Origin of the sequence: Candidatus Methanoperedens nitratireducens (genome assembly GCF_000685155.1) — an archaeon.
GTDB lineage: Archaea > Halobacteriota > Methanosarcinia > Methanosarcinales > Methanoperedenaceae > Methanoperedens > Methanoperedens nitratireducens.
The window spans coordinates 167,346-225,016 of the sequence record NZ_JMIY01000002.1; the positions used below are offsets into that span (position 1 = coordinate 167,346).

At 43.5% G+C, this 57,671-nt stretch carries 56 protein-coding genes and 1 tRNA gene; 35 read left to right on the forward strand and 22 right to left on the reverse strand.

Features of this window, described 5'->3' with window-relative positions:
• The first annotated feature begins 596 nt into the window (after positions 1 to 596).
• Complete coding sequence (locus tag ANME2D_RS04730) at positions 597 to 1,790, forward strand: ORC1-type DNA replication protein (protein ID WP_048089964.1); 1,194 nt, start codon at positions 597 to 599, stop codon at positions 1,788 to 1,790.
• Here the strand turns inward: ANME2D_RS04730 and ANME2D_RS04735 are convergent.
• Complete coding sequence (locus ANME2D_RS04735; protein ID WP_048089447.1) at positions 1,765 to 2,364, reverse strand: signal peptidase I; 600 nt, start codon at positions 2,362 to 2,364, stop codon at positions 1,765 to 1,767. The genes ANME2D_RS04730 and ANME2D_RS04735 overlap by 26 nt on opposite strands.
• 58 nt (positions 2,365 to 2,422) lie before the next feature.
• On the opposite strand from ANME2D_RS04735, the gene ANME2D_RS04740 reads away from it, so the two are divergent.
• A complete protein-coding gene (locus tag ANME2D_RS04740) occupies positions 2,423 to 3,964 on the forward strand; it encodes a DNA-directed DNA polymerase II small subunit (RefSeq protein ID WP_241763305.1) in 1,542 nt (513 codons plus the stop codon).
• Here ANME2D_RS04740 and ANME2D_RS04745 read toward each other — a convergent pair.
• Complete coding sequence (locus ANME2D_RS04745; protein WP_048089448.1) at positions 3,906 to 5,453, reverse strand: glycosyltransferase family 39 protein; 1,548 nt, start codon at positions 5,451 to 5,453, stop codon at positions 3,906 to 3,908. The genes ANME2D_RS04740 and ANME2D_RS04745 overlap by 59 nt on opposite strands.
• A 91-nt stretch (positions 5,454 to 5,544) precedes the next feature.
• Complete coding sequence (locus tag ANME2D_RS04750) at positions 5,545 to 6,012, reverse strand: hypothetical protein (protein WP_157833968.1); 468 nt, start codon at positions 6,010 to 6,012, stop codon at positions 5,545 to 5,547.
• 171 nt (positions 6,013 to 6,183) lie between these two features.
• On the opposite strand from ANME2D_RS04750, the gene hemL reads away from it, so the two are divergent.
• The 6 genes from hemL to ANME2D_RS04780 all read left to right on the forward strand — a co-directional run bounded on the left by hemL (position 6,184) and on the right by ANME2D_RS04780 (position 12,255).
• Complete coding sequence (gene hemL / locus ANME2D_RS04755) at positions 6,184 to 7,449, forward strand: glutamate-1-semialdehyde 2,1-aminomutase (RefSeq protein ID WP_048089450.1); 1,266 nt, start codon at positions 6,184 to 6,186, stop codon at positions 7,447 to 7,449.
• A gap of 92 nt (positions 7,450 to 7,541) precedes the next feature.
• Positions 7,542 to 8,552, forward strand: coding sequence for a hydroxymethylbilane synthase (hemC, locus tag ANME2D_RS04760; RefSeq protein ID WP_081810172.1), 1,011 nt, complete (start codon positions 7,542 to 7,544; stop codon positions 8,550 to 8,552).
• Entirely contained in the window at positions 8,545 to 9,303 is a 759-nt protein-coding gene (cobA, locus tag ANME2D_RS04765; RefSeq protein ID WP_048089452.1) for a uroporphyrinogen-III C-methyltransferase, read from the forward strand. Before hemC ends, cobA begins: the two co-directional genes overlap by 8 nt.
• A 25-nt stretch (positions 9,304 to 9,328) precedes the next feature.
• Positions 9,329 to 10,099, forward strand: coding sequence for a uroporphyrinogen-III synthase (locus tag ANME2D_RS04770; protein ID WP_241763306.1), 771 nt, complete (start codon positions 9,329 to 9,331; stop codon positions 10,097 to 10,099).
• A 53-nt stretch (positions 10,100 to 10,152) separates the two neighbouring features.
• Complete coding sequence (locus tag ANME2D_RS04775) at positions 10,153 to 10,362, forward strand: type II toxin-antitoxin system HicB family antitoxin (RefSeq protein WP_048089454.1); 210 nt, start codon at positions 10,153 to 10,155, stop codon at positions 10,360 to 10,362.
• A gap of 102 nt (positions 10,363 to 10,464) precedes the next feature.
• The gene (locus tag ANME2D_RS04780; protein WP_048089455.1) at positions 10,465 to 12,255 is read left to right on the forward strand and encodes a YgiQ family radical SAM protein; all 1,791 of its coding nucleotides are present in this window, start codon (positions 10,465 to 10,467) and stop codon (positions 12,253 to 12,255) included.
• Between the two features lie 134 nt (positions 12,256 to 12,389).
• On the opposite strand, the gene ANME2D_RS04785 is transcribed toward ANME2D_RS04780, so the two are convergent.
• A complete protein-coding gene (locus ANME2D_RS04785; protein WP_241763307.1) occupies positions 12,390 to 12,638 on the reverse strand; it encodes a type II toxin-antitoxin system HicB family antitoxin in 249 nt (82 codons plus the stop codon).
• Between the two features lie 221 nt (positions 12,639 to 12,859).
• Here ANME2D_RS04785 and cobZ point away from each other — a divergent pair, with 221 nt between their 5' ends.
• From cobZ to ANME2D_RS04805, 4 genes are all read left to right on the forward strand, one after another.
• Positions 12,860 to 13,474: an alpha-ribazole phosphatase CobZ gene (gene cobZ, locus ANME2D_RS04790; RefSeq protein WP_081810139.1), complete on the forward strand. Its 615-nt coding sequence runs from the start codon at positions 12,860 to 12,862 to the stop codon at positions 13,472 to 13,474.
• Between the two features lie 76 nt (positions 13,475 to 13,550).
• Entirely contained in the window at positions 13,551 to 14,312 is a 762-nt protein-coding gene (gene cobS / locus ANME2D_RS04795) for an adenosylcobinamide-GDP ribazoletransferase (RefSeq protein WP_048089457.1), read from the forward strand.
• Positions 14,297 to 14,932 (forward strand): NTP transferase domain-containing protein, encoded by a 636-nt coding sequence (locus ANME2D_RS04800; RefSeq protein ID WP_048089458.1) that lies wholly within the window; start codon positions 14,297 to 14,299, stop codon positions 14,930 to 14,932. The genes cobS and ANME2D_RS04800 overlap by 16 nt, the downstream gene beginning before the upstream one ends.
• A 446-nt stretch (positions 14,933 to 15,378) precedes the next feature.
• Positions 15,379 to 16,179 carry a hypothetical protein gene (locus ANME2D_RS04805; protein ID WP_048089459.1) on the forward strand — a complete coding sequence of 267 codons (801 nt, stop codon included), beginning with the start codon at positions 15,379 to 15,381 and terminating at the stop codon, positions 16,177 to 16,179.
• 519 nt (positions 16,180 to 16,698) lie between these two features.
• Here ANME2D_RS04805 and ANME2D_RS16725 read toward each other — a convergent pair.
• Positions 16,699 to 17,079 carry an HVO_A0114 family putative DNA-binding protein gene (locus ANME2D_RS16725; protein WP_052368571.1) on the reverse strand — a complete coding sequence of 127 codons (381 nt, stop codon included), beginning with the start codon at positions 17,077 to 17,079 and terminating at the stop codon, positions 16,699 to 16,701.
• A gap of 430 nt (positions 17,080 to 17,509) precedes the next feature.
• On the opposite strand from ANME2D_RS16725, the gene ANME2D_RS04815 reads away from it, so the two are divergent.
• Positions 17,510 to 18,085, forward strand: a complete 576-nt coding sequence (locus ANME2D_RS04815) for a hypothetical protein (protein ID WP_048089460.1) — start codon at positions 17,510 to 17,512, stop codon at positions 18,083 to 18,085.
• Between the two features lie 132 nt (positions 18,086 to 18,217).
• Positions 18,218 to 19,039, forward strand: coding sequence for a CBS pair associated ParBc domain-containing protein (locus ANME2D_RS04820; RefSeq protein ID WP_048089461.1), 822 nt, complete (start codon positions 18,218 to 18,220; stop codon positions 19,037 to 19,039).
• Here the strand turns inward: ANME2D_RS04820 and ANME2D_RS04825 are convergent.
• Positions 19,033 to 19,908, reverse strand: a complete 876-nt coding sequence (locus ANME2D_RS04825; RefSeq protein WP_048089462.1) for a CBS domain-containing protein — start codon at positions 19,906 to 19,908, stop codon at positions 19,033 to 19,035. The two genes, ANME2D_RS04820 and ANME2D_RS04825, sit on opposite strands and share 7 nt — an antisense overlap.
• Before the next feature lie 138 nt (positions 19,909 to 20,046).
• Positions 20,047 to 21,270, reverse strand: a complete 1,224-nt coding sequence (locus ANME2D_RS04830) for an orotidine 5'-phosphate decarboxylase / HUMPS family protein (RefSeq protein ID WP_241763318.1) — start codon at positions 21,268 to 21,270, stop codon at positions 20,047 to 20,049.
• Positions 21,271 to 21,419: 149 nt separating this feature from the next.
• Between ANME2D_RS04830 and ANME2D_RS04835 the strand changes: the two genes are divergently transcribed.
• The 4 genes from ANME2D_RS04835 to ANME2D_RS04850 all read left to right on the forward strand — a co-directional run bounded on the left by ANME2D_RS04835 (position 21,420) and on the right by ANME2D_RS04850 (position 24,396).
• The gene (locus ANME2D_RS04835) at positions 21,420 to 22,058 is read left to right on the forward strand and encodes a DNA integrity scanning protein DisA nucleotide-binding domain protein (protein ID WP_048089464.1); all 639 of its coding nucleotides are present in this window, start codon (positions 21,420 to 21,422) and stop codon (positions 22,056 to 22,058) included.
• A gap of 5 nt (positions 22,059 to 22,063) precedes the next feature.
• Positions 22,064 to 22,873 carry a diaminopimelate epimerase gene (gene dapF, locus ANME2D_RS04840; protein ID WP_048089465.1) on the forward strand — a complete coding sequence of 270 codons (810 nt, stop codon included), beginning with the start codon at positions 22,064 to 22,066 and terminating at the stop codon, positions 22,871 to 22,873.
• 98 nt (positions 22,874 to 22,971) lie between these two features.
• Positions 22,972 to 23,844, forward strand: a complete 873-nt coding sequence (gene hisG, locus ANME2D_RS04845) for an ATP phosphoribosyltransferase (protein ID WP_048089466.1) — start codon at positions 22,972 to 22,974, stop codon at positions 23,842 to 23,844.
• A 3-nt stretch (positions 23,845 to 23,847) separates the two neighbouring features.
• A complete protein-coding gene (locus ANME2D_RS04850; protein ID WP_048089467.1) occupies positions 23,848 to 24,396 on the forward strand; it encodes an epoxyqueuosine reductase QueH in 549 nt (182 codons plus the stop codon).
• Between the two features lie 68 nt (positions 24,397 to 24,464).
• Here ANME2D_RS04850 and ANME2D_RS04855 read toward each other — a convergent pair whose 3' ends face one another.
• Complete coding sequence (locus ANME2D_RS04855) at positions 24,465 to 25,397, reverse strand: nucleotidyltransferase domain-containing protein (protein ID WP_048089468.1); 933 nt, start codon at positions 25,395 to 25,397, stop codon at positions 24,465 to 24,467.
• 213 nt (positions 25,398 to 25,610) lie between these two features.
• Here ANME2D_RS04855 and ANME2D_RS04860 point away from each other — a divergent pair, with 213 nt between their 5' ends.
• Both ANME2D_RS04860 and pth2 read left to right on the forward strand, forming a co-directional pair.
• Complete coding sequence (locus ANME2D_RS04860; RefSeq protein ID WP_048089469.1) at positions 25,611 to 25,814, forward strand: TRAM domain-containing protein; 204 nt, start codon at positions 25,611 to 25,613, stop codon at positions 25,812 to 25,814.
• 63 nt (positions 25,815 to 25,877) lie between these two features.
• Positions 25,878 to 26,225: a peptidyl-tRNA hydrolase Pth2 gene (gene pth2 / locus ANME2D_RS04865; RefSeq protein WP_048089470.1), complete on the forward strand. Its 348-nt coding sequence runs from the start codon at positions 25,878 to 25,880 to the stop codon at positions 26,223 to 26,225.
• Here pth2 and ANME2D_RS04870 read toward each other — a convergent pair.
• Together ANME2D_RS04870 and hdrA2 are read right to left on the reverse strand one after the other, a co-directional pair.
• Complete coding sequence (locus tag ANME2D_RS04870; protein WP_048089471.1) at positions 26,222 to 27,541, reverse strand: 4Fe-4S binding protein; 1,320 nt, start codon at positions 27,539 to 27,541, stop codon at positions 26,222 to 26,224. The two genes, pth2 and ANME2D_RS04870, sit on opposite strands and share 4 nt — an antisense overlap.
• Positions 27,542 to 27,551: 10 nt before the next feature.
• Entirely contained in the window at positions 27,552 to 29,891 is a 2,340-nt protein-coding gene (hdrA2, locus tag ANME2D_RS04875) for a CoB-CoM heterodisulfide reductase HdrA2 (RefSeq protein ID WP_048089472.1), read from the reverse strand.
• 188 nt (positions 29,892 to 30,079) lie between these two features.
• On the opposite strand from hdrA2, the gene ANME2D_RS04880 reads away from it, so the two are divergent.
• Positions 30,080 to 30,388, forward strand: coding sequence for a PIN domain-containing protein (locus tag ANME2D_RS04880; RefSeq protein ID WP_052368572.1), 309 nt, complete (start codon positions 30,080 to 30,082; stop codon positions 30,386 to 30,388).
• Between the two features lie 8 nt (positions 30,389 to 30,396).
• Here ANME2D_RS04880 and ANME2D_RS04885 read toward each other — a convergent pair whose 3' ends face one another.
• The 6 genes from ANME2D_RS04885 to minD form a co-directional block, all read right to left on the reverse strand.
• On the reverse strand, positions 30,397 to 30,612 hold the full coding sequence (locus tag ANME2D_RS04885) for a hypothetical protein (RefSeq protein WP_048089473.1): 216 nt from the start codon (positions 30,610 to 30,612) through the stop codon (positions 30,397 to 30,399).
• A gap of 122 nt (positions 30,613 to 30,734) precedes the next feature.
• A complete protein-coding gene (uvrB, locus tag ANME2D_RS04890) occupies positions 30,735 to 32,666 on the reverse strand; it encodes an excinuclease ABC subunit UvrB (RefSeq protein ID WP_048089474.1) in 1,932 nt (643 codons plus the stop codon).
• Positions 32,667 to 32,704: 38 nt separating this feature from the next.
• The gene (locus ANME2D_RS04895; protein WP_052368573.1) at positions 32,705 to 34,669 is read right to left on the reverse strand and encodes a type II secretion system F family protein; all 1,965 of its coding nucleotides are present in this window, start codon (positions 34,667 to 34,669) and stop codon (positions 32,705 to 32,707) included.
• Positions 34,647 to 37,619: a type II/IV secretion system ATPase subunit gene (locus ANME2D_RS04900; protein ID WP_081810141.1), complete on the reverse strand. Its 2,973-nt coding sequence runs from the start codon at positions 37,617 to 37,619 to the stop codon at positions 34,647 to 34,649. The genes ANME2D_RS04895 and ANME2D_RS04900 overlap by 23 nt, the downstream gene beginning before the upstream one ends.
• Positions 37,620 to 37,625: 6 nt before the next feature.
• Positions 37,626 to 37,814 (reverse strand): hypothetical protein, encoded by a 189-nt coding sequence (locus tag ANME2D_RS04905; protein WP_048089475.1) that lies wholly within the window; start codon positions 37,812 to 37,814, stop codon positions 37,626 to 37,628.
• 1 nt (position 37,815) lies between these two features.
• Entirely contained in the window at positions 37,816 to 38,604 is a 789-nt protein-coding gene (gene minD / locus ANME2D_RS04910) for a cell division ATPase MinD (RefSeq protein WP_048089476.1), read from the reverse strand.
• A gap of 55 nt (positions 38,605 to 38,659) precedes the next feature.
• On the opposite strand from minD, the gene ANME2D_RS04915 reads away from it, so the two are divergent.
• The 12 genes from ANME2D_RS04915 (at position 38,660) to ANME2D_RS04970 (ending at position 50,691) form a co-directional block, all read left to right on the forward strand.
• Entirely contained in the window at positions 38,660 to 39,592 is a 933-nt protein-coding gene (locus tag ANME2D_RS04915; protein ID WP_081810142.1) for a PstS family phosphate ABC transporter substrate-binding protein, read from the forward strand.
• Between the two features lie 10 nt (positions 39,593 to 39,602).
• A complete protein-coding gene (locus ANME2D_RS04920; RefSeq protein ID WP_048089478.1) occupies positions 39,603 to 40,385 on the forward strand; it encodes a HAMP domain-containing protein in 783 nt (260 codons plus the stop codon).
• 12 nt (positions 40,386 to 40,397) lie between these two features.
• Positions 40,398 to 40,625, forward strand: coding sequence for a hypothetical protein (locus tag ANME2D_RS04925; RefSeq protein ID WP_048089479.1), 228 nt, complete (start codon positions 40,398 to 40,400; stop codon positions 40,623 to 40,625).
• A gap of 18 nt (positions 40,626 to 40,643) precedes the next feature.
• Positions 40,644 to 41,489, forward strand: coding sequence for a hypothetical protein (locus ANME2D_RS04930; RefSeq protein WP_048089480.1), 846 nt, complete (start codon positions 40,644 to 40,646; stop codon positions 41,487 to 41,489).
• A 162-nt stretch (positions 41,490 to 41,651) separates the two neighbouring features.
• Positions 41,652 to 42,758 carry a mechanosensitive ion channel family protein gene (locus tag ANME2D_RS04935; RefSeq protein ID WP_048089482.1) on the forward strand — a complete coding sequence of 369 codons (1,107 nt, stop codon included), beginning with the start codon at positions 41,652 to 41,654 and terminating at the stop codon, positions 42,756 to 42,758.
• Positions 42,758 to 44,077, forward strand: coding sequence for a lysine 2,3-aminomutase (kamA, locus tag ANME2D_RS04940; RefSeq protein WP_048089484.1), 1,320 nt, complete (start codon positions 42,758 to 42,760; stop codon positions 44,075 to 44,077). Before ANME2D_RS04935 ends, kamA begins: the two co-directional genes overlap by 1 nt.
• Positions 44,004 to 44,903, forward strand: a complete 900-nt coding sequence (ablB, locus tag ANME2D_RS04945; protein ID WP_241763308.1) for a putative beta-lysine N-acetyltransferase — start codon at positions 44,004 to 44,006, stop codon at positions 44,901 to 44,903. The genes kamA and ablB overlap by 74 nt, the downstream gene beginning before the upstream one ends.
• 17 nt (positions 44,904 to 44,920) lie before the next feature.
• Entirely contained in the window at positions 44,921 to 46,321 is a 1,401-nt protein-coding gene (gene purD, locus ANME2D_RS04950) for a phosphoribosylamine--glycine ligase (RefSeq protein ID WP_048089491.1), read from the forward strand.
• Positions 46,293 to 46,781 carry a GNAT family N-acetyltransferase gene (locus ANME2D_RS04955; protein ID WP_052368574.1) on the forward strand — a complete coding sequence of 163 codons (489 nt, stop codon included), beginning with the start codon at positions 46,293 to 46,295 and terminating at the stop codon, positions 46,779 to 46,781. The genes purD and ANME2D_RS04955 overlap by 29 nt, the downstream gene beginning before the upstream one ends.
• Positions 46,778 to 48,592 carry a KamA family radical SAM protein gene (locus ANME2D_RS04960; protein WP_048089493.1) on the forward strand — a complete coding sequence of 605 codons (1,815 nt, stop codon included), beginning with the start codon at positions 46,778 to 46,780 and terminating at the stop codon, positions 48,590 to 48,592. Before ANME2D_RS04955 ends, ANME2D_RS04960 begins: the two co-directional genes overlap by 4 nt.
• A gap of 128 nt (positions 48,593 to 48,720) precedes the next feature.
• Complete coding sequence (locus ANME2D_RS04965) at positions 48,721 to 49,908, forward strand: hypothetical protein (protein ID WP_048089495.1); 1,188 nt, start codon at positions 48,721 to 48,723, stop codon at positions 49,906 to 49,908.
• Between the two features lie 237 nt (positions 49,909 to 50,145).
• Positions 50,146 to 50,691, forward strand: a complete 546-nt coding sequence (locus ANME2D_RS04970) for a KGG domain-containing protein (protein WP_198527355.1) — start codon at positions 50,146 to 50,148, stop codon at positions 50,689 to 50,691.
• Positions 50,692 to 50,821: 130 nt separating this feature from the next.
• On the opposite strand, the gene ANME2D_RS04975 is transcribed toward ANME2D_RS04970, so the two are convergent.
• Both ANME2D_RS04975 and cutA read right to left on the reverse strand, forming a co-directional pair.
• Positions 50,822 to 51,373 (reverse strand): flavin reductase family protein, encoded by a 552-nt coding sequence (locus ANME2D_RS04975; RefSeq protein ID WP_052368575.1) that lies wholly within the window; start codon positions 51,371 to 51,373, stop codon positions 50,822 to 50,824.
• The gene (gene cutA, locus ANME2D_RS04980; RefSeq protein ID WP_048089497.1) at positions 51,370 to 51,678 is read right to left on the reverse strand and encodes a divalent-cation tolerance protein CutA; all 309 of its coding nucleotides are present in this window, start codon (positions 51,676 to 51,678) and stop codon (positions 51,370 to 51,372) included. The genes ANME2D_RS04975 and cutA overlap by 4 nt, the downstream gene beginning before the upstream one ends.
• 59 nt (positions 51,679 to 51,737) lie before the next feature.
• Here cutA and ANME2D_RS04985 point away from each other — a divergent pair, with 59 nt between their 5' ends.
• On the forward strand, positions 51,738 to 53,408 hold the full coding sequence (locus ANME2D_RS04985; protein ID WP_048089499.1) for a site-2 protease family protein: 1,671 nt from the start codon (positions 51,738 to 51,740) through the stop codon (positions 53,406 to 53,408).
• Here the strand turns inward: ANME2D_RS04985 and tatC are convergent, their stop codons facing one another.
• Both tatC and ANME2D_RS04995 read right to left on the reverse strand, forming a co-directional pair.
• A complete protein-coding gene (tatC, locus tag ANME2D_RS16730) occupies positions 53,409 to 54,296 on the reverse strand; it encodes a twin-arginine translocase subunit TatC (protein ID WP_052368576.1) in 888 nt (295 codons plus the stop codon).
• A gap of 7 nt (positions 54,297 to 54,303) precedes the next feature.
• Positions 54,304 to 55,128: an aspartate dehydrogenase gene (locus ANME2D_RS04995; protein ID WP_320408805.1), complete on the reverse strand. Its 825-nt coding sequence runs from the start codon at positions 55,126 to 55,128 to the stop codon at positions 54,304 to 54,306.
• A gap of 50 nt (positions 55,129 to 55,178) precedes the next feature.
• On the opposite strand from ANME2D_RS04995, the gene nadC reads away from it, so the two are divergent.
• Positions 55,179 to 56,012 carry a carboxylating nicotinate-nucleotide diphosphorylase gene (nadC, locus tag ANME2D_RS05000; RefSeq protein ID WP_048089977.1) on the forward strand — a complete coding sequence of 278 codons (834 nt, stop codon included), beginning with the start codon at positions 55,179 to 55,181 and terminating at the stop codon, positions 56,010 to 56,012.
• A gap of 10 nt (positions 56,013 to 56,022) precedes the next feature.
• Here nadC and ANME2D_RS17870 read toward each other — a convergent pair.
• A tRNA-Cys gene (locus tag ANME2D_RS17870) sits at positions 56,023 to 56,094 on the reverse strand.
• 486 nt (positions 56,095 to 56,580) lie between these two features.
• The gene (locus ANME2D_RS05005) at positions 56,581 to 57,579 is read right to left on the reverse strand and encodes a cohesin domain-containing protein (RefSeq protein WP_048089500.1); all 999 of its coding nucleotides are present in this window, start codon (positions 57,577 to 57,579) and stop codon (positions 56,581 to 56,583) included.
• Positions 57,580 to 57,671 lie beyond the last annotated feature (92 nt).

A 57,671-nucleotide genomic window follows, 5' to 3' on the forward strand; every position in this document is an offset into this window, starting at 1 on the left:
GGATTATCTATCAAATATCAGTAGGATTATCTATCAAATATCAGTAGGATTATCTATCAAATTATTATCTTGATTTTATCACGTAACGGATTATCAGTAGGATTATCTATCAAATTATTATCTTGATTTTATCACGTAACGGATTATCAGTAGGATTATCTATCAAATTATTATCTTGATTTGTTTATTAATATGTCTCATATTTAAATAAAGAATGGAAAAGAATATATACAATCAACTGATGAGTAGTACCCACTGGTTTATATTTTAATATCAATAATCACTTTAAAACTGGTTTTATGTTTTCCAATTGAAATAAAGGGGTTGGTCTTGCTGGTAACTCTCCAGTGGAAATAATACTACCATCACACAGATAATGAAATACAGATTCTGGCCTTTAAGAACACAACATTAAAAATTGATAGCTAGCGATCAGGAACACAGTGATATTATTTAACATCTCTCTACAGGTTCCAGTTGAAATAAAGGGGTCATAACCAAAAGTCTTAATACCTATCCTTCTATTGCATCAATGGCATAGGAGAGTCGAATCGTTGGAGAAAGGAACAATAACTATTAGGGGAATCTTCGAAGACATGCTTACGATATTGAATATCTTCGAGAACAGAGATGTTCTCCGTTCAACATACACACCGGATTACCTTCCACATAGAAGCGATCAGGTGAGGGCACTTGCCACAGTTCTGGTATCTGCACTGAGAGGTGAAACTCCATCTAATGTTCTGATATATGGAAAAACAGGCACTGGCAAGACAGCAGTCGCAAAGCATGTAGGACAGGAGCTTGAAAGAACAGGTGAGCTCTATGGAATTCCCTGTGTTGTGATTTATATAAACTGCGAGGTCGTAGATACCCAGTACCGACTTCTGGCATCTCTTGCCAGGCATTTTGATAGGGAAGTCCCCATGACCGGATGGCCGACAGATCAGGTGTATTCAGAGTTTAAAAATGCACTTGATTCCGATAAGCGCATTGCGATAATAATGCTCGATGAGGTGGATAAGCTTACAGACAAAGGTGATGGTGTACTCTACAACCTTACACGGATAAACTCGGATCTTAAGAAAGCCAAGGTCAGCCTGATCGGTATTACCAATGATCTGAAATTCACGGAGTTCCTTGACCCGAGAGTAAGGAGCTCTCTTGGTGAAGAAGAGATAATATTCCCCCCATACGATGCCAATCAGCTAAGGGACATTCTGCAGGAGAGAGCTAAAATGGCCTTCAAACAGGGAATACTTGAAGAGACTGTAATTCCGCTGTGCGCTGCATACGCTGCGCAGGAGCATGGCGATGCAAGGAGGGCTCTTGATCTACTGCGCGTATCGGGTGAGATCGCAGAGCGTGCTAAATCTGCAAAGGTTCTTGAGGCCCATGTGAAGCAGGCACAGGAAAAAATCGAAATCGATAGGGTAGTAGAGGTGGTGAAGACACTTCCCACCCAGTCGAAACTTGTTCTGTTAAGCGCAGTGCTTCTGTGCTACGATGGCAACATAACTACAGGAGAAGCGTACAATATCTACAAGCAGATGTGCAGGATTATAGGGATTGAGGTACTGACGCAGCGCAGGGTGACAGATCTGATATCTGAACTTGATATGATGGGAATCCTGAACGCAACGGTGGTGAGCAAGGGCAGATATGGCAGAACCAAGGAGATCTCGCTGAGCGTTCCGATTGACAGCACGAGAAAAGTACTTTTTGAGGATTACAGATTAAAGCCGCTTGAGGAGTACAGACCGTCTAGCCAGACAAAATTATATGCCTGATATCCTCTAATATCTTTCTTGGAATAAGTGAAACATAGCCCAGTACAGGTACACGGTAAAAGCGTGCCACACCGATTACCCAGTCCTTTTTTACCGGATGCTGATAACTTATGCTTCCCTGCTGATCGTACGAGGGATTAGTCACTGCATTATCTCCCTTTGTGATATAACCTGCATGGGGTGCCTCAGGTCCGTCTTCCCACATGGGCTCACCCTCCTCAACATAGTACATGGCCCGGTGTATTATTGGTGTAGCGCCATCCTTTCCATATGGCTTATACAGAATTACATCACCATAATAATCGAAGGATGTGTAACCACTCTCTTTTCCTGCTTCATATGTGATAATTTCAGTGCGGTCGATGCTTTCAACAAAGATGATATCCCCTATCTGGATATGGGGAAGCATGCTTCCGCTCTCCACCGCAACCATGGGTGTCCATAGCCCGAGCGCTGTATGTGATATGGAAGCAAAGATAGCTACAACTACGATCACAAAAATAAAATCACGCAAAAGCCCTACCCAGAGATTATCACTCTGATTAAATTTCTTTATTGTCTCCCTTAAAGGCATGTGATAATATAATCAATCAGGGGAAGTATAAAGGTTTCTACAGTACTGAAGAATTTGGATGTGTATCCAGGGAAAAATCTTATCCCGTTTCAAGGTATATGCTCTGGACATGGAGGCAGGCAAGATTATCCAGGTTTTTGCTGAATCCGGATTCCAGATAGACCCGGATGCGCTTGATATCTTAAGGATGAGTGCCTCGCCTGAACTGATACAGGATGTACTAAGATCAATCGATAATTCAGTACTGGTGGTAGGAACAGAGCACATCAAAACCCTAAATATCATCAATAAGGCAATTGTTCTTGACCATACAATAGCGCAGACAGGGGAGTTCATAAAAAATGCAAAGGAAGTGGAACCTGCAGGGAAAACAATCACAGCGAGCAGCACGGTCACGGTACTCTCGGATATCACAAACCAGTCAACATGTATAGGGGAATACACGGATTTTGTCCAGTATTTCAAGCACCGCCATAGTCTGCTCGGGGATATGCTGAGAAAAAGAATAAGCGGAAGACCTATTGAGAGCATAAAGAAAAGAAACCTGGATACAAGAGAACAGCTATCCCTTATCGGTATGGTGATGGATATAAGGACTACGGCAAACGGACATAAGCTGATCGAGATCGAGGATACTACGGGAACGATATCTATTTTGATTCACAAAGAGAAGGATAAAGAGCTGTTTGAACTTGCAAACACTATCCTCCTTGATGAGGTAATAGGGGTTACAGGAACGCTCTCCAGCGACGGCAATCTTATGTTTGTAAATAAGATAATCAGGCCGGATATACCCAATACACAGAGAACCATGCTTGATAGGACGAGGGCAAAAGGAAAAGCAGTATTTATCTCAGATATCCATGTTGGTAGCAAGACCTTTCTTGAGGATGCCTGGCTTGATTTTGTTGAATGGCTTGGTGATGATGTTAATGGTATTAACTACCTTGTCATCGCAGGGGACGTGGTTGATGGAATCGGGGTGTTTCCCAATCAGGATAAGGAGCTTGCGATTCTGGATATCTATGAGCAGTATGAGAGAGCAGCAGCGTATCTTGAGGCTGTGCCAAAGCATATTAAAATTATTATCTCACCAGGAAACCACGATGCTGTAAGGCAGGCTGAACCTCAGCCCCGCTTTCCTGAGAGAATAACCAGGGTGTTCAGGAGCGATATAACGTTTGTTGGAAACCCGGCGATGGTGGATATAGGGGGCGCAAAGGTCTTGATATACCACGGAAGGTCGATGGATGATATTATTGCAAGCATTCCGGGTCTGTCTTATTCAGACCCCACAAAACCAATGAGTGAAATGCTTAAACTGCGGCATCTCTCACCCATATACGGTGGCAGGGTATCCATTGCACCTGAAAAAGAGGATCATTTCGTGATCGATCTTGTACCAGATATACTTCACTGCGGGCATGTACATACGGTTGGAGTTTCACGATACAGGGATGTATTGACAGTGAATAGCGGTACCTGGCAGAGCCAGACAGAGTTCCAGAAGAGAATGAACCTTGAGCCCATGCCTGCCCGGGCTACGATAGTTGATCTTGCAAGCATGGATTACAGAGTCCTGTCTTTTCTTCCAGCTTGAACGCATCTCTTCCTGCAGCGTTCTTAACGGTAAGCAGCAGCACATTCTGCCCGGACTGTGATATATGCTCAGGCTCTGATATACGCTCAAGCAGCAATAGCCTGCCCCTCAGGTCGCACGATGAGGGGTTGCACTGGATGATTTTTCCATAGTCTCCTTTCTGTACGAGCTCGGGCTCAATACCAAGATAGAAAGCGGCGTAGATCCACGCTTTATCAAGCCGCGGCGTCAAAACCACATAATCGTACTCGCCCTGTCTTTGTCCCACGAACTTAAAAGCATCACCAAGACCACTCTCAAACCAGACTGACGATTGGGCAGGGTATTTCGAGAAATAGTCGCCTGTGAAGATAAAAGCGTTAGCACCAGCAAGCAGCAGAAACAAGAACCCGGACATTATCGCAATCCTATGGCCGGCCAGCCTCCTGGTGAGATCAAAGAGCCAGGCTGCCCCTGCAACCGCGAACAACTCGAAAAGACCAATGCCGACGATTGAGCGTATAGCATGCGGTGAACCTTCAAAGGTAAGGGCCGCAGTTACAGGGAACAGTATGAGCCAGGCGAACAAAAGCTTGCTTCTCTTATCAAATGAAAGCAAACAGGCAGCAATGCCGGCAAGCAAAAGCGGTGCTGAGAACCACAGCAACTGCCCATACCCGGGGGGCGAGTGGCGCAGGTTGGCATCGCCTCTGTAGAACAAGAACTCTGCTGAGAGGTACTGCACGTAGTTATCCAGAAACTCAAACGGCGAGTGACCCAGAGCAAAGATGCTGATTCTATTCATTCGGCTAAACATAACTTCAGGCGAAAACAGTACCGTAATTATCAATGGCAAGGATAACAGCAAGAAAATTACTGCTGGAATCACCAACTGTTTCTTCGCAGCAATCAGCTCCACTCTAAAAATCAAGAGAAGTGCAACCAGAAACAAGGGCACGAAGAGACGGCCAGTGCCATAGCTATACAAACATAAGGCGAAAAGTGCTGAAGCAGCGATCCATAATCGTGGATCACGAAGTCCCATCAGGAAGAACCAGAGCGCGAACAAGAATAGTGCAGGCAGCACGGCGGCCTCAAAAGCCACTCTTGAGAACTGCAAAGCCCAGGGAGAAACAGCCAAAAAAGCACTTGCAAGCAGTGCTAATTCCTCGCTGAAGAGCTCTCTGGCAACAAGGAAAAGCGCAAGGACAGTGAGCAATCCAGAAAGTGCAGCAGGAAGCCGGGTAGCGAACTCGTTCAGACCAAAAAGCGCGATACCCGGCACGGATGCATAGATATAGATCGGGTCCTTCCACTCGCCAATACTCTCAAAAAACAGTGGCCAGGAATTACCGTGAAAATCCCTGCCAGTGTGAAGGATGGAGAATGCATCATAACCAATGCTTGCCTCATCACTGTAAAAACCGGCAGGCACATCATCCAATCTCCAAATGCGCAAGAAGAGCGCTAATACGAGCACTACTATCAGCAGGATTTTGTTTAGTTGCATTCGTCTTTGAGATCTTAAGAATTAGTCCTCAAGCTGTCTTTCATTCATCTGGCAGATCTCCTGGCCGGACGAGTGGATGAACATATCTTATTCAAGATGGATAATATATTATATTTATATTATTAATAATAATTAAGAAATAATAAAAATTGAGAAAGGTTATTATAAACATTACGTTCAGATTTAATACAACTACCATTGAATTCATCCAACCGCATGTATTGAGTAATAAAAATTCGGTCTTTTTCCAGATACTTCGTATAGTATATCCTAATATTATAACTATTAAAATTTTTAGACCCGATGGTAATAATATTCCAAACAGATCAAACAGATAAGCAGCTTTTTCATTCGCCTCATAGGCATTGAAATATTTGATGCCGATATATGTACTGATTATATCCAGTATATTTAATAAAATAAGCACATAGATACTATACTTCAAAATCTTCTTATAACCTGATAATGCCTCCTTGAACATTGTTATTAACCCCCTATTATAAATATCTGGAATAGCGGCTGTGCTTCTAACTGCGTTCCCAACTACGTTCCCGATCAACTGCTCTATGTAAAAATGTCTTCTATCTATTTAAAGCTTTGTAAAGTATTTGCTACTGTTGATTATGATTATGATCATTAAATGGATTAATAAATGAATTAATACTGCTATATTATTTCGTAGTGCCAAAATCAAAAATTATATTAGCCTGTCCTCTAATTTCAGTGTTCAATGAACACCGAAAGATCAAAAAAATTATTCGAGGAAGCAAATAAGGTACTTCCTGGAGGAGTAAGCAGCCCGGTGCGGGCCATAAAACCGTATCCATTTTATACAGGGTATGCAAACGGCTCCAGGATAACGGATATTGACGGCAACGAGTACATAGATTATGTCATGGGTTATGGGCCTCTGCTTCTGGGCCACAACCATCCTGCCATTAAAGAGGCAGTGATAAAGCAGCTCTCTTCTGGCTGGCTATACGGCACACCCACTGAGCTTGAGGTTGCCCTTGCAAGGGAAATAATAAAACTCTACACAAGCATAGAGATGGTGCGTTTTGTCTCCACAGGAACAGAGGCCACGATGGGGGCACTGAGGATAGCAAGAGGATTCACAAAAAAGAACAAGTTCATAAAGATCGAGGGAGGCTTTCACGGGGCCCATGATGCAGCGCTTGTAAAAGCAGGCTCAGGTGCGACCACACTGGGCACTCCAGATTCGGCAGGTGTACCACTGGATTTCACTAAAAATACACTTCAGGTGCCGTATAATGACATTGAGGCGATGACATCTTCAATTGAGGCTTATAGAGACGATGTAGCTGCCGTCATTATCGAACCTGTGCTTGGCAATATTGGCCCGATCATACCAAAAAAAGGGTATCTGGAAGATATAAGAGCAGTGACAGAGGAGAACGATGTTGTGCTTATCTTTGATGAGGTTATTACAGGTTTCCGTCTCGCTATGGGAGGGGCGCAGGAGTACTACGGGGTAACACCTGATATGACCACGCTTGGAAAGATCCTGGGAGGAGGCTTTCACATAGGCGTAATAGGAGGAAAGCGCGAGATAATGGAGAACGTCTCACCTGCAGGAGCGGTGTATCAGGCAGGCACATTCAACGGAAGCCCTGTATCAATGGCTTCAGGGCTTGCGGTCATAGATACGCTTAAGAGAGAAAAGGTGCACGAGAAAGTGAACAGAACCGGTGATCTCATGCGTATCGCACTTACTGATATTGTGGCAGATCTCGGACTGGCTTACAGCGTAAGCGGGGTATCAAGTATGTTCAAGGTGTTCTTTGGCGATATGCCGTACAATTACCAGGATGCACTAAGATGCGATAAAGAGAAGTTCAATTCATTCTTTAAAAGAATGCTCTCAGACGGCATTTTCCTTCCTCCGTCACAGTACGAGACAAACTTTTTATCACTCGCACACTCACAGGACGATATAGATAAGACCATTAAGGCTTATCAGCGGAACTTAAAATGAAAACTGAGAAATTAGGCCAAAGCCATATGCATATTAGCTCTCAAGAGTCGCCACCTGATTCTAAATCCACGTATGGCCAAAGCCATATGCGTATGAGCTCTCAAGAGTCGCCACCTGATTCTAAATCCACGTATGGCCAAAGCCATACGTGTGTGCGCCCTCAAGAGGCGCGACTCTTGATAGGGACAAGGGGCAGCAAACTTGCGCTTGCCCAGGCAAACCTGGTATCTGATCTGCTTGCAAGAAATGGTGTTAGAACAGAGATAAAGATCATCAAGACAAGCGGTGATACGTTCACTGATCGGCCCCTTCATGAGGTAAAAGGTTTTGGGGTCTTCGTACGCGAGATCGATGATACGATGCTGGCAGGTGAGATTGATATCGCTGTGCACAGCATGAAGGATGTACCGACAGAGCGGCCAGGTGAGCTTACAATCGCTGCTGTAATGAAGCGCGACTCTCCGTATGATTTTCTTCTCACACGCGATGGGATAAAATTAAAAGACCTGCCGGAAGGCGCGGTTATAGGAACTACAAGTCTTCGCAGGCGGGCGCAGCTTCTTCGGTACAGGCCTGATTTAATGATTAAGGACCTGCGTGGGAACATCGATACGCGCCTCCGGAAGCTAAAAGAGGGACAGTACGACGGCATACTGCTGGCCGAAGCAGGGCTTGAGCGGATGAAGTGGGATATCCAGGGAGAGCGCCTGGATCCAGATAATTTCGTTCCATCGGCGAACCAGGGGACTGTGGTGATAGTCACAAAAAAGGATTCACAGGCAGAGAGAGCAGTAAGAGTGCTGGATGATGAGAATACGTGGATAGAGACGAGGATAGAGCGTATTATTATCGGAATCCTGGGCGGGGGCTGCCTTGTCCCTATCGGTGCTTTTGCAAAGAGGCAGGGCGATAGGATCCATGTGCGCACAGAGGTTCTGTCAGTGGATGGTAAGCGCCACGTAAAAATAGATGAGTTTATAAACCCTGATGAATATGAACTTGAAGCAGCACGCATCGGGAGCGAGCTTAAACAAAAAGGCGGAGGCGAGCTCATTGATGAGGCGGTAAGAATGTTCACAGCAAAACGAGGAAAACATGGTTGATTTGAGAACTCAAAAAGGCAAGGTTTATCTTGTGGGCTCAGGTCCTGGCGACCCTGAGCTACTGACAATAAAAGCAAAGCGTCTGATCGAGAGTGCAGAGGTCATACTCTATGATCAACTTCCGGGAGAGGCGATTCTCGATATGCTGCCTGAATCCGCTGAACGTATAGATGTGGGAAAATACGCAGGATGCCACAAGCTTTCCCAGTGGCAGATCAATGAATTGCTGGTCAATAGGGCAAAGGAAGGCAAGATCGTTGTGCGCCTTAAAGGAGGAGACCCGTATCTCTTCGGCCGCGGTGGAGAGGAGGCGCAGGCTCTTGCAAGGGAAGGCATTGAAGTTGAGATCGTACCGGGGATCACATCGGCTATAGCTGTTCCTGCCTACGCTGGAATTCCTGTTACACACCGGGATTACGCTTCCATGGTGACATTTATCACAGGTCATGAGGACCCGACAAAAGATGAAACAGCCCTTGACTGGGATCTTCTTGCGCGCTTTGAAGGAACGCTCGTTATCCTGATGGGTGTGAGCATGCTTGAGCGCAATGTGAAGGAGTTGCTCAAATACGGAAAATCCATTGATACTCCTGTGGCTGTGATCGAGAGGGGCACGCGTCCTGACCAGAGGGTCACTACAGGGACCCTGGGGGATATCGTTGGACTCTGCAAACAGAGAAAAATCAGGGCACCTGCAATAACCGTTATAGGTGATGTGGTAAAGCTCCACCAGGAATTAGCCAGAAATTGAAGAGATAATTATTGAAGAGATGATTATGAAAGTAATGGCCATAATGAGACCTGCGGCTTATCTTGCAGAATCTGTAAAGCTTGCAGGTTCCATGGGATTCAAGACCATTACAGCACCCATGATCGATGTGGTGGATAAGACCGATGCCAATTTTAAGGGATTTGTTGAGCGCATTATGGGTGGGGTATCGGATTACGTGATATTCACAAGCGCAAACGGAGTTGAGTTCACACTCCTTAAGCTGGATGAGCCTGATGAGTTTATTGAATACCTCAACAGGACAAAGGTAGTTGCGATCGGACCAAAGACCAAAGAAGCGCTTATAAAAAACGGAATCGTGGTCAGTATCGTGCCTGAGTCATACAGCTCTGAGGGGCTGGTTGAGCATCTTGGCGGGATCGAGGGGGCAGTTATAGAGATAGCACGAAGCAGCCACGGGGCGCCTGAGCTTGTGAGAGGGCTTCTTGAGAAAGGTGCTGAGGTTCATGAGACGCAGGTTTACGAGATAATAAGGCCAAGCGATGAGAGGCATAAGAGGCTTGTGGAACTGGCACTTGCCGGAGATATCGATATATTTGCCTTCACAAGCTCGATGATGGCAAGGAACCTGATGGCGCTTGCGGATGAGACGGGGGTGAGGGAGGAGCTTATCAGGATGATGAATGAGAAGATCGTTGCTGCTATTGGTAAACCCACTTCTGATACTCTATCAGGGTTTGGTGTAAAGGTTAAGATTATGCCAGAGCGCTATACTTTTGAGGAGCTGCTTCTGGAGTGCAGGAAGCAGGATTGTTAACGAGCTAAAGGTTATAAGTAAAAGGTGCCTTTTAGTATAATAGAGATATAATTATGCAGAGGATAATTAAAGCTGAAATTTATTTCGATGGTGAATCTTACTGCGCTAGAACACTGGACATAGATGTGTTCACTCAAGGTAAGACCTTGGATGAGGTAATAAAAAATTTAAAGGAAGCAGTAGCTTTGCACCTGGAAGATGAGGTTGGTTACGGTTTACAGGGTCAATCATCGATTCTTGCTATGATGGAAGTAGCTGTTTGAGATCTATTTTCAAGTAATCATATGGAACCAGATATCTAAAGAAGAGCTTCTGGAGATGCTTAGACAAGTTTGAATTAGACTTATAGTTATCCCTCTGTTTTTATGAAAAACCAACTACCCCTCCCCATGTCCCTGTATGAAGCAGAGGCGCAGGGAATCCATGAGTTCGATATTATCCTCGTTACCGGGGATGCCTATGTTGACCATCCCTCATTCGGCACAGCAGTGATCGGGCGGGTGCTTCAGGACGCAGGCTTTAGCGTGGGCATCATAGCCCAGCCCGACTGGAGAAGCGCATCCGATCTTAATAAGCTCGGAAAACCCGGACTGTTCTTTGGCGTTACCTCTGGGAATGTGGATTCAATGGTGAACAACTATACGGCAAACCTGAAAAAACGCAGCGATGATGTTTATTCACCCGGCGGCATACCGCGGCGGCCTGACCGTGCAGCTATAGTCTATGCTGATAAGCTTCATGCTATTTTCCCGCATACTCCAATCGTGCTTGGTGGGATCGAGGCAAGCCTCAGGCGGTTTGCCCATTATGATTACTGGTCGGATTCGGTGCGCCGATCCATTCTTGCTGATGCGCCTGCGGATATGCTGGTGTTCGGGATGGGAGAGAGGCAGGTGATCGAGATCGCTAATCGCCTCTCAAAAGGTGAGGATATAAAGAATATCACCGATGTCCCGGGCACGGTCATCAAAATGGAGATAAGCAGATGGCGCTCGATAGGGCATGAGGATTATGTCGAGATACCGGGCTTTACTGAGATATCGCGCGATAAAACTCTTTACGCAAAGGCATTCAGACTCCACTATCATGAGCAGGACCCTGTCAGGGGAAGACCTGTTGCACAGCCGCATCCAAAAACTATAATCATACAGAATAAGCCAGCCATGCCTTTAAGCACGCAGGAGCTTGACCATATATATGAGCTGCCTTACACAAGGATGCCCCATCCCTCTTATAAAGAACCCATACCTGCGCTTGCTCCTGTTAAGTTCTCGGCAATAAGCCATCGCGGGTGCTTTGCTTCCTGTTCTTTCTGCGCCCTGACGCACCACCAGGGAAGGATAGTGCAGAGCCGAAGCATAGAATCGATCATAAGGGAAGTTAAAAGAATGGCACAGATGCCTGATTTTAAAGGTATAGTGCATGACGTGGGAGGTCCGACTGCCAATATGTATTCGATGTGCTGCAGTAAGTGGAATACCCGCGGCGCATGTCCTGATAAAATATGCACACATCCGTTATGCAGTAGCCTTGATACCTCTCATAATCACCAGGTTGAACTCCTGCGCCGCCTGCGAAAGGTACTCGGTGTAAAAAAGGTGTTCATAGGCTCAGGGATACGCTATGATCTTGTACTGGCCGATTCATCGGATTATCTCTCAGAGCTATGCGCACACCACATAAGCGGGCAGTTAAAAATCGCACCCGAGCACGTATCACAGCATGTCACGGATATTATGCGCAAGCCCCCAGGAGAGGTGTTTGAGGATTTCAGAAAGAGATTTGAGGCAGAAAATAAAAAACTCGGGAAAAAACAATACCTCATCCCATATTTCATGTCAGGACATCCCGGCTGTGCCCTCAGGGATATGGTTGGGCTTGCTGAGTACATACGCGATAATAACATGTATACAGAGCAGGTACAGGATTTCACGCCCACGCCAATGACAGCCTCTACATGCATGTATCACACAGGGATCGATCCTTTTACCATGAAAGAAATCCACGTTGCGAAAGGGCGGGAGAAGCGGATACAGCGCGCGCTTATGCAGTATAAGGATAAAAGGAATCACGGGCTGGTTTATGAGGGATTGAGGACTGCCGGGCGGACAGATCTGATCGGGAATGAATGGAACTGTTTGATACGGAGAAGGTAGAGAGGCACGAAATAAAACATTTATACAGTTTTAATTAGCTCAAGCCATTCCTCTCTTGTAATCTTGGCATCGTTTCCAATCTTTTCAAGTGCTTTGATTACTTTCTTAGCAGGAAGGGAATTGATTTTGTCCATTTAAACTGAGACCTCGACCTTCTGGATGCCCACAAATTCCAATGGTACTTCTTTAACAAGGTCTGATTCAACTTCTAAATAAAGCTGTATTGCTTCTTTTATCCTTTCTCTTAGTTCATCTAAGGTTTTTGCCTGCGTATGGCATCCTTCAAGCTCGGGCACAGATGCTACATAAATGCCATCTTCATCCTGTTCTATGATAATGGTGAAATCTCTTTTCATATTATTCTCCACGTCTCGAATTTCCATCAGTTATACATACTCTGATTCTTATCTATCTTTTTTTAGTTTAAATAGTTGTGTGAGTTATTCCAGCCCGGGAGAACTTCACAGGCACAAGGCAAAGACTTTTAAGGATTTACTTGCGTATCTACCCGCATGCTCCAGCTCGCCAGACTCACCGCCCGCCCTTCATTCTTAAGAGTGGTGACTCATGTTTATAAGGTATCTGCGATTAAAAAGGTGAAAAAATGAAACTATCATCTGTAAACGAAAAAAAGAAGAAGAACCAGCCTGCGGATATCGATAATGCGAATACCAGGAGCATATTGAAAGTCCTTGAAGAGGCAGGGCTCTCAGAAGAGGTGCTTGTAGCTACTGCCATGGAGCTTTATGTTCCTCATCCTGGCGTTGAGAACATGGATATAGCGCAGCAGGTATTTAAGAGGGAATTAAAGCTTGCTCTTTCTGACCCCAATCTATGTATATTATTGTATGCAGGAATGCTTCTTGAAAGAGAGGGAGAAAAAGGTGAGCTGCCAGGTATAAGCAAAGAGATTTTCGATAAAGACCTGACCTTTCTGATCGTAGATGAGGTGATCGGCATGAGCATAGCAAAATATATCAGCGGCGATAAGGGAATATTTGAATACGTGAGGTTTGATAAATTAAAACCAGGAATACTGTCTAAACTCGGGCCTTTCATGGATGATGTCATTGCAGGGCTGATAGGCGGGGTATCAGCCAATATGTACACAAGGGGGAAAGACGATGGTGGAAAAGCAGCAAAGATTACAGAGGCTACAAAGATTATAGGGGCTACAAAGCCTGTTCCCGGGAAAAGAAAGAGCAGGTTTGCAGGATGAGAAACTTTCTTAAAGTTTCATCAAAAGAAGGGTATGCAAAGCATACCCTATACCTCATAAAGCGAGGTTTCGCTTTATGAGTGAATTTCTCTCTGCCCTGCGCTCTGGTTTTGGTTTCCTTACCACCATACCTGTGGGTATAACCATGGAGGGCATCGAGCGGCTCATGAGACATATATATCTTTTCCCGGTTATCGGTGCTGTTCTTGGCATAATACTTGCTGTAATAGGTCTCATCTCGTCATTGATACTTCCCCCGATCGTGACAGCGTTTGTGATAATTCTCTCTATCTACTACTTTACAGGATTCAATCATATCGATGGGCTTGCTGATTTTGGTGATGGTATAGCATCACACGGTACAAGAGAGAAGAAGATAGCAGCTATGCGCGATACTTCTGTAGGTACGGGAGGTCTGATACTATGTATGGTCGCCATCCTTGGAGTCTTCTCATCGCTCTTCTCCCTTATAGAAACTAATATGCTGCCTCTTCCATTTGTCCTGATCACAGCCGAAACAAGCGCAAAGCAATCTATGGTCACAGTAGCAGCTTTTGGCAGGAAACTGCATGAGGGCTTCGGGTCAATAACCATAGATAATACAAAGAGATCCGATTTTATCGCGGGAATGGTTTTTTCAGGAATGGTTTGTTATCTTCTTCTTGGCATCCCTGGTGCTGGTGCGCTAATAATATCTCAACTATCCGGGCTTCTTGTCCTTAATACAGCAAACCACCATTTCGGGGGCGCAAGCGGAGATGTTGTAGGGGCATCCAATGAGGTTGGCAGGTTAACTGCCCTGCTTTTTCTGGGAGGGATAGCATGGATGCAGTTGTGATGGCAGGCGGGATGGGGAGGCGTCTTGGGAAGGATGAAAAACCTCTCACCATGATTCTTAATAGACCGATGATCCATTATGTGCTCTCTGCCCTAATTGGCTCAAAGAATATCAACCACATCTTTGTTGCAATCTCACCAGGGGTTAAAAAAACAATACAATGGCTCCTGGATTTTATTAAAGAGCATGATAATGCCAGTATCGGGATGATCCAGACACCAGGTAAGGGTTTTGTAAATGATATGGTATTAGCAGTGGAGAAAGCCGGAATTACAGGTCGTGTGCTCATAATAATGGCAGATCTGCCGCTTGTAACACCTGAGTTGATAGACAGGATAATACAAAAATATGGTGAGGTGAACACACAGGCACTTTCGGTACACATGCGGCTTGATGTGTGCACAAGGCTTGGTCTTCGCCCGGACACTGTTTTTCACAAGAACAGCGGCTTCATAGTCCCGTGCGGTATAAATATCCTTGATGCCGACAGGATACGGGAAGAGCAGGAGGATTTCAATCTTGTTCTGGATGATGAGGAACTGGCGCTGAATGTTAATACACAGGAGGATCTGGCTGTGTGCGAGAGGTATCTGAAGGGTAAAGTTTGCGCTGTTATATAAGCTAGCAAAAAATATATATATACTGTAGAGCCTTTCTGAAGGCATGGTCGAAGAGGCGAAATACGAGAACCTGCCGATGGCGGCGGTGGTGCAGCGAGCATCTCTGGGCGCCAATCTGCTTTAACGGCTCGGTCGGGAATTGATAGGAGGTTGTTGAGAAGTATATCAAAACACAAGGATTACACCATGCAAAAAACACTATATGCAGGCCATGTCCTTAAGTACGGGGTTTGTGACTGAAGACGATAGGCGTTTTGTGCATCCTAAGAATAATTTACACTTGACTTTCAAAGAAACTTATAATTTTTTTTAACAATCCATAATGTTAAGAACCCCTTGCTAATTTAGATGTGTATGGCCTAATATCATATCGTGGATCCTCGGGATTTTTACATCCCAATTTTTAAAAAAGAGTTATATAACAGTATTTTCATAAGGTTAGTTCAATGTTAGAAATCCAAAAAATAAATCTTAAAAATATTATAAAAAATAGTTTTAAGTTTTTAGTTTTTGAATGGAAGCTTTTTGCTCTTGTTCTAGCTTTTTATTTATTTAGACATCTCACATTTGGTCAGAATCATTACACAAGTAATGATAGAACTCAGCTAACTTATGAAATACTTGCAAATGGAATATCTCAAAATATTATCTATTTATTTTTCTGGGTTAGCATTATACCACTTATTATATTTGCAGTAAACGAATTCCTGACTAAACGGCAAAGAATAAGCTTCAAGAGAGATATGATTATTGGATACTTTGTACCGCTTTTTATATATCAATTAATATTTTCAATCCTCGATTTTCTCATATCTTTTGTTCTTACGTTCTTTATGTTCAATTCAACATTAATGCCTGAACTTGTTATCAAGATATTTTTAACCTTTTTGTCTCTTTTTAATATTATCCTTCAATTCATCTTGTTCCTGACACCTGTTATAATAGTGCTAGAAAATAAAACATTTTTTGATGGTACAAAAAAATCCGTCGAGATCATCAGAAATAAGTTAAAGGAATGTGTCACATTCTATCTGATACTAGTAATTGTAATTAGCTTTTTATTTTCTATCCCAAATAACATAAATTTTTTATATATACTTATAACAGGTACTGATATTGTAATTCCAGGATATAATTATCTTCAATTAATCCTTACTAGTGGATGGTTTATTTTCTACATTGCCGCTATCGTTGGATTTTATTTGATCATTTCAGAGGATAGGAAATTCGGATACAAAAAACAATAGAATCACAAAAAGCCAAAAAACAAAAAGCGATAGTAAGCCTTATGCATCCATGCTGATGCCCCGTTTTTCCAAAACGGGGTCGGTGACGGGCGTGCCTTGAAACACCGGAGGGAAAGACAAAACAACCTTTATATCGTAAACCACAGCCCGAAACCGCAAGTTAAGAGGTTCGGGGAAGAGATAAGACAGAGAATCCACGGCGTCAGAAGCCGAAGAACCTTGAGAGTATGATCCGATCCATTAGCCCTATTATACGGGGTTGAGGAAATTACTTCAAAGGTGGCACAGTAAAGAAACTATTCTCAGAACTCGATGGTTATATTAGAGACGTCTGAGGAGTTTTAAGGCTAAAAAGCGTACCTGGAGGACTATTTTATACACACTTCCTGAGCCTGAGTTGAGGAAAATGGGGCTGGTTTCTCTTTCTTCATTACTGAATGAATCCATCTCCTGCAAAGGGATGCGCCAGACGAAAGCTTCATACGGGAAATCCGTGCAAAATGATCTTTTGGAAGTGAACTAAGCAGTAAGCGGAACCGTAATGTGCAGTGCATCGTAATCAACAACCGGCACTTTCTTGACGTGATTTTTCCCTTTCTTAAGCTCAAGGAGACCTATGCCTTCCAGGAAAGTGAGGTCATTATGCACATTTGATTCTTTGCGCTTTAGCATCCTTGCCAGCTCGCTAATAGATTCCGGTCTCTTCTCCCTGATAATCTGAAGCAGGCGCAGGCGCTCGCGAGTTAAAATCTTTCCAATATCCTCTGCTGTGCGCGCCACTATCTTATGGGCTTCTGGCTCATGTATCTCGCTGCGCCTTACCTTTTCAAATAGCTGGTTCAGATGCTCCCCATATTCTTCATCACTCATAACTACAATTTCAATATCTTTTAATTTCATCAATCTTCCTCCGATTATGTTCTATCAATCTCATTAATTCATAAATAGCTATATGCTATTACCATGTAATTACACATCCTACTAATTTGCACCCCCTCGATGCCTATAAAAGCCAAGATAACAAATAAGCAATAGAAACTCTCAGGCACCTGCCCCTGGGATGCTCTACACATTCCAGTGTAGAGTCTGTTACAGGCGTGCCTCGAAACACAGGAGGGAAAGACAAAACAACTCACGGCTCGGTCGGGAATTGATGGGAGTTTATTGAGAAGTATATCCAAACACCACCATTAATACCAGGGTAATATTCGCGTGATACTTTTGTGATATCTTCGTAATACATTTGTAATAAATAATTTTAACTATGTTATGATTTCATCAATGAATTTGTGCATATTAAAATGCACGCATTAAACTAAGGAGGTGAAGTATGAAAAAATTGTATGCATTGGTTTTTGCACTAATGCTCTTGCTTTCGACTAGCATCAGTGCAGTAGCATTAGAATCGAAGACAATCTATCGACAGAATGGTGCGGCTGCGTATGCAGTATGGTCTGAGACAGCCGGTGATGTATATACTGATAAATTCCTGTCTGTAACAAAGACTAATGATGGGACAGATATCTACGTATCTATATGTACGTTTAGCACGGAGGGCGACTACTCCTGCAAATGGGGTTACAAGTTCACCCCGGAAGCTGTCTTTGATATAAATAAAAAGCTTGAGTCAGCAACCCTCTCTACTGTGCAGGTAGATCTCTATGATTGGTATTCTCCTGCTATGGAAACAGTGACAATTCAGGCACAGTGGACCGGTACAGGTGATGCTACGAAGGGCAGCTACAAAGTAATATCAAAGTACGGTGATTACACAAGCAAGTACAGTGACCGTTCAACCTTCAGGGAGGCTACAGCCACAGGATCTATTGATGACCAGGAACTTGGAACCAGCGATTTTGGTGCTATGGTCAATTTCAAGTCAGCCTATATGTTTATGAAGAAGTAGGCAAGATGCCCTCTTCTTCATTTTTTTATTTTTCGTGAACAGGAAATTCCCGCAATGGCTGAGGGGGCAGATAATGCAATAATTTTTACGAATGGAAACCATTAACATTGATAATAATTAACAGGTGCTATCATGGTTAACCATACAAAAGTAAAGGACTATATGACACAGGAAGTAGATACAGTCTCTCCTGATGATACTGTCAGGGATGTCATACAGTTGATACGGAGGACAGGACATGATGGTTTTCCTGTAGTGCGGGATAGGGATAGCAAGGTCATGGGGTATATATCAGCCGCGGATATGCTTGAGAAAGGTTTTGATGAGAAGGTCTCCAAAATCATGAGCCGGGATGTGCTTGTCGCTGATACAGAGATGGATATGAGCGATGTTGCACGCGTTATATTCAGATCAGGCAAATCAAAATTGCCTGTCGTGGATTCAAATAAACATCTGCGCGGTATTATTACGAATTCTGATGTCATACGCTCGCATATAGAGAGGACAAGCCCTCAGAAGGTCTGGACACTCAAGAAAACACTTGAAGCTATCCATAATATTCATGTTGATGTCATCCGCGAGCCTGTCAATATAGATGAACTTGTGCCAACGCAGCCCAAGATCTATGCAGACGAGCTCGATGGAAGGATATACGAACTTAAGAAAGGACTGGCTGAGCCGATCGTTGTAATAAAAAAGCCTAATAAACTTATACTCGTGGATGGTCACCACAGGGTTGTAGCAGCAAAGAAACTCGGGATAAAAAGTATGGATGCCTATGTTATCCCGCTAGGCGATGAGGTGCATCTTGGCATGGAAAAAACGGCAACATCAGCAGGTCTCCATACACTCTCGGATATTAAGATACTTGATTATGCCAAACATCCTCTCATTGAGGTAACAAAAAGATTAAAAAAGAATGATGAGAACGGTTTAGCTGATATAAATCAATAAAGGACAATTTTATCTAAGACATCCGTTTTTGAGATAAGCCCAACAAATTCGCCGTTTACCCGAACAAGCAGCCTTCCCACCTTTTCTTTATTAAAGACCCTTATTACCTCATAAAGGGGCAGTTCGCCATCAACCGATATGATCCTTTTTGTCATTATATCCTTTATCTTAAGGCTGGTCTTACCCTCAGCAAGTGTCTTTCCAATATCTGTGAGGGTTACGATACCCACGATAGCACTTTTATCCCGCACAGGTGCGCCATGGATCTTATTCTCAACAAGAATCCTTGAGGCTTCCTGTATTGTGGCAGTAGCAGGGATTGTTATAGGGAATTCTTTGACGTAGTACTTAACTGGCTGCTTGGGCAGGGATATCATTTCCTGTATAATGAATAATAACGTATTCTCGGTATCATCCCGTCCGATCACTTCTCCACGCATTATAAGTTTATTTACAGGTGTAGGCCCTATTGTGATAGAATCTCCGATATCAAATTTCTTTATATCTCCGAGGACATGAACTGTGGCATTGCACAGATCAGGGTGCCTGACCGTAGTAAAACTGACCTCTGCAGCCGTAGCATTCGGGATCAACTCGTTATTCCGTTTTATCGGTACTATTATTTCTTTATCCATTTCAAATAAGCACAGTGCACGATAGGTCTCGCCAGTCGCCTTGTATCCGCCTTTTGGCCCGGGTACCCCCTCAACCAGTCCCAGTGCTTTGAGTGACTGCATCTGGTTCCTGACTGTCCCGGGGTTTCTATTTATAACCTCTGCGATATCTTCTCCTTTAATTGCTTGTTTTCTCTCCCTGTATAGATTAATTAGAGCAGTTAGGATTTCTTTTTGAATAGGCGTAAGTTCCATATATTTAGTTCTCCTGAATTCATATTATATAGTGAGTATATATAACTATTGATGATGATATTTTCAATATACCATCTTCGATTAGCTCAATCTCCTACTATAGTATAAATAATAGTTAAACTAATAATAAATCTTATCCTATTTTTTCTCCCATTTTTGAAGATATAGCACCTCAGATAGTGTTTTTCCTCTCTTTATCTCATCCCGGATTCTACGCTCATTTTTTTCAACCTCGATCGCCCGTCTTGCAACCTCATACCCCCTTTCTTTGGGTATAACCACCACACCGTTATCATCTCCCACTATAAAATCACCGGGTCTAACAGTCTGACCTCCGCACTGTATTTCTGCATTGATCTCTCCAAACCCCTTTGGCTCACCTGCATTTGGCGTTATCGAGGTCGCAAACACCGGGAAGTTAAGGCGCCTGATATCATCCACATCTCTTACTGCCCCGTCGATCACCACACCTGCCACACCGTTATTAATACAGCTCAATGTAGCTAACTCTCCCCATGGGGCAACATGCGGGCTTCCGTTATAGATTACTATAACATCATCCTTTTTTGCTGCGTCGATAGCCTCTACAGTTTTTGCCCAGTCGCCAGGGAAGGTCTGGACTGTGATCGCCCTTCCAACAGCTTTGGTACCAGGACAGATAGAGCGGATCTTCCTCATAGCCCCTTTCCTGTGCATTGCATCAGAGATATTGGGCGTGGATACACGTTTCAGTAGAATAATCGTCTGCTCATCTATTGATCTCTCAGGTTCTTCTGTTATCCCGGGAGCATCAATGCTCTGGCGGATAGCCCGTGCAGATGCGGTTACACTGGATGAGCGGACGATGTTTCCCCCTACGATAACAATACTTGCGCCTGATAGAACCGCTCTGGCAGAGCTCTGTGCATCCAGTCCTCCTGCAACGGCTATGGGTATATTGAGCTTGAGTTTCTTCAGGATCCTTATAGGGTCCTCTCCCACCATCTGCTGGTCAATACCTACATGCACATTGATATAATCGATCCCCATATCTGCTAATTCTACAGCCCTCTGTGCAGGATCGTCTGTAGACAGGATATCAGCCATGAGTTTTACGCCATATTTACGGGCTGCCCTTATAGCATCCTGGATCGTGGAGTTATCCGCATTTCCAAGGATAATGATAATATCCGCACCTGCTTTGGCTGCCATCTCAACCTCCATGGCGCCTGTATCTATAGTTTTCATATCTGCCAGAATAACATTATCAGGGAATGCTGCTCTTAGCTGTCTTACTGCGTCCATGCCTTCGCTTTTAATTAATGGAGTGCCTGCTTCGATCCAGTCCACTCCACCCTCTACAGCTTCTTTTGCGATCTGGATAGCACGGTCTACCTCTAAAACATCGAGCGCAACCTGAAGTATTGGTCTGATAACATCACCATTAAATAAATTAGCTTGTGTGATTAAAGCTTTAATGGTTGGTTACAGGCCAAAACTTATAACCTATCAAGGATACAACAGGATATTATATGGTCGAAACAAAAGAGATCCCGGATACTAAATCCGAGGTAATGCGTGTGATCCTGAATGTTTCCAAGAATCTGGCCAAAGAGAAACAGGGCGCTCTTTTTGTTATAGCAGACCATGAGAATATCACGGGCAACTACCGCCCTCATTATCCTCAGCTTCAGTTTACGGGTAGTCTGCTGAGTAAGGGAATGGATACAGTTATCGAAAAACTTGCTACCCTTGATGGTGCTATGATTTTTACACCGGAAGGTACATTGATCGCATACGGCTCAAGGATATTAAAATCCGAGACACTCCTTGGTTTCGGGACAAAGCATGCTGCTGCGAAAGGAATAACATCATTTGATAACTCAGCTACGGCAGTACTGGTCTCAGAAGAGAGCGGGTGGATAAAGGTTTTTCAGAAAGGAGAGATCGTCCTTGAGACCGATGCCGTGGATATCGAATCATCCATACTTGAGAAGGTTTCCAGCTTTCTTACAAACAGAGATATGGCCCTGCTTGCAGGTGCAGGGATAACGGTAGCCGCAGGTGTGGTCACTGCACCAGCATTACTGATCGTGGGCGGGGCATACATGGTGGTTAAGACAGCGGGATCAGTGATCTCCTCAGCCTTAAAGAAAGAAAAGATCAAGTGAGCGATATGGTTCATTTCACAAAGCTGCAGGGCAACGGTAATGATTTCATCCTGATAGATGAGTATAATGGAGAGGTCATACATGCTGATAAAAAATCAGCCTTTGCGGCGAAGTACTGTGACCGCAATTTCGGGATAGGGGCTGATGGCGTCTTATACCTTGGAAGCTCGGATAGAGCAGATATCAGAATGAGGATATTCAACTCAGATGGCACAGAAGCGGAGATGTGCGGCAACGGCATTCGATGTCTGGTGAAATATGCGCTTGATAAGGGTTATATAAAAAAGAACGCAACTGTTGAAACGCTTGCAGGCGTTCTCTCCATAAGTTCACGGATCGAGGACAGGACATGGGTAACGGTAAATATGGGCAAACCTGTTTTTATGCGGGAGAGAATCCCTGCAAGAGGAGAGGGTGAGTTCCTTGAGGTGGATATGCACGACTACAGTGTGTCGGCAGTCAATACCGGTGTACCTCATGCGGTCATTTTCGTGGATTCACTTGTGCCTCAATTGATGCATACAGCACCCGGAATCCGCTATGATCCTGTCTTTCCGAAGGGGATAAACGTGAATTTTGTGCGTGTGGATTCAATTGATGAGATTACCATAAGCACATACGAGCGCGGGGTGGAGGCTGAGACCTTAAGCTGCGGTACCGGTTCTGTGGCATGCGTTGCTGTAGCCAGCAGACTTGGAAGGACCGGCAGGAGGGTCAAGGTAAATACAAAAGGTGGAGAATTGATAATCACTCTTACCGATGAGGCAGCTTTTATGGAAGGCCCGGCTGAGCGTGTATTTGATGGAATTATATAGTAATCCTGTATCTGCGTTAATTTGCGTTAATATGTATAGTTTCTATCAATTAGTAGCAAAGCTTTTAATCAGCAGACCCATGTAGAAGGCGAATTAATATGCTTGATATCGCAATCCCAAAAGGCAGTCTTGAAGAGCAGACACTTCTCCTGTTCAAACAGGCAGATCTTGAGATAAGAAAAACAGACCGTGAGTATAATCCCACAATAAAAGACCCGAGAATAAAGAAGATAAAGATACTGCGCCCGCAGGAGATCCCAAAGTACGTTGAAGAGGGCTACTTTGATCTTGGCATCTCTGGAAGGGACTGGGTGATGGAATCAGAATCCGATGTGGTCGAAATCGCAGATATGTTCTACAGTAAGATGGGGGAAGGGATTGTTAAAATCGTCGTGGCTGTACCGGATCATCAGGAAATCAAAAGCGCAAAAGACATAAAATCAGGAAGCAGGGTCTCAACAGAGTACCCCAGGCTTACAAAGAGGTTTTTTGATAATCTGGGCATTTCTGTTGATATTCGATACTCATACGGCGCAACCGAGGCCAAAGTCCCGGAGCTTGTGGATGTGATCGTGGACCTTACAGAGACTGGCTCGACCCTGCGAAAGAACGGGTTAAGAATTGTGGATACTATACTTGAATCCAATACAAAGCTCATCGCCAATAAGAAGAGCTGGAATGACCCTGCGAAGAGGAGGGAGATAGAGGAGATAAGGATCCTTTTACTGGCTGTACTTGAGGCGCGCGGCAAGGTGTATATTGTGATGAACGTCCCTGAAGATAGACTGGACGGTATTGTGAGCGCCCTCCCTGCCATGAAAAACCCAACGGTATCAAAGCTCTACAAGTCGGATTACTATGCCGTGGGAACGGTTGTGAGCAAGAGCGAGATCAATATCCTTATACCAGAGCTCAAGACCCTGGGTGCAGAGGATATCCTTGAGATGGACATCACCAAGATCGTACACTGAACTATGCGTATCCTTGTCCATATCTGCTGCGCGCCGTGCTTTACATACCCTCATAAAAAGCTGGTCGGGGAAGGACACGATGTGACGGGTTTTTTCTACAACCCTAATATCCACCCTTATCTGGAATATAAGAACAGGATGGAGTCGCTCAAGAGGTATGCAGGGCTAAAAGGGGTAAGGGTGATCTACAGGGATGATTATGATCTTGAGGGCTATCTCCGCGGCGCTCTTGGCGCTGAGGACAGGTGCAGGTTCTGCTATACAAACAGGCTCACCGAGACAGCCAGAACCGCAGGCATGCTCGGGTTCGAGGCTTTCACCACCACGCTGCTGATATCCCCGTACCAGAAGCATGAGGCGCTTATCGAGGCGGGAGAGAGGGCTGCGGATGAATACAGCATCGAGTTCTATTATGAGGATTTCAGGGAAGGGTACAGGGAGTCGCGCGGGCTTGCGCGGGAGCTCGGGCTGTACATGCAGAAATACTGCGGGTGCATCTTCAGCGAGAGGGAGAGGTACTCTGGGGGAAAGGTAAAGGTAGATAAAAGATGACCCTTACATCTCGCAGGAAGAGAACTCTTACTGAGCTTCTCGACACTATAGCCAGATTTGCTTTAAATTCAGAACTTTAAATTGTTCTCAAGCAGCGTAAGTGAGCGTATCCATTCTCCCTTCGGCTCTCTTGTTGTCCCTACAACAAGCCGTTTTATATCTCCTGCAGACTCGACCATCCCTCTTGCCTCGATCCTCTCACCTTCCAGCGCCTGTCCCGCATAGGTATGGGTATAGGATAGCACGTAGCTTATCTCTGGATGGTCTATTTTATAAATCGCCGGGCTGTCAAATGAAAAATCAGCACTGTTCACGGTTGCCTCAATAGTCTCAGCACCGATATCAACCCCTCTTGGGCAGGGACCGATATCCTCCCAGTCCCTCACATACAGAAGGTCAAAATATGTCCCATCCACCATTCCCCTGTTCCCTTTCCTGAGCTCATGAACAAGGAATTCATCAAAGGATAGCTCAGGCCTGCGTTTTTTATAGATATCACGCCACATCTCATCACTTATCTCTGTAACAACAGATTTTTCTTTTTTTGCATGTTCTATGATATCCCGTGCCACGAACCACGAGTTGCCGTAAACAATAAAATCAATATCAGAGGATTCATTATCCAGTCCAGCAAGAAGTGAGCCTGTTACTCCCATCTTCTCAAGCGGTACGCCTTTTTGCAGCGTTCTGACGATATCCCTGACCCTCCTGTTATCTCTCATCATAATAGGAAGTCTCTGGTTCGGGGCAAGTACCTGCTTAACAGAATCACGGGGTACGATATGAACATCCTTTACCCACTGTGGACGGGCTGATTTCATGAACATGAATGCATCATCAAAGTCAAGCTTCCTGTATTTTTTATATACACCTCTTGAGCCTGCAGGATCTGGCACATATCTCAGGACTGATCGTATGCCCTCGTCATGGCAGTAATCCGCTACAGCAAATATCCAGTCATCATCAGTAATTATGAAATCACGCAGTCGGGTTCTCATCATTGTTTATTCTACAGGGTCAAATCAATATAAATAATATGCTTCTATCGTATCTTGAATTTTAAATCGCAGCAAAGTTTTATCTATTGTAGGGATATAGTTATATACAATGTAAGGCTGTTTTGTGGTGACATCTACAGCAGTAGAATATGCACTATTTCTGCAGTTCTTGTTTACCAGGATAGCTGATAATAGTTAAGGATGTGTGTGGCTTTGATGAATAATCAGGAAAAGAGTGCTCCGGTAACAGTCGGAGAAACCTATGATGTATCGATAGACGATATAGCAAAACAGGGAGATGGGATTGCAAGAGTAAAAGGCTTTGTTATATTTGTGCCCAAGACAAAAGTGGGTGACAAGGTCAGGATCAAGGTTACTAAAGTACTGCGGAAATTTGCGTTTGCTGAGAAAGTGGAGTAAAAAACAATAAGTGAAATTAATGTCTCTCTTCAATAGAATCTTGGACTAATTCTCAGACTTGATATGTCCGAGTATAAGCAGTGCATCATAGTGCGGGATGACCTGAAACTATCGAAAGGCAAGCTTGCTGTCCAGGTTGCGCACGCCGCAGTCTCAGCTTACGAATTTGCTGACAGGGATATCCGTGAGGCATGGAAGGAGGGGGGACAGAAGAAGGTTGTATTAAGAGTTCCGAAGTTGCAGGACCTGTTTGAATTGAAAGAAACTGCAAGGAGGCATGGTCTATCCACAGCACTGATCACGGATGCAGGACTGACAGAAGTGCCCCCCGGGACGATTACAGTTTTAGGAATCGGACCTGCTGAGGTAAGCATGCTGGATAAAATCACGGGTCACCTGAAGCTGCTTTAAGTCTTTAAGTTTAAGAGCCGCTTCTTTATTTCCTGTGCCGCTACTTCAGGATCTTTTTTCTCCCAGGTGCGTCTTACCTGTTTATTACCCAGAAGTGAAGATATTCTGCCGATCCTCTCATCCACGAGCTTTCTGAACTCATGGTTGACATCTGGCCTGGAGTTTGGCGATCCGTTCTTCCGCTCAGCCTTCTCCATACTCAATGTGCGTGAGAGTTCAGGCCGCCCTCTCTTTTCTGTTGTAAGGCAGGTTATCGCCCGCTTCCAGTCCTGCGCCCAGGGTGTATCTGCTATGTCGGTATGCCTTACCCCTGTCCTTTTTACCCCGATAGCCCTGATATGGCAGGCTCTCTCACAGGCGCCGCAGTATGTGCAGAAATCCCGCACCACATCTATCTTCCTGTCCTGCGGTATAATCCATGCTTTTGACGGGCAGACATTGAAGCATCCATGGCAGCCTACAGGATCGCAGCCTTTAAGTTTTGCGTCTATCAGTTCAATCTCACCATCAAAAGGTTTTGTCACAAAAGCTGCATCATAAGGGCAGACAGCTTCGCACCAGCCACATCTGGTGCATCTGTTATTGTCTACCCTTATATTCCCTGTTATCTCCGGGGCGATCTTTTTTATATCCTCGTCATCAAAGTCTCCCCTTACTTTTATGGCATCCTCCGGACAGAACGGGACGCAGATACCGCAGTAATCGCACCGCCCGCGATCAACCAGCAGGTCAGAAAAAGGCACAAGGTCATCTGCGGCTGCCTTTTTCTCAACAAGTACAAAAGCAGGGCAAAGCTCCATGCACAGACCGCACAGGGTGCATTTCTCCACATTGACCTCGATTTCACCTGTCGCTTCAGTCTTAAATGGCGCTATGGCCTCCTTTTTCTGGAATGTGAATTCTACATCTATTGCCTCTTCAGGACATGCTTTTTTGCAGAGCATACAGGGCAGGCACTTATCATTGAAGATCACGCCAGAATCAAGATGAGGAAACTGTGATAATTCAAGAATATCCTTATCGTCCACGGTCATCCTGATAGCCCCTACAGGACAGAAGGCAGCGCACATGCCGCAGAACGAGCACCTGGTATGATCTATAATAACAGGCGGTGCATCCAGTCCCGTGGCTATTTCGATCAGAGGGCCCGGCTCTATTGCTTTTTTAGGGCAGACCTCGATGCATATACCGCAACCACTGCAGCGTTTATAATCATAATCAAGGGTTTTTCTTGATCTATCTGTCCTCTGGTCATACAGGAAATGTGTATCCCTGACCTCGCTATCCACAGTGATATCAATTCTCTCATCGCTCATGCTCACATTATCACCGCTTAAGCTCGCTGCCTATCGGGCCTATCTCTTTAAGCTGCTTCACGAAATCCTTTACTATACAGGCAAACCTCTCGCCTTCACTGGCCGCGATCCATTCGACCCTGAGCCGGCTCTCATTAAGACCCATATCAGCAAGCAGTTTCCCAAGTACATCCATTCTCTGCCTGGCGCAGTAATTACCTATGGTATAATGGCACTCTCCGAGCCTGCATCCAGCTACCAGTACACCGTCAGCGCCCCTCTTCAGTGCTTCAAGCACAAAGGATGGATTAATCCTGCCTGTGCACAGCACTCTGATATTCCGCAGGTTTGTAGGGTACTGGATACGCATTGATCCTGCAAGATCTGCGGCAGCATAACTGCACCAGTGGCACAGAAACCCGATCACAAGCGGATACTCGTTTATATCCCGTGTCGCTTCTTCTATCTGAGCCATGATCTGCTCATCAGTATAACTTCTAAGCTGGACAGCACCATTCGGGCAGGCAGCAGCGCATGGACCGCATCCACGGCATGCCACTTCATCCACACTGGCTTTACCGTCTGTTACCCTTATGCGTCCGAATTCGCATACAGCCTCACAGATCCTGCAGCCATCACACAGCTCGGTGATTACGTACGCGCTCATGGGATCAAGCTCTATCTCACCCTTATGAAGCAGGCTTTCTGCTTTTGCCGCGGCAGCGCTTCCCTGTTCTATGGATACCTGTATCTCCTTCGGGCCACCTGCACACCCTGCAATAAACACGCCTTTTGTATGAGTCTGCACCGGCCGCATCTTGGGATGCGCGCTCTGGAAGAACCGATCAGGCCGTGTGGAGAGATTCAGCATCCTGCCTATGTTCCCGGCATCCATGTTCGCCTCCATTCCGATCGCAAGCACGACAAGGTCATATGCTTCATGGCGGGTATCTCCTGAAAGAGTATCCTCATAATGAATGATCGTTTTGCCTTCCGACTCTTCAACCTCTGCCACACGCCCTCGCACGAATGAGACGCCCATCTCCTGTGCACGTCTGTAGTATTCCTCGTACATCTCACCTGCTGCACGGATATCGATGTAATGTACAGAGACCTTTGCATCCGGGTATTTTTCAGCTATCTTCATCGCGTTCTTTACTGAAGCCATGCAGCAGACCCTGGAGCAATATGGATTACCCACCTGCTCATCACGCGAGCCAACGCACAGGATGAAGGCAGCGCTTTTAACATCCGCTCCTGTGGAAGGAGAGATCACCCTGCCGTGGGTTGGGCCTGCAGCACTGAGCATCCGCTCAAGCTCAAGGGTGGTTACAACATTCCTGTACCTGCCGTATCCATATTCTTCCTTGCGCCGTGCATCAAAGGGCTGATATCCTGTTGCAAGGATTATTGCACCCACGTTGAACTCAAAACCCTCCGGCCTCTGGGTAAAATCAACAGCTTCAGCAGGGCACGCAAGCCTGCACATGCCACACCCAACGCAGTGCTCATCAATACATGCCACCAGGGGCACAGCCTGAGCAAAAGGGATGTAGATGGATTTTCGCGCCCCTATGCCGTAATCGAACTGGTTTGGCACGTCGATTGGACAGACATGGGCGCATAGATCAATACATCCCTTGCATTTTTTCTCATCGACATAGCGCGGCTTTTTTACTCCTGTTATCTTGAAATTTCCTGCTCTTCCCTCTATCTTTGTTATCTCTGAGTATGTATACAGCTTGATATTGGGATGGCTCTGGACATCAGACATCCTTGGAGCAAGAGCGCACAGTGAGCAGTCATTCGTCGGGAAAACCTCGTTCATCAGTGCCATCTTCCCTCCTATTGTTGGCTCTTTCTCAACCAGCCGTACCTTGATCCCCATATCTGCAAGGTGAAGGGCAGCTTCTATTCCTGCAACGCCAGCACCGATTACAAGAACGTCCTTATTTGCAGGTATGGTCTTCTTATCAAGTGGTGTTAGCAGTGCTACCCTTGCAACTCCCATTGAAACAAGATCTTTTGCCTTCTGTGTGGCAAGGCCGTCCTCATCCGAGTGAACCCACGAGCCCTGCTCCCTGATATTAACCATCCCAAGTAGATGGGGATTAAGGCCAGACTGCTCAAGCAAGCGTCTGAATGTTACCTCATGAAGACGGGGTGAGCAGGCAGCCATAACAATGCGATCAAGCCTGAACTCCTGGATATCCTTTTTAATCTGCTCCTGCCCTGAATCGCCACATGCAAAAGGTATATCACGTGCAACTGCAACACCTTTCAGCATCCGTGCATGTTCTCTTACATCTTCTACATCTATTGTTCCTGCTATGTTAGAGCCGCAATGGCAGATATATACACCTGTTGGCATTAGTACTCCAGATTCTTAATGATTATCAATGATATATTCTTTCTGTTTGTAAAATCGTTATACTACATGTTGTTATGATTATTCACTCTTTCGCGTGATACGAACCCATCCAATCATTAGACTGGATGAATGAAATACTTCTTTGATACCTGTGCTCTGTTTGAGATTTTTTTGGAAATGAGAGTTATTTGAAATACCTTGATTCAGAAGTTGTTACGATCCGCCTGAATCTTATGGAGATGTACTATCATCTACTGCAGGATTATGGGGAAGCAACTGCAGAGAAATATTATGATGAAACCATTGGTTATTTCATCGATTACACGGATGAGGATATCAAAGAAGCCATGAAGTTCAGACTAGCAATGAAGGGCAACAAGAAAAAGCTGAGTTATGTCGATGCCCTGGGATATACGATTGCTAACAGGATGGATATTCCATTTCTAACAGACGATATTGCGTTTGAGGATATACCGAATGTAGAATATATCAAATGATTGAGAATCTAAGCCTTTGCCCTTTCACAGGCTGCTATATGTTCAGCAAGTTTGATTTTTAATGATGAAAGCTCTTCTTTAAACTCAAGCCTTTCTAAAATACGCTGCTGGCCATCCATGAGTTTGAGCATGTTTGCCTGCATCTCTTTCTGATTCTTTTTAATTTCTTCTTGATTTTTTTTAAGTTCCCTTATCTCTTCAGTATTTTCTCTAACCTTATCCATAATTATAATCAGTTCTTTGAGTTTTTCATAAACATCGCCAAGTCCGATAGCTATTATACATTCAATTCATGGAATCCTACTTAAAACTTTTTGTAGCTGTAAAGAGCTATTGTTTGTTTTAATCATAATTCCTCCCTCAACTTCGCTATCCTGTCCCTTATCACCGCAGCTTTCTCAAACTCAAGGTTCTTGGCAGCCCTGCGCATCTGTGCCTCTAAATCCACTATGTAATTGAATATCTCCTCTTCCTTCGGCAGCGTCTCCTCAACAACTTCCCGCCTCTCAACAGCCTTCCGGATCGTCTGAGGGATGATATTGTGCTCTTCGTTGTACTTTATCTGCATCTCCCTTCTTCGATTCGTCTCATCTATCGCCCTTCGCATCGAGCCTGTGATCCTGTCCGCATACATCACGACCCTGCCCTCGATATTCCTCGATGTCCTGCCTGTGGTCTGAAGGAGCGAGCGCTCAGAGCGAAGGTAGCCCTCCTTGTCAGCATCCAGTATAGCAACCAGCGCTACCTCAGGGATATCAAGTCCTTCCCTCAGAAGGTTAATACCCACAAGCACATCGAACTCGCCCAGGCGCAGGCTCTGTATTATCTCTATGCGCTCAAGTGTCTCGATCTCAGAGTGCATGTACCTCGTCCTGATCCCGGCGCCGAGAAGATAATCTGTCAGATCCTCGGCCATCCTCTTTGTCAGGGTCGTGATCAGCACCCTGTGCTTTCTCTCGATCTTTGCATGGATCTCAGCGATAAGGTCATCAATCTGGCCTTTCACAGGTTTCACCACGATCTCAGGATCAACAAGCCCTGTGGGGCGGATGATCTGCTCAACCACCTGGGCGCTATGTGATATCTCGTATTCAGCAGGCGTGGCAGAGACATACAGCACCTGGTTAACATGAGTCTCGAACTCATTGAACATAAAAGGGCGGTTATCAAAAGCTGAAGGAAGCCTGAACCCATAATTTACAAGCGATTCCTTCCTTGCCCGATCACCCGCGTGCATGCCATGTAACTGCGGAATTGTAACATGCGATTCATCGATCACAATAAGAAAGTCCTCCGGGAAATAATCTAAAAGTGTGTACGGGGGCTCACCAGGTCTTCGCCCGTCCATATGTCTGCTGTAGTTCTCTATCCCCTGGCAGTACCCGATCTCCCGCATCATCTCGATATCGAACTTCGTTCTCTGCTCAAGTCTTGCGGCTTCAAGCACCTTTCCCGCCGATCTTAACTCATGCAGCCTGTCCCTGAGCTCAGCCTCTATTGTAATAATCGCAGCTTCAAGCTTCTCCTGGGGCATCACGAAATGCTTTGCAGGGTATATCACCACTGCATCGCTTTCCCTGAGTATTTTCCCTGTCAGGATATCAAACTCAGAGATCCGCTCGATCTCGTCACCGAAGAGCTCTATCCTAGTTCCGCTTGAAGCGTATGATGGGAACACCTCAATCGTATCCCCGCGCACCCTGAACTTTCCTGTGCTAAAATCAATGTCGTTGCGCTCATACTGCATATCCACAAGCTTTGTGAGTATAACCCTGCGTGAGGATTCCTCTCCTTTTCTCAGGAGAAGCGACATCTCATGCCATTCCTGTGGTGAGCCTATGCCGTAGATGCAGGAGACGCTTGCCACGACTATCACATCCCGACGCTCAAACAGAGACCGCGTTGCTGAGAGCCGCATCCTGTTGATCTCATCGTTTATGGAAGCGTCTTTCTCGATATACGTATCGGTCTGCGGGATGTATGCCTCAGGCTGGTAGTAGTCATAGTAGCTCACAAAATACTCAACTGCGTTCTCAGGAAAAAATGCCTTGAACTCGGAGTATAACTGCGCTGCAAGGGTCTTGTTATGAGAGATCACAAGCGTGGGTCTCTGTACCTTATCTATCACGTTCGCAACCGTGAACGTCTTGCCTGAGCCTGTCACACCAAGCAGGGTCTGGTGCTTCATACCCTGCTCTAACCCGAATGTGAGCTTTTCAATAGCTTTTATCTGGTCTCCTTTTGGTTCGAATCCTGATACAAGTTTAAATCGTCCCATCGCATATGACATGGAATCATATGACTTATCCTTTCCTGTCAGAGCACAAACAGCGTAAATAATGCATAACCTATCGTCACCATTATCACAGAGTGCTTCAATCCTGAGAGGACGCTGCCTTCTCCCATGACTCCTGCAATCAACCCTGATGAAAAACCCTGTATCAGAGCGCCGTGGAAGAATATGCGGTTATATGTACCCAGCATCTCGCGGCTGAGGCTGAGAGGAACCGCGCGTGATCCAGAGGAAGTTATCCTTTCACCTGCTTTTACCATCTCCCCAAGGAACGTTGTAGATATAATGTAGATAATGCCGATAAATACAAGGAATGAGATATATATAATCACAATATAAATAAACATGCTTACTCTGCGCTCGTTCTTTAATTCCTGCTCTGCAGCAGCATCACGGGCAGCGACTGTCAGCACCTCGCCTACGTCGCCGCTTGATTCATTTGCTTTTGTCAGCAGAGTGACAGAGCGCGCCACGATATGTGTTCTGACACGGTTGGCAAACCGCTTGAGTGCCTCATTGATGGCAAGCCCCCATTCTATGTCATTCCAGATCTTCTTAATCTCCTTGCTCATTCCGATATCAGACCTGGTCATCAGCTTGATCGAATCCCGCAGCGTCATACCTGTTTCATTGGTACTTGCGAGTTTTTTTAGAAAATCAGGTATCTGGGACTGTATTTTATCTTCTCTTCTCTTTTTATACTCATGGAAAATCAGAAGAGGGATAATTATTATATATACAGTGAAAATTACTTTATCATCTATATAATCTATAAAATTTGGTACTTTCAGGCCATTCACGATTGAGATTACAAGATAGATAAGAGCAACAGGCACACTTAAAATGAGTGAATATACAGGCTTCTCTTTAAGCGGTTTTAAAGGATCACGCAGTATCTTTTTTATTTTAATATAGTCCCTTGATTTGATAAATTTAAAAAATATTGGCTTCTCCCTTGTCTCAGGAATAACTATCTCACCTACAAGGCTCTCAGTAGGCAGGAGAGGCGCCTCACCTGTTGTACCTGGCGTTATGATGCTGACCATTACCACAAACATAACCGAACCGATCGGTATCACCGCGTATATTATCGCGTATATCATCGCATTACTGCCTGAGCCCATCACCGACATCATGACACCGAGGATGATGATAAACAGCGGCCCTGCTACGAAGGCAGTGACATAGGATTCTGCGATTAGACCCAATGTTTCAAGAAAACCTTTCTGCTCAACCTTGGCCCGGTTAAGGTATTGTTCTGATTTATCCCTGAAGTAGGCAGGGATATCTCCACCACTGTCGATTACAGTGAGGAGATTATACATAAGATCCCTGAACTTCTCAGAAGGCGTGATCTCGCAGATATTATGAAGGGCAGATCTTAAATCGCTTCCGAAGTAATCCATATCACGCAGAATAACATCGACTTCCCTGGCTGCCTCATCATACGTATCGGTACATTTGCTGAGTGAGCGCAGTATCTCAATAACATTCATCCCGCCTCTGCTTAGCGCATACATGAAGGTGACTGCATAAGGCAGGTTCTTATCAATCGATCCCTTCCTCTCTCCTGCCCTGAAACTCGGGTAGACAAGAAAGAGCATGTAGGTTATGCCTCCAAATAAGGCAGTAAGAAAGATAGTAATAAACAATGCGATTGATATATCCCTGTACTGTAGAAGCCATGAGGTCGAAGGAGAGAACGTGAGATGGGTAATCCGCTCAGGGAGCCCAACGATGGATACTACTATATAAGCAATTATCAGACCTATGAGAGCCCCGGCAATACCGGCGATCATGGAGTAAAATATTGCATTTGAGATATACATCTCATACGAGATCGGAATACGCGCCTGCCGCATTGCCATCCTCAGATCACGGTATCTATCATGATGCGCCTTCATCCTGTCACCGAGCAGGACAAACGGCAGTCTCTTTAACTTTAGAATGGATAGTTCTATAGTTCTATTTAAGCTGTGTGAAGACATGTTCATCATCCATAGTGATATTCAACTTCTTTAGAACCTTATCAGGTGTCGCCTGATAATCGTGAATGATAGTGGAGATCGCACTGAAATCTGTTATCTTGTTATTTACCATGAACTCGAGTATCTTTTGTCTGTTCCTCAACTCTTTTTTCAAACCCGAAAGATTCCAGCCTCTTCGAACCATTATCTCATTAAGAGCCTTTGATTCACCCGTCCTGAGGAATCTATCTGTTAATGGGTCCCAGACAAAAATATCATTCGTGCGTATATTTCTTGTCGTTGGGTCTATATCTGTGATCTCAACGAGTTTCATATTGCGGCGAGCTCTTTTTCCTTTTACATATGTCTGGGACTGAATACTTATGATATTAAGCGCCTGTATCATGGTCCTGGGTACGCTGATAGGCGGGTTCTCAAGCCTGTGAATTGCGCTTGCTACCGAATCAGCATGCATGGTAGAGAAGGTGGTATGGCCTGTGCTCATAGCCTGGAAGAGCGTAAGCGCCTCTTTCCCCCTTACCTCTCCAACAAGCAGGTATTCTGGCCGCTGGCGCAGCGCTGCCCTCAGAAGCTCGTACATATCTATACTTCCTCTTCCATCTGCTGTGAACGAGTCCCTGGTTATGCCAGGAATCCAGTTTGGATGAGGGAGTTTCAACTCCCGTGTGTCCTCAAGCGTAACTACCTTTGCCTGCGAGGGAATGAACAGAGAAATTGCATTTAGAGAGGAGGTCTTACCTGACGCTGTACCACCTGCAAAAATCAAACTCTTATTGTTCTCAATGCACAGCCACAGATATGCCATCTCCTCTGCTGAGAATGTATTCCAGTTGATCAGGTCGATGGGTGTTATCGGGATATCGCTGAACTTCCTGATGGTAAATGTGGCTCCTCTGGAAGTTACCTCTGTTCCAAGGGTCATCTGAATGCGCGAGCCATCAGGCATAGTGGCATCGACCATGGGTTCTGCTATTGATATATGTTTACCACAGCGCTGTGCAAGCCTGATCACATATGAGTCCAGATCAGTTTTATTATAGTATATATTTGTAGGTATATTGGTGTATCTCTTATGGTATAAATAGATGGGAACATCATGGCCATTGGCAGAGATATCCTCGATCCTGTCATCATTCATAAGAGGATCAATCTTTCCAAATCTTATGAAGTCTCTTCGTGTATAGTATAATACCTTCTCAAGGGTCACAGGGGTTATATTGATTGCGTAATCCTTTACCAGCTCTCTTACTTTACTTACCAGAATCTTATCCTTCTCATCCTCGCTCCTGACATCCTCAACAAGGAGTACATCCTTGAGCCTGTCCTTTATCTCTCTCAGGAATAAATCCTCAAATTCTGAGAGTACTGGCTCTGCAGCATAGTAAAGATAAAAATTATTCTCAGGGTTGAACAGTATTACCACAAAGGCATATGGCTCGTTCACCCAGTAGCGTTCGACCTCATTGAACCCCTCAAGCCCATCAAAAGTTACAAGCGGACCGTGTAACTGGGCGTCATATGCTTCTATTGCTTCAGTTTCTGCTGTAATGAGAGCTTTTATCTTCCCAAAGAAAGTATCGGGCGGCTTATCCTCAGGGCTCAGAGATTGTGCTTCTTTAAGCTTCTTAATGCGGGTCTCAACATCAGATAACAGTTTCTCTTCAAGAAGTTCAAAGACCGCCTGTTTTTCCGGGCTCAACCGATCTCTTAGTATATCCCTGACCTCATCCTTATCAAGACGGAGCAGAAGATTTTGTGCTCCATCAAGCGAGGTCCGTGTTCCCTCTGCCTGGGTTTCAACCTCTCCTTTTTCTGCTGATAGGTCATCTGATGCCCTTTCGATAATTTCTTCATCTGATGCCCTTTCGATAATTTCTTCATCTGATGCCCTTTCGATAATTTCTTCTTCTGATGCTATTTCATCCTGTACCAGAGGCGGTTCTATCTCCTCTACAGTACTTTCTCCTTCTTGAGCCTCTTCTATAACCTCCTCTTCTTGAGCCTCTTCTATAACCTCCTCTTCTTGAGCCTCTTCTATAACCTCCTCTTCTTGAACCTCTTCTATAACCTCCTCTTCTTGAGCTTCTTCTATAACCTCCCCTTCTTGAGCCTCTTCTATAATCTCCTCTTCTTGAGCTTCTTCTATAACCTCCTCTTCTTGAGCTTCTTCTATAACCTCCTCTTCTTGAGCTTCTTCTATAACCTCTCCTTCTTGAGCTTCTTCTATAACCTCCTCTTCTTGAGCTTCTTCTATAATCTCCTCTTCTTGAGCTTCTTCTATAATCTCCTCTTCTGCTGCTATTTCATCCTGTACCAGAGACTGTTCTATCTCATATACAGGATTCTCTCCTTCTTGAGGCTGCTCAGTGATCTCTTCTTTTATTTGAGTTTCATCCTGTGTCTGAGATAATTCTATCTCCTCTAAAGGAATTTTCTCCGGAGATTGTTCCGTAATTTCTTCTGTCGTCCTTGTTTCTTCTGGTATTTGTTTCTCCTCTGTTTTCTCAATCTGTACTGTCTCATCTACAGATCTTTTTATTTCTCCCTTTTCACTTATTTTACTGGTTTTTGAGAGCCTCTCAGTTTCAGCCTCTTGCACAGGTGCAGGCTCATCTTTATTGTTCTCTTTTAGTGACGCCAGAAGTTTTTTTGCAGTTCTTAATTCACTTGAGATATTCCTCAGATTCTCATATCCCTCTTTAGCTTCTCTTAAGATGCTCTCAAGCTCATTATAGATAGGTGATTCAATGGTCAAAGAAGAAAGCTCATTGTTGCAGGCTTTTAGTTCATCTCTCTGTTCTATAGCCTTGACCAGTTTATTCTTAAATTTCTCTCTGTCCAGAGAAGGATCCTCAGAAGCTATATAGTTTATAAAGTTCTGTATGTCCTCTTCATCAGGAGATGCGAACCAAGAGAGGAATTCGCATACTCTGTTATGTATTTTATCCATAATAGGTTATATATTTATCTTCTTGAAATCTTCTATATCGCTTGACAGGCGCATTAATTCTTCACCTGTGATGGTTACCCTGTCTCTTAGATCGTTCAGTTCCTTTCGCAGCTGCTTCATTCTGATGTGCATCAGGTACATCGTAAAGAATGAGATCAACAGTATTGTGATTAGAACTACTGTTAGCATATCCATCCTATTTCCCTCCAAAAATTGACCTTGCAAGGCGGTCAACGAAACTTTCCTTTTCTTCCTTTGAATTATTTTCCTGGAACTTCGTGCCTGCCATCTGGGCTGCAAGTCTGCTAAATGCAATTGCTGCAGGGGATTTCGGAGCCCTTATGACTATCGGTGTCTTAAATGCAGCAGAACGCCTTATATTTGCATCCTCAGGTATAATCTCAAGTAATTTTGCCCCTAAAAGCTCTGAGACTTTATTGCTATTGATCTCAGTTTTTTCAAGCTCAGCCCTGTTTAGTATAATCCCCTCAACAGACCTGCCCAGCATTTCAGTCAATGCCTTGGTCTTCAGGGCATCTGCCATAGAGGAGAGTTCCGGGTTGACGACAAGAATAACCTTATCGGCAACTGCAAGCGGTATTACACCATCCTTGCTTATGCCTGCGGGTGCATCTATTAATAAAAACTCTATACCATCTATAGCCGAAGCCATAACCTCCTTTAATCTATCAGGATCTGAGTTCTGGAATCCCCGAAGCGATAAACCGCTTGGTATTACCCTGAGGCCAGCAGGACCCTCATAGATAGCTTCATTTATACTAGCACTGCCGCTTAATACTTCATGCAGTGTTATCTTACTTTTCTCAAGACCAATTAAAAGACCAAGGTTCGCCATACCTATATCAGCGTCAAGCACCATCGTTTTCTTCCCCAGCATTGCCAGTGCGGTGCCGAGGTTTAGCGTAGCCGTGGTCTTACCTGTTCCTCCTTTTCCTGAGGCTATTGTATATACACGTGCTGTCATATTTTTTCCTTCGGCTTTATTTATATATATTGCTAGGTGTTTATAATCTTAACCTATGATTAGTATGATAATACTAATAGTATTTATAGTAGTTGTAACTTATATTAATCCAAGTGATATAATGGTAGGAAAATCAAAGTATGTGTTACCACTATTCCTGATCCTGGTACTAATGACAGGATGTATAGATAGAACAACCGAGCAAGCAGTACAGTCTCAGGAATTAACAGGGGAACTGAAACTGGACGGATCTACGACTGTATTCCCAATAGCAGATAGGGCAGCCAGAACGTTCATGAAAAATCACCCCCAGGTTAAAATTACTGTACAGCAGAGTTCAACTGGCGAGGGTTTAGATAGGTTCCTGAGAGGAGAGTCCGATATCTCAGATGCGACACGTCCGCCTAAAGATAGCGAATACAGCACTGCCAGGAGCAGGGGAATGGAACTGTACATGACCCTTATATCTTATGATGCTGTAGCCGTTATAGTCCATCCCAAAAACCCGGTCTCGGATTTAACACTCAGTCAGCTTAAGGCAATCTATTTTGATGGAGACATAACAGACTGGAGCCAGCTGACAGATAAAAAAACAGGAAAGATCAACATATATAATACAGATGCGAAAATATCGGGTACTGCAGAATTATTTAATAAGGTTGTTACAGGCAATGACGAAACACCATATGTGGCTGGAACCACCTCAATCCATCCAACTCCGCTGATGATACCTGCAATAATGAACGATCCCAATGGCATTGCCTTCACTCCGATGAACTGGATCAACTCAAGTGTGAAGACTGTTAAGATAGATGGTATAACACCGAAAAAAGAAGCAGTTATTGATACATCCTATCCCCTGGGAAGAAAGATGTACATGATAACTAACGGTGCCCCTAAAGGGCTTACCAAGGAATACATCAACTTTGTGCTGAGCAGAGATGGTCAGAGAATAGTAGAAGAAGAAGGATTCATATCGATTATTTAGGAGTCTATATATGAAAATCAAATATAAATTGCTTATTTCGTTTTTTGTGATTGTTGCCGTTTTTTTAATAGCAGGTTTAGCCATTAATTCCAATATCCAGGAGATGTCATTCATAGAGAAGGAGATGAGTAAAGACTTCAGTATAAATCAGCAGGCTACGAACTATGAAAAAGGGGCAAGGCAGGTCCAGGTCGGCGTGTTCCTGTATGCCCATGGCAGTAAAGAGCTTGGAGGACAGCTTATAAGAGAGGGGTATAATCTCATGACCTCAAGCAGGAATAACCTGAAGAATTCATTAAAAGACCCCGCCATGTTATCGGATCTATCTGATATCGAACGATTGGAAGAAAAAGTAATACAGGTTTCTGATGAGGTGACCAAGACTGCTGATGTATCTCCGGGTAATACTGCTCTTATAGAACAGAATTTACATACCCTTGAAGGAAGGGTCGAAGCACTTAATCTTAAGCTTTCTGGTTTCATTGAAGTAACTGATAGAGCAGTGGCTAATTCTATTGAGAGATCAAGAATACATGCAGATGACACGATAAAGACAACATACTACGCGGTTATCGGGTCTATGATAGTATCTTTGATCCTTGCGATCTTCCTGGCTAACCGCCTGACTAACCCTCTCAGATCGCTTACAGATGTTGCCAATAAGGTAAGTAGAGGAGAGATCGATGCTAAGATCTCAGTAGCTTCAAAAGATGAGATTGGAGAACTGGCTGAATCATTTAAGAGAATGGTAAATGCATTCAAGATCATGGATGCATTAAGCAAGCAAAAATAGGATGTGTTAACAATGACCCTGGATGAAAAAATTGTCGGAATACTTGCAGAAGATCTGGGCCCATCTGCAAAATCCTTTTTAACAAAGCAATGCCAGACATGCTTAAATAAGGATCCAGCCAGCATTACACATAATGACCTTGATGAACTTGCTAAATCAGTACATACTGGTATAAAACAGATACTGGGTGACGATATTGCTGAAAAAATAAAGCAAAAGATCCTCCATATCAGGAATTAGTATTGAGGGATGGTTATTATGGCAGATATGTTCGCTGAATTTGCAAAAAAAACCTTAATAGAGAATTTAGGTGCTACTGGAGAGGACCTGTTTTTAAGGGTGATGGCTAAAAAGCCTGTAGATGAGAAATCCAGTTTAGATGAGATCTCAGAGTTTATAATGACAATCGAACGCGTAGGTCTTGTGGTCAGTGATAAGGATAAAGTAAATGAAGTAGATCTTATCCTGAGAAACAGACTGAAAGAAGTGGCAAATTCGATGAGTGAGAGAGAGAATATCCATAATCTGAGCGCTGAGATAGAGAAATTCCTGAAAGAGCATGATCTACCCAGCGATAAAGATATACTGGATTATGCAAAATATCTCGCATTAAAATATAAAGGCAACGCCGAGAGGATTGAAAGAGACATCACCGAGAGAGTTAAGACCAATATCAAGAGTACGGTAATCAGAGAGCGGATCAGTGAGGAAATAAAGGGATTCCTTACAAGATACCCGCAGCCGGAAAAAACGGATATTGATGACTTTATTAATTATATACGTCTTTTAAAATTAGGTTATTCCGAGGATGAATTGCGAGAACAGATTGAGCGAGAGAGGCTATATCGTAAATTCCATGGACCTCGGGACTCTGTGGAGACCTCGGAACTCAATCAGTTCATTAACCTTGTAAAAACAAGTGATAATAGAGAAGCAGTCGGCAAGTTAATGCAGAAACAGGGACTAAGCTATCTTATTAAAGACGAGGAAGGAGTCTCTGATAAATCGTTATCTGAACTCGTTGATCTCATAACCCCAGATGAGAACGATACAAAAGATATGCTGGAAGAGATGGGTCTACAGCATATGATAAAGAGGAAGTGAACTACCCGGCCCCTGCGGACCGGGCTTCCTCTTTCATACGGCACACTTCATCAATAATTTCCGCATTCCTGCGTACATATTTCTTTGGTTTTTGGTTACAATTATAATAATAATTTGCAGTAACTTTTAAATATAGTTATTCCTTTTAGGTTAATGAGGTAAATGATAACGTTTTCAGATATATTGAATCAGGATATATTTGGTGTTTCCATTGAAAAACTTTTGATGTTTTTTATTATAATACTTCTGACTTTCATAATCAGATCTGTTTTTCTGTATATCATAGAGCAAAAATTAACTGCTCTGATAAAAAAAACCCAGACCGAGTTTGATGACCTGCTTTTAAATTCAATAAAAAATCCGCTCAGTCACCTGATACTGCTTCAGGGTTTCTATATAGCCATAATCTCCTTGCAACTGCCTGAAACGATAAGCCAGTTCGATATTACTGTATCAGATATAGTGCGCGGTATCTATGTTCTGGCATTCTCATTTATAGTGCTCTATTTCATCTTCAGAGTTATCGACATCATAGCGTTTTTCCTCCATAGGGAAGCTAAAAAAAGCAGTAGCACGCTTGATGATCAGCTTGTCCCACTGGTCGTGAAAAGCCTTCGCATACTCGTCATAATGGTTGGGGTGTTGTTTATTCTTCAGAACTTCGGTTACAACATAACATCCCTTCTTGCCGGGCTTGGCCTTGGTGGCCTTGCGTTCGCGCTTGCGGCACAGGATACCGTGAGCAACCTCTTTGGCTCAATTACCATACTCTCAGACAAACCTTTCAAGTTAGGCGAATGGATAAGCATTGGAGATATTGAGGGCACGGTAGAGGATATAGGATTCAGGTCTACCCGTGTACGAAGATTTGACCAGGCTCTGGTCACAGTCCCTAACAGCCAGTTCATCAAGAGCGGGGTTATAAACTATTCAGCCATGAAAAAGCGCAGGATAAAGTTCGACCTTGGGGTAACCTATGGAACATCAGCAGACAAGATGAAGGAAGTTGTGGAGGGCATTAAAAAAATTATTGAAGAGGATCACAGGTTTGATCATTCATTCTACATGGTAAAATTCACAGAGTTCGGGGCTTACTCTTTAAACGTATTTATATACTGTTTTACAAAGACAACAGTGTGGAATGATTTTCTCACGGTTCATGAAGAATTCAATTTAAAGATCATGCATCTGCTTGAGGATCTGGGTGTTGAGATCGCCTTCCCGTCGCAGACGCTTTATCTAAATCAAATAAAAAGGAGTGATGGATAATGTATGGAAAACAGCAAGAAATAATAGAAAAAATAAATCCCAGAGCATTGATCTCAAACTGGAAAAATTGGAAGTGGCAATTAAAACATTGTATACGGGATATTTCAACTTTTGAGAATTTAACCGGTATTAAGTTTGAGAAGAGTGAGAGGAAACTTCTTGAAAAAACTATTGCAAAATTTCCTCTTTCCATAACGCCCTATTATCTATCCTTAATTGATACAGATGACTACAGAAACGATCCTTTTTTTAAACAGTCTTTTCCTTCGCCGATGGAATTAATCGTCGATAAGTATGAAATGAAAGACCCTTTAGCTGAAGATAAAGATAGTCCTGTTCCCGGGATCATCCATCGATACCCTGACAGAGTCCTGTTCCATATAAGCAATATCTGCTCCATGTACTGCAGGCACTGTACAAGAAAAAGAAAAGTTGGTGATGTTGATTCAATTCCTGACAGGGTTGAAATTCTAAAAGGTATTGAATATATCAACAATACTCCTGCAATACGTGATGTCCTGTTATCAGGGGGCGACCCTTTGATGTTATCTGATGATTACCTTGACTGGATTCTTACAGAACTGCGGAAGATCCCCCATGTCGAGGTGATCCGCATAGGTACAAGAATGCCGGTTGTTCTGCCCTATCGTATAACAGATGAACTGGTAGCAGTATTAAAGAAACATCATCCAATATGGGTCAACACACATTTTAATCATCCAAGAGCAATAACAGAATCTTCAAAAGAAGCTCTGAAAAAGCTTGCTGATGCAGGAATTCCCCTTGGAAATCAATCCGTCCTGCTGGCTGGAGTGAACGACTGCCCCAGGATAATGAAAAAGCTCGTACATAAACTTGTTCAGAACAGGGTAAGACCGTATTATCTATATCAATGCGATCTGTCAGAGGGATTATCCCACTTCCGCACCCCTGTTGGCAAAGGTATTGAGATCATGGAGAGCTTGATCGGGCATACCAGTGGTTTTGCAGTCCCGACCTATGTGATAGATGCACCCGGCGGCGGGGGAAAAATCCCTGTAATGCCCAACTACCTGATATCATGGTCAACAAATAAAGTAGTTTTAAGGAATTATGAAGGAATTATAACTACATACAAAGAACCAGATAGTTATGAGCCTGTTTTCTGTGATAGAAACTGCCAGGACTGCAAGCTGCAGTTGAAGCTTAATGAAGCAGAAGAAAAAATCAAAGCTGTTGGTGTTGCCAAACTGCTGGATGATTTTGATGATACGATCTCTCTTATCCCTGAAAATACTGACAGGATGGAAAGGAGAGCCGATAGAAGAGATGATGAATGATATCATAACAAATATTGGTAATTCTACCCTGCAGCACGGGAAATATAATGATCGTATTTATTTAATGAAACTTTCAAGAAATGATTTCCCGGATATCATAGATAAGCTGGATACACTGGCTATAGAAAAGGGATACTCCAAGATAATTGCTAAAGTACCTGAATTTGCAAGGGATGAGTTCACAAAGAGCGGCTATTTTATTGAAGCTTTTATCCCTGAATTCTATGATTGCAATGAGGATGTTTATTTTATGGGGAAATATTTTACTGAATCAAGGCTGCACAGCCGTGAATATGAAAAATTTAGAGAGATATTAAAACTGGCTGCATTAAAAACAACTGAAGAAAGAACTGCAGAGTGCATCCCCGGATTTAATTGTAGAATCTGTGATAAATCCGATGTTAATCAAATAGCAGGGGTCTATAAAACTGTTTTTGAAACCTACCCATTCCCGATACATGAGCCTCAATACATCATTAAAACAATGGATGAAAATTTTATTTATTTTAGCATCTGGAGAAATAATAAGATTGTTGCTCTGTCCTCATCTGAAATGGATGCTCGCTCTCAAAATGTAGAAATGACAGATTTTGCCACATTACCCGAGCATAGAGGAAATGGATTTGCCGTTTATCTTTTACAGGAGATGGAATACGAGATGCGAAAAAGAAATATGAAAATAGCATACACGATTGCAAGGTCATTATCTTACGGTGTGAACATAATTTTTGCAAGAATGGGGTATAGATATAGCGGTACATTATTGAACAATACCAATATTGCCGGAAACCTTGAGAGCATGAATGTGTGGTATAAACCTCTTTAAAATTACAACCGAGAATAATGAAAGAACTATCTGGATATAATAAAACAAATAAATTATCCGTAAAACGGGTACTGGTCGTTGGTAGCTGGGCTAAGGAGCAGATCACTATTGAGAATATTCACAGTAACCCTGAGATTGAGATTTTTTCTTATATGGATATCCGAAACCCGGGTATTATGTCACTGGTAGAGGGTTATAAGGTAGAAAGCTTTCAGGACATTCATGCTATTGTGAGATATGCCAGGGAACAGAGGATAGACCTTGTCATTATTACGACCGCTTCCCCTCTCTCCAGAGGTCTTGTTGACGCACTGGAAGCAGACCATATTTTAGCATTTGGACCGGTTCGCCTTGCGGCCCTGTTGGAAGCTGATAAGGAGTTTACCAGAAAACTTCTTCAAAAATACATGCCATCTGCCATTCCTCGATTTGGGGTCTTTGAAGATCCTCAAAAAGCAACCGACTACGCCGGGAAACTGGACTGGCAGGTTGCGGTAAAACCCATTGGACTCACAGAAGGACTCGGGGTCAGGGTTTTTGGAGAGCAGTTAAAAGATGAGAACGAGATCAAGGAGTATATACAGCAGGTAATCAACAGGAGGATTGGCAGAAGTTCAAAGGTAATTATTGAAGAAAAAATTGAGGGGGAGGAGTTCACTGTTCAATGCTTTGTCCACGGAGAGCATGTTCTCCCTACCCCTGCTGTCCAGGATTTCAAGAGGTTATTGCCCGGAGAAAAAGGACCGAATACTGCAAGTATGGGATCTTACTCCCAGCAGGGATACCTTCTTCCTTTTATGAGAGAGGAGGACTATGAACAAGCACTCAGTATTATTCACAAGACCCTTGATGGTTTTAAGAAAGAGACAGGAAGAATCTGCTCAGGTTTTTTATATGGTCAGTTCATGGTGACTGCAAAAGGAGTTAAATTAATTGAATATAACTTTCGGCCAGGAGATCCTGAATGGATGAACACGGTCGTTGTATTGAAAAACAATCTTTTAGATATCATTCTCAAGCTTTTTCAAGGAGAAGAGCAGGAACTTTATTTTGAAAATAAGGCAACCGTTTGTAAATACATAGTGCCAGTAGATTATCCTGAAAAGCTCTATCAGGACTTGGAGGTTGATTTAAACGAGGAGGCTATTTTGCAGATTGATGGTCTTAAGTATTATTACAGCTGCGGCTTGAATGATGCTGGCAAATTGAATGCTGGGGCAGAGAGGGGAATTGCCTTTGTTGCCAAAGCACCGACTATCGAAGAGGCTAATGAGAAAGTGGAAAAGGCCATTTCCCTGGTGGATGGGGAATTTTATTACCGTAAAGATATCGGAACCAGGGATCTAATTGATTCAAAGATAGGTCATGTTAACAGACTGAGGGATCAGTATGAGAATAAGAAAGGCAACCCAGGATGATTTCTTGAAAGTACACCAGCTTACCGCTGTATGTCTACCTATGGAGAATTATCCAGAACATGTTTATAAGATTATTTTACGTTACTTTGGGGATTATTGTTTTATTGCCGAAGAAAAAGGAAAAATCGTGGGATTCGTTATGGGAATTGTTCCTCCGGGTTTCCTGGGCACCTATTTTTTATGGCAGATCGGTGTTGATCCCTCTTACCAGGGGCAGGGGATAGGAGAAAAATTGATTAAAGAAGTAGAGGAAGAATTGAGGGAACTGGGTTTTATAAGAATTGAAGTTACCATTGATCCTGTCAATATTCCTTCTCAGAAACTCTTTGAGAAAATGGGGTATCAGAATATCAGTGAAAGAATAGGAAAGACGATAGAGGTGCAGGGTAATATAGCTGTTCAGGATTACTACAAACCTGGAAGACATTTTATGGTATATGAAAAACGAATCGAGTTATGATTAAAAAATTATTCAAATATGATAAATCAAGATTAATAGAAACATTATGGGAATGTGACCCTGATATCTATAATATTCTCGTATCAAGTGATGATCTGCAGGATGCCAGAAACAGTATGTTTGATCATCTAAATGGTATTGAGAGGCATCTTTTTAACATCTATTCAGATAAGCACTTCAAGGATAAGAACCTGCTTGAGAGGAATAACTCCAAGGAATGCATCAGGGTATTGAAAAACCTAATAAGGACAGAGAATGAGAAGATCTCAAATTTTTCAGCGCTGAATACGCTGTACAAGATAGCAAATAAAAAGATCAATCCCCACAGATTGAATGAGGGTTTTCTTTTTGAATTTATTTTCCTTTTTAGAGGCATTAACTGCGACTCTGGGATATATACAGAGAAGGACGTACCGCTATTCCTTAAGTTAAGCGGGCTTGAGGCTGCATTAGAGCGCACAAAATCCCTTGATCGGTACGCTTCAAACATGGAAGATTTTTTAAAACGATATAAGACAGGAATGGATAAAGATCTGATCAAAAAAAGAAGACAGAACAGGAAGTTCATTCAGGGTCTTTTTAATGCAGACGACCCGGACTGGCTGGATTACAGGTGGCATCTTAAAAATATCATCTCTGATATCGACACCCTGCATGAGATCGTCAAGCTAAGTAATGATGAATTAAGGGGACTCAGGTGTGCAAAAAAGTACAAGATCCCGTTTCAGATAACTCCGTACTATCTTTCACTTTTTGACAGGAAAAACACCGGGAGGTATGACCATACAATAAGAGCACAGGTTTTACCCAGTGAGAATTACTGTTTGAACTATATACAGACCAGAAAAAGCGGCTCAAACATGGATTTCATGGATGAGAAATCTACAAGTCCCATAAAAGGAATAACCAGAAGATACCCGCAGATCCTCATTCTAAAACCTTTTGATTCCTGCCCCCAGATATGCGTATACTGCCAGAGGAACTGGGAAATTACCGACATAAAGGATGCTGCGTTCTCAAAAGAGACCATGACGAATGCCATAGAATGGATGCGGGATAACCAGTACATAACAGAGGTCCTCATTACAGGAGGAGATCCACTTACCCTGAGCGATATCTACATCGAATGGCTGTTGTCAATGATCTCAGGTATAGAGCATATTGAGCGAATAAGGGTTGGTACGAGGATCATTGTAACACTGCCGCAGCGGATTACAGAGGATCTTGTGGAAGTACTCAGGAGATATAATGAGTTCGGAGTAAGGGAGCTGTGTATTGTTACACACTTTGAGCATCCTACAGAGATTACGCCTGATTCATTAGAGGCCATAAAGAGAATTAAGAAAACCGGGATAAATATATACAACCAGCAGGTTTTTACATATTATAACAGTAAAAAATATGAGTCCTCTCTATTGAGAAAGTTATTGAAAAAATCGGGCATAGACCCCTATTACATCTTCAATACCAAGGGAAAGGATGAGACCATAGATTACCGTGTGCCCATTGCAAGGATTGAGCAGGAGAGAAAAGAAGAGGCCAGATTCCTGCCAGGGCTTGTCAGGACTGATGAGCCTGTTTTCAATGTACCCAGGCTTGGTAAATCCCATATCCGTTCATGGCAGGAACATGAGGTAATAATGATACTGCAGGACGGAAGAAGGGTGTACCGTTTTTATCCGTGGGAATCCAAATATGCGGTTGTTGAGCCGTACAATTACATAGATGTATCGATATATGATTACCTTAAGAGATTAAACGATGATAATGAGAATATTGATGATTATTCATCGATATGGTATTATTTCTGATAGATTTTATATACTTAAATAGCAAATAATATAACAGGAAGGTATAAAATGTCAGTATCTGAGATTAAAAAGAACACAGTACCTATAACATACAGGCAGATGTATTTTGACATAAAGGAGGCTTTTGCATGAAGTACCTATATGGAGATTCGACAGAATTTCCGGTGCAGAGGGATTTCCTTGGATTGCTGGATGATTTCATAGATACCAGTGTTAAGGCAATAACCCTTGAGAATACTGTTTTCGACATGAAAGAAGATATAAGGGACAAGCGCAGGCTCAAGAATTCTGTTATGGATGAGATGAATAACTTTCTCCTGACTGTGGAGAACGCCATTTCAGCAGCTGTGTCCAGCAGCAAAGAGCAGGTAACGATTGTCCAGTATGCAGAGAAGAGCAGAGATTTTCTGAAAAAATATATAGAAGATGGAAAGAAAAAGATTTCTGATGATATATTCCATGAAATCACGCAGTTTGAAGAAAAAGTGAACAGAACCGACGAGGAAAATAGAAAAACACTTGAGGCCTTTTTCATCAAGGACCCTGTCCCCATAATTAATAAAAAATATACTCTAAAGGCGACTAAAGAAGCTTATTCATCAAAAGTACAGGTTGATTGTGAGGGTGATATTTCCTGTGTATTCGAAATTGCATCCTCGGAACTGCCGCTCTGGGACGGCCATGTTAAAGCCTATGGTTTTGTAAGAGGCGTTGAAATCCCTGCAAGGATGAAAAAACCTTTTTTAAAGAAAGAACTTGCGCCCGATATCGTCAGCATAGACAATTATCTTCTCAGCGATCTTGTCCTTTGTGGAAAAGAGCTTGAAGTTGTTTTCAGAAAAAAACTTGAGACCGCAGCCGAGCGGTTCAGATTGAGAATGGATTTCAGTGAGGATTTCACAGTAGAAATTTACCATGCTGAAGAGAATGGCGTTGAAAAGAACATCCAGGCAGTTCCGGGATTGAAAGATGCACTTAACGTTCTCAGGCTGCGTGAGCTGGGAGAGAAAATCATGGAACAGACAGATAGTCTCTATCCCAAAAAACAACGGTTAGAACACCTCTATCTGGGCGGCAAGGATGTGCTTGAGGAGAACCTTGTCTATGAGCTTATGCAGCGGGTTGCAGAGATCTTCGCCCCTACCTTGGAAGAGATAAAAAAACACAGCCCATCTAAAGAAGAGTTTTCTCTTAAATCAGAAGATGAGAGCGGGAAAAGACGAGAGATCTATCTCAAAAAATCACAGATTAAAGAAAAGATCGGTGTGATAAAAGAAAAGGGCGGCAGATTGCTACAGATTCTGGATATGCTGTAGGAATCTATTTCATCTCCCCCTGTTGCGTGGTTCCTCAAGCTCCCTCTGTGCCCTGCGAAGCTTCTTACTCTGCATCACCAAAATACCCTTATAGAATGAGATATAGAATATTAACCGGGTATTGTGATTACCCGGGGGATTAGATCAGAGGGGATGGATTTGACCGAAGGGCAGCTTTAGGTTAGCTGAACCTTAAAATCTGTATAGGAACAAAACTAGAATGGGGAGTGATATTAAATGGCAAAAAGAGAAAAGAAAAGAGAAGCAGAGACTGGCAGGAAAGGTGAAGAAGAGGGCATACTCGATAAATTAAAGAAGTTTGTTACGCCTGAGACAGAAGAGAGGCCTGGGGCAGAAAAGAGGGTAGAGATGAAAGTCAGGCCTGAGAAAGAAGAGAGGCCTAAGATGGAGGAGATGGCTGGTGAAGAAAAGAAGCCTTATACCTATGAGTTCTACCATGAGATAGGGAAGAAGGGAGGAGAAGAGAGAAAAAAAGAATTAGGCCCTGAAGGCTACAAGGAACTTGGACATAAAGGCGGAGAAGCTACCAAAGAAACTCATGGTCATGAGTTCTATCAGGAGATAGGGAAAAAGGGAGGAGAAGAGAGAAAAAAGGAATTAGGCCCTGAAGGCTACAAGGAACTTGGACATAAGGGCGGAGAAGCTACCAAGGAAACTCATGGTCATGAGTTCTATCAGGAGATCGGAAAAGCGGGTGGCGAAAAAACCAAGAAAAAACATGGCAGCGAGTCCCTTGAGGAGCATAGAAAAGAACATAAATGAGGATTGACCGGATCCCTTTATCCAGACCGAATATGCTCGGTCTTCCTCAAGATCTTCTTTAAGATGCCCTTCACTCTTTTTTTCTTGCGTATTAACCAACCTTTCCAGTTAGCCTGTAGAACTCTAGAGTTTAATAATTTTTTGAATCCACGATCTCACCGGCTGTTGTGAAAAGTGTTCCACCAAGATGCATTATCGGCTTTATCCTGGATATATCAAGCACTCCGTCTCTAATTGCTTCAACATTACATACTGTTGCCACAACCTTTCCGATAAATAGGGTATGGTCGCCTGCTTCCTTCATATCAATAACCTTACATTCCAGATGAGCGGCACACTGCTCCACACCTGGTGTTTTTAGTGCTATTGAGCTAACCGGCGTTAAACCCGTCTCTTTAAACTTATCCACATCTCTTCCAGATATCGAGCCTGCAAGTTGCACTTCTTTTAGAATATCAATAGTCGGAAGGTTCAGGACAAACTCTTTGCTGTGGATTATGCATCCATGCGTATACCGTGTACTGCCAACCGCAATAGAGACAAGGGGCGGATCTGCAGATACGCTTGTTATCCAGGCAAGGGTAGCAACATTGGGCCTTCCGTTCTTATCGATTGATGATACAAGCCCCACAAGCTGGGGCGCAAATAACCTGTTAGGTTTGATATTAGCCTCCATTTTCATTCGACCGACTCCTCTATCCACTTAAGGTAGTCGGCTGAACCTTCACCTAACTTAAACGATATCACGCATGGAACCTCATAGCTGTGAAGCTGTTTTACCCTTTTCTCGATTTCTTTTATCCTATCGGTCTTTGTCTTGACTAAGATCCCGAACTCATTTGATTCATCGATATTATCCTTCCACCTGAAGATCGAGGTGATGGGAAAAATATTCACACAGGCTGCAAGGCGCTCCTCTATAAGTTTTCTTCCAATGTTCCTGGCTTCTTCCATGTCGCCAGCGGTTATATATATGATTGAGAACATATGCACCAAAACTTAATATGCGCTATATGTTTAAATAAAATGCTAAGGGAGACTATCTATTGAGCTATTTCACTATTTTATCTGTATTTTTACTCTACTGGTTACTTGTCATATATCTTGATAAGCGCGGGACACTTAGCAAATACAATATTACAGCTTATGGACCGATCCTGATGATCCGAACCCAGAGAGGGCAGAGGTTTCTTGATAAACTCTCAATCCATAAGAAATTCTGGAGAATATTTGCAAATATCGGCCTTCCTGCAATGCTTACCGGTATGCTTGTAATGTTCATTCTAATATTGTTCATCGATTACTCTATAATTACGTCCTTCCAGACAGAAACAGTTCCTCACCCTGGCAAGTTCAACGAGCCGCGTAATATTTTCCTTATACCGGGTATTAATGAGTACATACCTTTTGCGTGGGGAATTATTGCATTGGTTGTAACCCTGATGGTGCATGAGTTCTCACATGCCATCCTCTGCAAAGTAGAAGGAATAAGAGTAAAATCCATGGGAATATTGCTGGCACTGATCCCAATCGGGGGCTTTGCAGAACCTGATGAGGAGCAGCTTCTTGGAAAAAAAGAGGATACGGGTGAAAAGGATGTAGAGCCCAAAGCCACACGCAACCAGCGCATCAGGATACTTACATCAGGAGTTATGGCCAATTTTGTCACGGCATTGATTGCATTTATACTGTTCTTTTCACTTCTCGGATCTATTTCTCCCGTCGGTGATGTCATGGTAACAGGTGTAACCCCGGGATCTCAGGCAGACCTGGCTGGAGTAAAGCAGAACATGATCCTTACAAAGATAAATGATAAACAGATAGATAACGCCCATGATGCCTTTACCTATACCAGTTCACTACAACCCGGAAGTAATGTTACATTAAATTTGATCGATAAGAGTGAAGAAAAAGAGATCAGCTTCACTATAACAGCAGATACCAGGATTACTGAGGGTGTCAGGGTATCGGATGTAGTTCCAGCTTCACCCGCCGAGGCGGCCGGCATAAAGCCAGGTATGGTTCTTGTTCGGGTTGATAGCACTGAGATCAGAGGACTTGAGGATTTTGTCAGATTCATGGAATCCACCGAACCAGGACAGAAAATAGACGTCTATATGTTGAGTAACAGCTCTGAGAGTGCATCCACCGAGGTCTTCGAGAATATTGAGTTAAGCGCATATCCTTATGACAGGAATGCTAAAAAAGGATTCCTGGGGATTTCTTATGGAGGAGGGGCTGAAATTGGTCCTCTGGGTATAGGCATAGGTGAATTTGGGGCAAACGAATTTCTGGGTATGCTAAAGGGTATCCCATCATCATTAACCGGGTTTAGAGGCTGGATACTGCTGTTCAGCCTGCCTATTATTGGTCTTGCTGGAGAAGGTTTTCCCGGGTTCAGCGGTTTAATCGTTCATTTCTATGAGCCCGTCGGCTGGGCTGCCCTGCTTGGAGATGGAACATTCTGGATATTAAACATCCTTATGTGGATAGGCTGGATGAATTTCTATGTCGGGCTTTTTAATTGCCTTCCTGCTGTTCCTCTTGATGGCGGACATGTGTTCCGCGATGTTATGACTTCATCACTGTCAAGGATTATAGGAAATGGTGAAAAAGTTGAGAGGCTGTCCAATGCAATTGTGATTCTATTTGCATTAACTATCCTCATGTCGTTTATATTCGTGATTATTGCACCGTATGCAGCCCATGGGTTTTAATCAGGTTACCTTTATTTTTTCAGCAAATCCCATGAATAAAAGACTGACCTCGTACAATACAACAAACGGTAGCGCTACCATAACCTGGCTGAACATGGTTGGATCTGGGGTAATGAATGCTGCAATTATCAACAGGATGACATAGGCATGCTTCCTGTAGTGAGCAAGGGTCTGCCGTGAGGTGACACCAAGGCGAACCAGAAGCGCCATGACAAGAGGTAATTCAAAGGATAGTCCTAATATTATACTCATCATAACGATAAAATAGATGAACTCGTAAATCGAGAAATTCGCGATTACACCGGTGTTAATGGCATCCTGATATACAAAACGCAGAAAAAGCGGAAGCATATAAAAATATGAATAACCTGCTCCGATTAGAAAAAGTACGATGAAAGCCAATATGATCGAGATCATCAAGAGCTTATTCACATGAATGACATTTCTGAATCTTCCCTTTATTCCTCTGTATGCATAGTACAGTATAAGAGGAGAAGCGATAAGTATCCCGAATATAAGAGACATCTTGAACTTAAGCATCACGACCTCAAGAGGAGCCAGATATACCAGTTCGGAGGTGTTTAAACTTTGAGATATAGTTAATATCTCACCAGATATGTTTGTCAAGTTCTGTGCAATAGCAGAATTATTGATTGCCAGTTCCTTTGATATCAGATCAAGACTATTGGATATATCAACTAACTGTCCAGACGGACCAGATTCATCATATTGTTGCAAACCATAAAATAAATCATGTTTTATTTTATTTATTACTTGATTCATGAGATATGAAAAAGAGAATACTGCCCCGGCACCAAAGACCGCAGCAATGTAGATCAGTTTTCTTCTCAATTCAGCAAGTATCAGTGTAAATTCTTCTAATGGCATCTTAATCTTATGTCCCTATCTGGAGCGGCTCTGCTATCTTCTTCAATGTTGCTATTGCTGACAGCGCAGCAAGAAAACTCGTCCTGGGATTATCCGGCGATGGAACATTCTCAACACGGCAGGTGAATCTTCCAAAGTCCCCCTCAACTGATATCTCATGTATGTTACTGGTCGCCTGCGGATCTACGAAGACTCTCACCTGTGTATTTTTTGTACCTGTGCCTGCAATGCCCAATGAGACTGCAACATTGATGTTTGCTGGAAATGCCGCAATTGCATCGTCTGCGCTTCCTTCGAATAGCAGTGTCTTTTCATGAAAAGACTCAAGATCGATATTGTTCTTTACTATATATGGTGCTCCTTTCAGTCCTTCTGGATTTTTTGTAGTTGTAATCATTACTCTATCTATATGAGCAATCGATGCAGATTTTAAGCCGTCAATACCAGCAATGGCTCCTGATGGTATATATATCTTACAACGATTGGCCGCAGCCGCACTAATAAACCTCTCCAGTAATCCCGAATCTGCAAAAGCTCCAGCGCTTAATACCATAAGATCTTTTCCGCTCTCAAGTACAGAAAGTCCATATTCACGAACGGCCGCTGTAGATGCGCATTCAATGACCAGATCTGCCCTGAAGATCAATTCACCAGGAGACAGTATTTCGGGTCTGTTATTGAGCGATCCAAGCAGTCTCTCGCAGCGCTCTGCGCTCCTGTCGTAAACGGCCACAAGCTGCGCATCTACAAGCTTATTATCGATCGCACTGCAGATCCGGGCACCTATGGCACCGCAGCCGATTAATCCGATCTTCATCATATTTTGCTTCATAATACGTTTTTCAGTAGCATATAAGTAACTTGACTATTAATTCAAAGGATATGCTATTGAAAGAGCTTGAGAGTTTTATCGAGGAGGATATAGGTTACAATGATGTATCATGCAGTATAGTTCCAGATCACAGGGTACAGGCTGAAGTAGTATCAAATGAAGATGGCATAGCAGCAGGGATCTCTGAAGCAGCGCAGATCTTTGAATATTTTGATATACTGGCAACAACAGATCTTACCGAAGGCTCGGCCATAAAGAAAGATGATACCATATTTACTCTTGATGGCGGGGCGAGGTCTATTCTCAGGGCGGAGAGACTGGCATTAAATTTCCTTGGAAGGATGAGCGGGATTGCCACACTGACACGTAGATACGTTGATAGGGCAAACGGCGTAAGGATTGCAGGTACAAGAAAGACCACACCCGGGTTTAGAAAGTTTGAAAAAAAAGCGGTCATAGCTGGAGGGGGAGACCCTCACAGGTTTAATCTCTCAGATACGGTCATGATTAAGGATAACCATATCGCAGTTCTCGGGCTTGAGAGGGCAGTGAGTGCTGCAAGAGAGAGAGCAAGTTTCACCCAGAAAATTGAGGTTGAGGTTGAGGATATGGCCTCAGCTATCCATGCAGCAGAGATGGGAGCGGATATTATCATGTTCGATAATATGGCTGCAGATGAGATTGAAAAAACCATTAAAACCCTGGCTGATAGGGGCATAAGGGACGGTATCATCCTTGAAGCATCAGGCGGCATATCACTTGAGAACATAGGTGATTACGCAAGGACAGGTATTGATGTTATCTCACTTGGCGCACTCACGCATTCATCAAGATGGCTTGATATCAGCCTCAGGATTAAACAGATCCAGCGGACTGAAAAATAATCGTTTAGTAAGCCAAGGTCCGGATTCGAACCGGAATGGAATCGCTCTGCAGGCGATTGCGTAGCCGTTCCGCCACCTTGGCAAATCTCAGAGCACGGCTACATATACATTATAGGTAATAAGATTATCGCAGGACGGATACATATACATCATAGGTAATAACCATCTAAACGACTAGAGCATAAATGAGCCACAGAGGCGCTGAGGTACAGAGCGCTTTTTTGAAATATTTCTGTGTTTGGTACGAAAACTTAGACTCGGATGCGGTTCAACTGATATAAACAACGAACTGGTACGAACTCGATACGAACTCGGGCTGATGAGTTCGTTTAAGTTCGTTTTGAGTTCGTTGTTAATCGTCTTTTCTGTCTTCCCGTCTAATTAGTGGATGGGTTCGCTTGTTTAGTCACATTTTTAAATTCTATATATATTACTGCTACTACCTCAAAAATTAAACAGTTATATAACCCAACCCGAAGGGACGCCTAAGGCGGCGCTCTCATGATATTAATGCTGTCGGTGCTGAATTTTTCCACTATACGATGTTCATGTGACGTAGTACAGTAAATCACTGAGCGATTAATCGCCCAGCTCTCCAGCCCTTAAAAATATCCTCGAGGGACAACCACTTTTTCCCTCTCGGTGTTTTTTTCGGTTTGGGTGTCTTTTCAGGAGTAGGCTCTGGAGTGGGTGTAGGAGTTGGAGTTTCGGTTATAGTCGGCTCTGGAGTCAGGGCAGGAGTCGGTTCTGTAGTCGGAGTCGGTGTAGGAGTTGGACTTGGAAGAGGGGTAGGAGTTGGTGTTGGAGTAGGTGTTGGTGTTGGAGTTAGTGTTGGTGTTGGAGTTGGTGTCATTTCTGGAGTAGGTTCTGAAGTTGGTGTTGGAGTTGGGGTTATAGTTATTGTTGGTGCAGGTGCTGGCTCAGGAATGATCTCAAGATGCTGAGCTACCAGCACTATATCAAAAATGTTTACTATTCCGTCCTGGTTCACGTCATAGGAGGGATACGGTTCTGTGGTGATCTCACCAGAGTGCTGAGTAACTATAATCAGATCCTCGATATCCATTATCCCGTCGCCGTTTAGATCGTATTTTGGATTTGATAGAACTGTAACTGTCACATTCATGACATCCAGGGGCAGCAAAACCCCACCAGGGGATACGACCTTTACATTTTCAAGGCCAACGCTGGAATCCCAGGCACCAAGTGCTGTAAAATTAGCTTTTATGAACGTTCCCTGGGACAATGTATTATAATTGCCCAGTATCATACTAATGATCTCTGGCTGATCCAATCTGCTGTATGTATCATATTGTGAGAATAGATTGCCCTCGGTTACAGAGTTCAATCTGAGTGCCGCAGGATCATATATTAATCGTGCCTGCATACCCGCGACCTCGCTACCTTTTGGATCTACCGATATGTTTATTTCAAAGGTCTGGCCTGCTGTAACGGTTTTATTCTCTGTGCTGATAACAATATTCTCAATTGCTGCTCCAGTTAAGGCCTGGCTCAATACAAACAAAAAAACCGATATTGTTCCTATCCGCTTTACGTTTTTTAACATCCTTACCACCATAATGTTGATACTATTCTAATCATCATTATGGCATGGTATTTATTGCTTACTATTTGGTGATTATCAGCTCATAGATTTGC

What these genes read in the sequence shown, in the direction of transcription:
- hisG (WP_048089466.1), top strand. Translation starts at nt 22,972, where the DNA reads ATGCTTGATATCGCAATCCCAAAAGGCAGTCTTGAAGAGCAGACACTT.
- ANME2D_RS04905 (WP_048089475.1), bottom strand. Translation starts at nt 37,814, where the DNA reads ATGGATATGCTAACAGTAGTTCTAATCACAATACTGTTGATCTCATTC.
- minD (WP_048089476.1), bottom strand. Translation starts at nt 38,604, where the DNA reads ATGACAGCACGTGTATATACAATAGCCTCAGGAAAAGGAGGAACAGGT.
- ANME2D_RS04935 (WP_048089482.1), top strand. Translation starts at nt 41,652, where the DNA reads ATGATAACGTTTTCAGATATATTGAATCAGGATATATTTGGTGTTTCC.
- ANME2D_RS04965 (WP_048089495.1), top strand. Translation starts at nt 48,721, where the DNA reads ATGAAGTACCTATATGGAGATTCGACAGAATTTCCGGTGCAGAGGGAT.
- ANME2D_RS04775 (WP_048089454.1), top strand. Translation starts at nt 10,153, where the DNA reads ATGCAGAGGATAATTAAAGCTGAAATTTATTTCGATGGTGAATCTTAC.
- tatC (WP_052368576.1), bottom strand. Translation starts at nt 54,296, where the DNA reads ATGCCATTAGAAGAATTTACACTGATACTTGCTGAATTGAGAAGAAAA.
- hemC (WP_081810172.1), top strand. Translation starts at nt 7,542, where the DNA reads ATGAGCTCTCAAGAGTCGCCACCTGATTCTAAATCCACGTATGGCCAA.
- uvrB (WP_048089474.1), bottom strand. Translation starts at nt 32,666, where the DNA reads ATGGGACGATTTAAACTTGTATCAGGATTCGAACCAAAAGGAGACCAG.
- ANME2D_RS04970 (WP_198527355.1), top strand. Translation starts at nt 50,146, where the DNA reads ATGGCAAAAAGAGAAAAGAAAAGAGAAGCAGAGACTGGCAGGAAAGGT.
- ablB (WP_241763308.1), top strand. Translation starts at nt 44,004, where the DNA reads ATGATACGATCTCTCTTATCCCTGAAAATACTGACAGGATGGAAAGGA.
- ANME2D_RS04860 (WP_048089469.1), top strand. Translation starts at nt 25,611, where the DNA reads ATGAATAATCAGGAAAAGAGTGCTCCGGTAACAGTCGGAGAAACCTAT.
- ANME2D_RS04925 (WP_048089479.1), top strand. Translation starts at nt 40,398, where the DNA reads ATGACCCTGGATGAAAAAATTGTCGGAATACTTGCAGAAGATCTGGGC.
- ANME2D_RS04740 (WP_241763305.1), top strand. Translation starts at nt 2,423, where the DNA reads ATGTGTATCCAGGGAAAAATCTTATCCCGTTTCAAGGTATATGCTCTG.
- ANME2D_RS04780 (WP_048089455.1), top strand. Translation starts at nt 10,465, where the DNA reads ATGAAAAACCAACTACCCCTCCCCATGTCCCTGTATGAAGCAGAGGCG.
- pth2 (WP_048089470.1), top strand. Translation starts at nt 25,878, where the DNA reads ATGTCCGAGTATAAGCAGTGCATCATAGTGCGGGATGACCTGAAACTA.
- ANME2D_RS04885 (WP_048089473.1), bottom strand. Translation starts at nt 30,612, where the DNA reads ATGGATAAGGTTAGAGAAAATACTGAAGAGATAAGGGAACTTAAAAAA.
- cutA (WP_048089497.1), bottom strand. Translation starts at nt 51,678, where the DNA reads ATGTTCTCAATCATATATATAACCGCTGGCGACATGGAAGAAGCCAGG.
- ANME2D_RS04900 (WP_081810141.1), bottom strand. Translation starts at nt 37,619, where the DNA reads ATGGATAAAATACATAACAGAGTATGCGAATTCCTCTCTTGGTTCGCA.
- ANME2D_RS05005 (WP_048089500.1), bottom strand. Translation starts at nt 57,579, where the DNA reads ATGTTAAAAAACGTAAAGCGGATAGGAACAATATCGGTTTTTTTGTTT.
- ANME2D_RS04995 (WP_320408805.1), bottom strand. Translation starts at nt 55,128, where the DNA reads ATGAAGCAAAATATGATGAAGATCGGATTAATCGGCTGCGGTGCCATA.
- ANME2D_RS04915 (WP_081810142.1), top strand. Translation starts at nt 38,660, where the DNA reads ATGATTAGTATGATAATACTAATAGTATTTATAGTAGTTGTAACTTAT.
- ANME2D_RS04785 (WP_241763307.1), bottom strand. Translation starts at nt 12,638, where the DNA reads ATGGAAATTCGAGACGTGGAGAATAATATGAAAAGAGATTTCACCATT.
- ANME2D_RS04955 (WP_052368574.1), top strand. Translation starts at nt 46,293, where the DNA reads ATGAGAATAAGAAAGGCAACCCAGGATGATTTCTTGAAAGTACACCAG.
- ANME2D_RS04770 (WP_241763306.1), top strand. Translation starts at nt 9,329, where the DNA reads ATGAAAGTAATGGCCATAATGAGACCTGCGGCTTATCTTGCAGAATCT.
- cobA (WP_048089452.1), top strand. Translation starts at nt 8,545, where the DNA reads ATGGTTGATTTGAGAACTCAAAAAGGCAAGGTTTATCTTGTGGGCTCA.
- ANME2D_RS04820 (WP_048089461.1), top strand. Translation starts at nt 18,218, where the DNA reads ATGGTTAACCATACAAAAGTAAAGGACTATATGACACAGGAAGTAGAT.
- ANME2D_RS04975 (WP_052368575.1), bottom strand. Translation starts at nt 51,373, where the DNA reads ATGAAAATGGAGGCTAATATCAAACCTAACAGGTTATTTGCGCCCCAG.
- ANME2D_RS04850 (WP_048089467.1), top strand. Translation starts at nt 23,848, where the DNA reads ATGCGTATCCTTGTCCATATCTGCTGCGCGCCGTGCTTTACATACCCT.
- ANME2D_RS04920 (WP_048089478.1), top strand. Translation starts at nt 39,603, where the DNA reads ATGAAAATCAAATATAAATTGCTTATTTCGTTTTTTGTGATTGTTGCC.
- purD (WP_048089491.1), top strand. Translation starts at nt 44,921, where the DNA reads ATGAAAGAACTATCTGGATATAATAAAACAAATAAATTATCCGTAAAA.
- hdrA2 (WP_048089472.1), bottom strand. Translation starts at nt 29,891, where the DNA reads ATGCCAACAGGTGTATATATCTGCCATTGCGGCTCTAACATAGCAGGA.
- ANME2D_RS04825 (WP_048089462.1), bottom strand. Translation starts at nt 19,908, where the DNA reads ATGGAACTTACGCCTATTCAAAAAGAAATCCTAACTGCTCTAATTAAT.
- hemL (WP_048089450.1), top strand. Translation starts at nt 6,184, where the DNA reads ATGAACACCGAAAGATCAAAAAAATTATTCGAGGAAGCAAATAAGGTA.
- dapF (WP_048089465.1), top strand. Translation starts at nt 22,064, where the DNA reads ATGGTTCATTTCACAAAGCTGCAGGGCAACGGTAATGATTTCATCCTG.
- nadC (WP_048089977.1), top strand. Translation starts at nt 55,179, where the DNA reads ATGCTATTGAAAGAGCTTGAGAGTTTTATCGAGGAGGATATAGGTTAC.
- ANME2D_RS16725 (WP_052368571.1), bottom strand. Translation starts at nt 17,079, where the DNA reads ATGAAATTAAAAGATATTGAAATTGTAGTTATGAGTGATGAAGAATAT.
- ANME2D_RS04895 (WP_052368573.1), bottom strand. Translation starts at nt 34,669, where the DNA reads ATGTCTTCACACAGCTTAAATAGAACTATAGAACTATCCATTCTAAAG.
- ANME2D_RS04960 (WP_048089493.1), top strand. Translation starts at nt 46,778, where the DNA reads ATGATTAAAAAATTATTCAAATATGATAAATCAAGATTAATAGAAACA.
- ANME2D_RS04835 (WP_048089464.1), top strand. Translation starts at nt 21,420, where the DNA reads ATGGTCGAAACAAAAGAGATCCCGGATACTAAATCCGAGGTAATGCGT.
- ANME2D_RS04870 (WP_048089471.1), bottom strand. Translation starts at nt 27,541, where the DNA reads ATGAGCGATGAGAGAATTGATATCACTGTGGATAGCGAGGTCAGGGAT.
- cobS (WP_048089457.1), top strand. Translation starts at nt 13,551, where the DNA reads ATGAGTGAATTTCTCTCTGCCCTGCGCTCTGGTTTTGGTTTCCTTACC.
- ANME2D_RS04730 (WP_048089964.1), top strand. Translation starts at nt 597, where the DNA reads ATGCTTACGATATTGAATATCTTCGAGAACAGAGATGTTCTCCGTTCA.
- ANME2D_RS04815 (WP_048089460.1), top strand. Translation starts at nt 17,510, where the DNA reads ATGAAAAAATTGTATGCATTGGTTTTTGCACTAATGCTCTTGCTTTCG.
- ANME2D_RS04735 (WP_048089447.1), bottom strand. Translation starts at nt 2,364, where the DNA reads ATGCCTTTAAGGGAGACAATAAAGAAATTTAATCAGAGTGATAATCTC.
- ANME2D_RS04800 (WP_048089458.1), top strand. Translation starts at nt 14,297, where the DNA reads ATGGATGCAGTTGTGATGGCAGGCGGGATGGGGAGGCGTCTTGGGAAG.
- cobZ (WP_081810139.1), top strand. Translation starts at nt 12,860, where the DNA reads ATGAAACTATCATCTGTAAACGAAAAAAAGAAGAAGAACCAGCCTGCG.
- kamA (WP_048089484.1), top strand. Translation starts at nt 42,758, where the DNA reads ATGTATGGAAAACAGCAAGAAATAATAGAAAAAATAAATCCCAGAGCA.
- ANME2D_RS04745 (WP_048089448.1), bottom strand. Translation starts at nt 5,453, where the DNA reads ATGCAACTAAACAAAATCCTGCTGATAGTAGTGCTCGTATTAGCGCTC.
- ANME2D_RS04930 (WP_048089480.1), top strand. Translation starts at nt 40,644, where the DNA reads ATGGCAGATATGTTCGCTGAATTTGCAAAAAAAACCTTAATAGAGAAT.
- ANME2D_RS04805 (WP_048089459.1), top strand. Translation starts at nt 15,379, where the DNA reads ATGTTAGAAATCCAAAAAATAAATCTTAAAAATATTATAAAAAATAGT.
- ANME2D_RS04855 (WP_048089468.1), bottom strand. Translation starts at nt 25,397, where the DNA reads ATGATGAGAACCCGACTGCGTGATTTCATAATTACTGATGATGACTGG.